Genomic DNA, 57,671 nt, shown 5'->3' on the forward strand with positions numbered 1-57,671 from the left:
CATAGCCGTACAGGCACAGGACCAGAACTATGTCAGGACTACCGTATACAAGACCAAGGTATGGGACACCATACCCACGCCGACCGCAACACAGGCAACCGTCCAAACCACCTTCCTGGACGGACTGGGCAGGCCAATACAGCAGCGCGCCCACAGGCAGTCCGGCACTGGTACTGACCTTGTTACCCATTTTGCCTATGATACCTTCGGAAGGCAGGCAAAGGAATACCTGCCCTATCCGACACAGTCAGCCTCACTGGACTACGATTCCGGAGCAGAAGCCGATGCGCTAGCCTATTACGGGAATCCGTCCGCTCCATCAGCAGTGGCAGAGGCCACGGCCAACCCCTACAGCGAAAAGCTCTTCGAGAACTCGCACTTGAACCGCGTGCTCAAACAGGCCGCTCCCGGCAACCCGTGGGCAATGGGCTCTGGACATGAGGTAAAGATGGGCTACGATACCAATACGGAAACCGACCAGGTAAAAATGTACACGGCGAACGCCACTTGGAATACTACATCCGAAATCTACGACGTGTCGCTGACATCGGGCAGCTATGCGCCGGGACAGCTTTACAAGAATGTCACCAAGAACGAGAACTGGACTTCGGGGTTTGACAACACCATTGAGGAATACACCGACAAGGAAGGACGTATTGTCCTGAAAAGGACTTATGAGTCAGATATAAGTCATGACACCTACTACGTCTATGACCAGTTCGGGAACCTTTCCTATGTATTTCCTCCATTGGCAGACAACCCGGCCACTCAATTGGACGACCTGTGTTACCAGTACAAATACGACCACCGCAACAGGCTGGCCGAAAAGAAACTTCCCGGCAGGGAATGGCAGCTTATGGTCTACGACAGACTGGATCGCATAGTGGCAACCGGCCCTACGCCTTCCCCTTTCACCGGCATGCTAAAGGGCTGGGTGATTACCAAATACGACCCGCTGGGGAGGGTGGCCTATACCGGATGGTATCAGAATACCAATGCGCATACACGCCAGCATATTCAGAATACCTTCAATTCCTGGCCCAGCCAGTGGGAAACGAGGGCTGCCTTGCAGTCGGTCGACAATGTCGTTGTGGACTACACCAACAATTCCTTTCCGACAAGCGGCCTAAGGGTACTCACCGTCAACTGGTATGACGACTATTCCTATCCTGGAGCACCAAAAAACTTTGATCCTATCGAAGGCCTGACGACCTATTACAATAATACGGTAAAACCACAAGGCCTCCTTACCGGTACGTGGACAAGGGTACTACATGAAACCAGGCCTCCTTCAGCAGAACAAACTCATACATTCTATGACATGAAAGGAAGGCCTATAAGTGTCAGAACGATGAATTATCTCAGAGGCCATACCATAATTGACAGCAAACTCGACTTTACAGGTAAGGCAGAATATACCGTCACAAGGCACAAGAGATCTTCAACCGCAACAGAATTAGCCATACGCGAGGACTTTGCTTACGATCTTCAGGACAGGCTCCTCTCCCATACTCACAAGATAGATAGCCGACCAGCAGAACTGCTCTCTCTAAACAGTTACGACGGATTGGGAAAGCTCATGTCAAAAAAGACCGGAGGCAACGACATCGCAGGGAATAGCTTCTACCAGAAGACCGACTATACCTATAACGTGAGGGGCTGGCTAAAGGGGATCAACGATGCAGACAACCTGAACCCTTCCAGTGATCCTGAAGACCTTTTTGCCTTCACCATCGATTACAACCTGCCCATAGCCGCTCAGCCGCTCTTTAACGGAAACATTGCCGAGACCGGATGGAAAACCGCAAGTGACAACAAGCTTCGTAAATACGCCTACGCATACGATGCGCTGAACAGACTCTCCAGCGCTACCTATATCAAGCAAGGGCTCATGACGGGGGCCTACAACGAGTCCGTACAGTATGACAAGAATGGAAACATTACCGGACTCCAGCGAAACGGGGATCTGGATTCCGAATCCGGTGCCTATATCCAGATTGACGACCTGAAATACACCTTCCTTTCAGGAAACCAGCTTCTTAAGATAAGAGACAACAGCCTGCATCCGGCAGGGTTCAGAGATGGGATAGATCAGAGCGCAGAATACAAGTACGACATCTATGGCAACATAATGACGGACGACAACAAAGGCATCGTTGTAACTTACAACCATATGAATCTTCCCATACAAATATCTTTCAGGACAGGACAAATAATTAACTATCTTTACGATGCGTCAGGAAAGAAACTGAAAAAGACCATTGTCTCAGGAACGGAAACAACCACTACTGACTACCTTTCAGGTTTCCAGTACATAAACGGAACGCTCGACCTTTTCCCTACTGCGGAAGGCTACGTGAAATACCTGCCTACCACAACGGATACCGAGGCATATTTCAACTACGCGTTCAACTATACCGACCATCTGGGCAACATCAGGCTGAGCTACGGGATGGACAAGGAAAAGGGAAGGCTATACATACTGGAAGAGAACCATTACTATCCTTTCGGGATGAAACACGAAAAGTACAACTCGGACAGGTTTGAGTATGTGCAGATTGATAGCGGTGGCCAATATCCCGTCGGGATAGAACCAATTTCTCCGCAAGCAAGAAAGTCGTACCAATATAAGTACAATGGCAAGGAGTTCCAAGACGAGTTGGGACTTAACCTGTACGACTACGGGGCCAGGAATTATGACCCTGCGATTGGTAGGTGGATGAATATTGACCCGCTGGCGGAAGTTTCCAGACGATGGTCGCCTTATAGCTATTGCTATAACAATCCTATAGTGTTTGTTGACCCTGATGGGATGTATGCAACTCCACCAGATTGGTATTTAGATGCAAAAACTGGCAATGTATTGGGACAAGATGGTGCCTCAACAAATAATGTCAGAGTTATTTATAAAGATGATTGGGAAAATACCGTATCAGCCAACGGAGGCAGTATAACAGCTCAGGCTACATCAGAATTACAAAGCAAAAGCGGGTTGGTAACTGTTAACTCTAATAAGATACAATCAGATGTTAATACAATAAATAGTCAAACAATAAATGACCAATCTAAAGAAAGACAGGTTTTAATTGGATTAAATGTTGATGAAAGTGGAGATTATCCCACAGCAGAACTTACGTCTGTAATAGGTCCTGAAGGAACCGCTGGTCAAAATCACGTAGAGACGGGCATCACCAACAGGTACAGTGACCCTGAACAAACAGAATTAAGTTCAAGCAAATTTGAAGGAACAAATTTACGACCAATTGCACAAGCTCATACTCATAATAAGGTAACTGAAAAAAACAAAGTCAATGCCCCTACAACATCTGATGTAGACAAGCAATCTAGTATATTACAAAAGATAACACGATATGCTATTGATTCTTGGACAGGAAATACTCCTGGAGGAAATGCCATTCATAGAGTTACGGGTAATGGAGTCCAAACAAATAATATTGGAACTACACAAAATTTTAATATGGGTCAAGATGCTTTAGAAAAACACCTTAAACAATAATTCAATCAATATGTTATGAAAAAGATAGGTTATATATTTTTATTCTCTCTCTTCGTAAGTTGTTCAACACAAAAACAGATTTTTAACGGAAGAGATTATTCGAAAGGAATTGTCTATGTCTTACCTGGAAATGTTCAAAAGCTTTTGAGCAATAAAAAAGTTAAGGATGTTAAAAACATTTATTTTGTTTTGCAAAAAACTGAAGATATGAAATTTAGAATTTATCAAGTAGATTATAATATCCCTGATAAATGGATTCAAAATTCTAATAGATATGTTGCAATAGTAGGAGAATTATATCCACTACTTCTTGATTTTGATGAGTATTTTGCTAATACCGAAACTGCTGAAGAATTTTTGGCTGATTACAAAGCTGGTATTTATCAACGTACTCAAAAAAGCAAATCACTTCATAATCTTTATCATATCGATTTTACAATAAAAGGGGATGTATTATATGAGGGTTACTAAGCAATTGATAATGTATTAAATTAGAGTATGGGAAACCAGTATAAATAATAAAAAGACAAGCTAAATAGCTTGTCTTTTTATTCTAAAATTGTAGGTCTTGTTTGAAATAAAAAGTAAAAAATACTACGATTATCTGATTGTAACAGGGCTTAGGGCCGACCACCCCTGCAAAAACCTCACAATCAAAAAGAACCACAACCCAGCAATTCAATTACAGGATTTATTTAGTAGCGAAGAATTACAAATGCTAATGAATCGGAAAAACCGTTACTGGTTTTTGCAAACCGAAACAACGTTCTTATAAGCCTGTTAATTTACCAAGGCTTGACCAGTGAAGAAATCTTAAATCTTGAACTAATGGACGTGGACTTGGATAACGGTACTGTCTACATCAAGGCCTCGAAGAACCTCAACCGCAGGACACTTGAGCTGACACCAAAGCAGATGATACCTATTAAGAGCTACATTGATGAAATCAGGCCCGAAATGCTGATGTGCCAAACCAATAAGCTACTATTAAACAAACTAGGAAAGCCGATTTAAAAAAATTAACGAATTAATTATTCACATTTTATTTATCACTTGCCACCCATTATTGGGTGGCTTTTATTTATAAATCAAAAATCAAATTTTTTAGGTGTAAACTTCAATATACGAACCAAAATTTCTATTCTAAAGCCTCTTTACACTATGAGTTTAAACAAAGTAGCCAATCTCTTATTTTTTATTGCCTTACTATTTAGCTTTTCATGTCGGGAAATAGTTGAAAAACCTACAATTGAAATTTTTACTCTCAAATCAAGTGATTTAAACATTGAAATTTCATATGACTCAATATAAAAAGAATTCCTTTATGCTCCAAAATTCAATGTAACACAAGATTTATTAAATGAAAAACCTTTAATTACAGATAAAGAAATCTTGTGTTTAGACACTATCTCAGGAAAAATAGAATTAACAGCAGAAGCTATTAATAAAATCGTAGACCTTAAATCTTCTATGAAACATGGTATAAAGTTCGTCATTTGTCAAGATAAAGAACCACTATCTACAGGGTATTTTTGGAGCAGTCTTTCTTCTTACGGCAGTACTTGGAACTGTATAGAATACAATCATAGTAAAAAGGTTTCCAGTTCGACTAAACTGAATATCTATATGGGCAATGGAATGAATTTTTCTAAGCGTGCATTTTAAAATAAAAATTGTGTTTCACTAATGAACTATAAAACACAATTTAAAAAGAAGATAGTTTTATCAAAATCGTTGGCTACCATGTAAATTCGGAATTGCAAAACTAAAATTTAAAACGCCGGACAATGATCCGGCGTTTTTGTTCTTACAAAAATAAAGACATTTATATCAATTTATATAAAAGAGAATCCGTATCAATCTTGCGGATTCCATAAACCACTTGCCGCAATCTCTTTTACATATTCTGAAAAATCTTTTGGTTTTCGCCCTAAGGCTTCCTCAATTCCATTACTCACAGAAGCATTTCTTCCGTCTAATACCTCAGTAAAGAGATATGTTGATAAATCGATATATTCTTTCGGAATTTGATAGGCTGTCATCTGTGCTACATATTCTTCCGTTGAAGGCTGTTCATAAACAATTGGCCGACCAACAGCCTCAGCAATCTCAGCAATTGCTTCCTTAAAACTCAGCAATCTGGAACCTGTGACTTCATAAAGCTTTCCATCGTGTCCTTCTTCAGTAAGTGATGCGACAACTACATCTGCAATATCATCTGCATCAATAAATGGCTCTTTGACATCTCCTACAGGCAAAGAAACATAACCTTGCAGAATAGGCTCCAGGAAAAAGCTTTCGCTAAAATTCTGGTTGAACCAGCTGGCTCTTACAATAGTCCATTTCAAACCGCTTTCCATGATGATTTTCTCGCATACTTCAGCTTCTTTTTCACCTCGACCCGAAAGAAGTACCAGCTTTTCAACGCCAGCTTCTTTTGCCAGTGCTGAAAGCAACCGTATCGCATCATCTGAACCTTCCACAGCCAAATCCGGCTGAAAAGTAATATATATGCTGCTGATGTCTTTCAATACTTCTTTCCAATTTTCTGAATGCTCCCAATCAAATTTAGGAACCATTGAACGGGAACCTTTCCTGACAGGCAAGTTCTTTTTTTCCAATCGCTCTACTACACGGCTTCCGGTTTTTCCGTTAGCACCCAATACTAAAATCTGTTTTGTTTCCATTATGTTTCTGTTTTTTTAGACAAAACTAGCTATCAGAAAAACCTTAAAATAGAACAGAACCGACAGCCATACTTTTTTTGTAAATTAGCTTGGCCTAAAAAACAAATCCATGACCCAACGCGATATCGCAAAATTTCGGATGCTTGCACAGCAGATTGCCAAACCGGAACTAAAATCGGCTCCAGAAATGGTGGCTTATTTTGGAGCTATTCAAGGACAGGAATATGCCCAGACAAAATGGTCGCTTGGCTTACGGATGCCACATTTGACGGATGCCGATATTGAAAAAGACCTCAACGAAGGCCGAATTTTAAGAACGCACCTTTTGCGGCCTACCTGGCATTTTGTAGCTCCGGAAGATATCCGGTGGATGTTGATGCTAACAGGCCCAAGAGTAGAAGCCATAAATGCTTATATGTACCGAAAGATGGAACTGGACAATGCGACTTTCAATCAATGCAACACCATCATGCAGCGTGCTCTTGAAGGTGGAAAACATCTGACTCGCGAAGCATTGAGCCAGGAATTTCTCAAAAACAACATTCAGGCTGACGGTACGCGTTTAGTTTGCATCATGATGAAGGCAGAACTTGAAGGGCTAATCTGTAGTGGCGCCAGACAAGGCAATCAGTTTACGTATGCGTTGCTGGAAGAAAGGGTTTCGCCTGTCAGCAAAAAAGAACGGGATGAAGCTCTGGCTGAACTTTCCCAACGCTATTTCATCAGCCATGGACCCGCAACCGCCAAAGATTTTTCGACCTGGTCCGGATTGAGCCTGACCGACTGTAAAAAGGGAATCGAAATGGTCAAAACCCATCTGGCAGAAGAAAAAATAGAATCCGAAACCTATTATTTTTCTCCAAAACTAAATCTTGACACCGCAACTTTCGGGCAACTGCAACTGCTTCCTATTTATGACGAAATGATTATGGGCTATAAAAACAGGGAGGCTTTGATGCAATACCGAAATACTGTACAACCCGGAAAAAGACTCCGATATGACAACACGCTTTTATTTGACGGACAGGTTATTGGTTCCTGGAGAAGAAAAATAAAACCAAAAGTAATCGATCTGGAATATGAATTTCTGGAACAGCCGGACAAAAAGCAAGAATCCGAATTTGAAAAGGCTTTACTTCGGTTTGAAAAATTTTATGAACTACCCATTAATACAATTAATAACTCCCAATAAACTTATGAAATCCTTTTTAACCCTTTTATTTTCCTTTGCCATTACACTTTCTTTTGCACAAAAAGCGAGTCCGAAAACCGAACCTTTTGTTTTGGGCAGAATTGAAAAAATCAATTCAAAGGTTTTGAATGAAACCCGAACCCTGAACATCTATATTCCGGACAGTTACAATAAAAATCCGAAAACGGCTTACCCGGTTATTTACCTTTTGGACGGTTCTGCCAACGAAGATTTTATACATGTCACCGGACTTGTGCAGTTCCTGACCATGATTCAGAAAATGCCCGAATCGATTATTGTTGGAATCGCCAACGTCGACAGGAAAAGAGATTTTACATTTCCGACAACGAACGTTCAGGACAAAAAAGACTTCCCTACTACCGGCCATTCTGAAAAGTTCCTGAGTTTTGTTGAAAAAGAACTGCTTCCTTACGTCAAAAAACACTACCGCACCAGCACCGCTACAATTGCCGGACAATCACTAGGCGGGCTTTTTGTAACAGAAACACTTCTTAAAAAACCGGAACTTTTTGATAATTATATTATCATTAGCCCAAGCCTTTGGTGGGACGATGAATCCTTACTACGTAAAGCTCCGGAATTATTAGAAAAAAAGAGAAACAAAAAAATTCAGGTGTTTGTAGCCGTTGGTTCTGAAGGACAACAAATGGAAGACGATGCGTTCCAACTTTCGGAAATTCTGGCAAAATCAAAAGACAATCTGGTTTCTTCCTTCGCAAAAATGACAGAAGAAAATCATCTTACGATACTGCACAATTCACTTTACAAAGCATTGGAAGCAATAAATAAAACGCAATAAACAATTATATTTACCACTATGTACACTCCACCGCACTACAAAAATGAAAATATTGACGAAGTCCGGGAATTTATCAAAGCCAACAGCTTTGGCATACTGGTCAGTCAGACAAAAGGCAGATTGTGGGGAACGCATATCCCAATGGAACTGGACTTTGACGAACACGGCAATACTTTTTTATACAGCCATATTTCCAAAGCCAATCCACAATGGGAAAGTTTTGCAGATGGCGAAGAAGTATTGGCAATCTTCCACGGACCACACAGTTATGTCTCTTCTTCATGGTACCAGAAAGAAGATGTGCCAACCTGGAATTACATTGCAGTACATGTTTACGGAAAAGTCGAGATTATTGAAGGCAAGGAATTGATGGATTCGCTGAAAAAGCTCGTTGACACCTACGAGCACAGCTCAGAACATCCGGTTTCTGTAGAGAATCTCTCCGAAAAAACGATGCGGCAGGTTAACGGAATTGTAGGCTTCAAAATTGCCGTTTCTGAAATTCAGGCAACCTATAAATTATCCCAAACCCGAAAAGAAACTGACTTCCATACGATTGTCAACCAATTGGAAAACAGTTCTGATTTTATGTCAAAAGCCACGGCCAAAGCCATGAAACAATCCAGAGAAAAAGAATAATCCCGCAAGTTTCGGGTTTTAATACGCCAAAGCCTCCGATAACTTTGTATCATAAATTTCAAAGAAATGAATGAGCAAGAACACATCAATTATATCCGGATTGCAGAAGCTATCGAATATATCCGGGAAAATTTCAAGGACCAGCCTAATCTCGATGACGTAGCGGCAAAGGTACACCTGAGTCCTTTTCATTTTCAACGCCTTTTTACGGAATGGGCGGGCGTTAGCCCCAAAAAATTCCTGCAATACATTAGCGTTGAACATGCCAAACATATGCTAAAAGAAAAGGAAGCAACGCTGTTTGACGCTGCCTACGAAACCGGACTGTCAGGAACCGGAAGACTGCACGACCTTTTTATCAAAATTGAAGGAATGACGCCCGGAGAATTTAAAAACGGTGGCGAAAACCTTTCCATCAATTATAGCTATGCCGAAAGTCCGTTTGGCAATATTATAGTAGCTTCAACACCAAAAGGAATCTGTTATATGGCTTTTTCAGAAAATGAAGACCAGTCGTTTTCAGACCTGAAAAGTCATTTCCCTAATGCCGCAATTAAGCAAAAGCTGGACCTCATACAGCAAAATGCCCTGTATATTTTCACACACGACTGGGACAAACTCCACCAGGTAAAATTGCACCTGAAAGGAACCGATTTCCAGTTGAAAGTTTGGGAAACCCTGTTGAAAATTCCAATGGGCGATTTATCGACCTATGGTAAGATTGCCGAAAAAATTCAGAAACCAAGAGCATCACGGGCTGTCGGAACGGCCATTGGCAGCAACCCGGTAGCCTTTCTGATTCCTTGCCATCGTGTTATCCAGTCCAGTGGAAATTTTGGAGGCTATATGTGGGGCAATACCCGAAAAACAGCCATTATTGGATGGGAAGCCGCACAATTACTTTCTCCAAAACTATAAGCCATGGAAAACATACACGAAAAATTTACAGCGCTTGATTGGGCTGCATTTAACGATGAAATGAACGAAAAAGGATATGCCATCATTCCTAAGCTGATTACAGAAAGGCAATGTGATGAACTCGTAAAAAATTACGACAATCCTTCCGGCTATCGGAAAACTGTGGTTATGGAACGCTACCGTTTTGGATTGGGAGAATATAAATATTTTAATTATCCGCTTCCGGACCTGATTCAGGGCATCCGTGAAAACCTGTATCCAAAACTAGCACCAATTGCCAATTTGTGGATGAAGGTACTGAACATAAATTCCCGTTTCCCTGCCGATTTTCATGAATTGCAGGCACTTTGCCATACCAACAAACAGTTAAAACCAACGGTGCTGATTCTGAAATATGGTAAGGGCGGATACAACACACTGCATCAGGATTTATATGGAGATATCTTTTTCCCGATGCAGACCGTACTTTTTTTAGACAATCCGGATGAAGATTATACCGGTGGCGAATTCGTACTGACGCAACAAACGCCAAAAGCACAATCCAAAGCAATTGTACTCAAACCAAAAAAAGGTGACGCATTAGTATTCACAACCAATTTCCGACCTGTAAAAGGTTCCAAAGGTTATTACCGCATTAATATGAAACATGGCGTAAGCGAACTGCATTCCGGAAAACGGCATACGCTAGGTATTATTTTTCACGATGCCCTAAGCTGATTATGATAGCACACGAACACATTACAGATGCCTTGCTTCGCAGAAAAATAATACGGAAGGAAATCCTGTTGGGAGGAAATAAGAAGTTGAAAATTTACGGTAACTTGCGTTGTCAATCCGGAAAAAGAATGCTGCGGAAAAACAGGGTTTTCTTCATCTCTGAAGAAGAAGCCTTACAAAACGGCTACAGGCCTTGCGGACACTGCCTCTCGGAAAAATATAAAATCTGGAAAACCAATAACAGTAATGGATTTATTTAATACTGACATCACGGCTAATCTGCTGCCTTATGACGGAACCGTAATCTACTACGGAAAGGTGATGAGTCATGCCCGGGCACAATTTTATCTGGAAAAATTGCTTAAAGACATCGAATGGAAAAATGACGAGGCCGTTATTTTCGGAAAGCTCATCATAACCAAAAGAAAAGTGGCCTGGTATGGGGACAGCGATTATCTGTATACCTATTCCAATACGACCAAACAAGCGTTGCCGTGGACTAAAGAACTCTTGGAATTAAAAAAATTGGCCGAAGAGATTTCAGGAACTTCCTTTAATTCCTGCCTGCTGAACCTCTATCATGACGGAAACGAAGGTATGGCCTATCATAGCGACGATGAAAAATCTTTGGGCAAAAATACGACCATCGCTTCCCTCAGTTTTGGCGCCGAACGAAAATTCTCATTCAAACACAAACAAACAAAAGATAGTGTTTCCGTACTATTGGAGCATGGCAGCCTGCTCGTTATGAAAGATGAAACGCAAAGTCATTGGCTGCATCGCCTGCCACCCTCAAAAAAAGTAACACGGCCAAGAGTCAACCTGACCTTCAGGACCATTGTTTTATAGCAGAAAAGGATATTTAATTATGAAAAAACTTCTTTAAGTACCTCCAATGATTTTGGTTTCTTAAAGCCATCCAGATGGAAACTGTAATAATCAAGGATAATCTTGAGTAGTTGTTGCCTCTCCTTTCCGTTAAAAACCTGCTGGTTACTGTCAAAACGCAAGGCAAGCAATTTTCTGAAAAGCATGGTCTCCTGTACAGAAAGGCAGGACAAAGATTGAAAAGGTGTAAAAATGCCTTCCGTCATTTCAAAAAAGGCATAATCATTAGTCGAAGCATCCGGATAAAAACCCAGGAATTTGGTAATTTCCAAAAGCAGTATCAGGTGGAAATTGGCAATCTCATCATGGCTGTCAAGCCATAAAAGGGCTGTTTCCAGAAAATGAAAAAGGTCTTCATTGTTCTCCTCTTCCCGTATGCTATGATGTAGCATTTCTGAAAGGAAAATAATGATTGTGCTTTTTACAATATCAACATGTATGGTGTGGTAGGCCGCAAAAAGCTTGATTTCTCTAAAACTTTCCAGCGTTCCCTTATTTTTATGCACCGCTTCAATCTCCAGTAGGTTCAGCGGTTGGAAATAGGCTATTTTCTGTTTGTTGTTTTTGCCTGAAAAGGCATTGTGAACGAAATAAGATTTTAATCCGTCTGTTTCAGTAAAACATTTCACAATCAGGCTTTTTTCCTGATACTTGAGGGCACTGATGACAATGGCTTTCGTCTTGACAAGCATTTTGCAATTGCGAATTTATCTGATTATCATGACTTTTTTGACCTTGGTTTCAGACCCGTCTTTGGAAGAAATAAATACCATATACACTCCGGAAGCTACCCTGTATTTTCCAAAAGCTTTGGTATCCCATTCAATAGTTCCTCCTTCTGAAGTAGTTTCATAAACGAGATTACCTTCAATATCGGTGATTTTAATATTGGCATCGTTAATCAGGCCGCTTATCTTCACCGTTCCCGTAAATTCCGGGCGCACCGGGTTCGGATAGATATATACCTGAGAAAGGTCGTCATTGCCTTTGGTAGAAGTACCCTGAAAAGAAACAAGACCTGCCGTAGTGGCAAAAAACACTTCGCCGGTCACAGCATTAATATCGATATCATTAATGGAATTGCTTGGCAGAGGTGAATTTTCTCTTGTAAATCTGTGAATGGTCTGCTGTCCGTTAGAAGATACCAGGAAAACACCGGAATCTGCAGTTCCTATCCATTTGTTATTGGCTCCGTCAACTACTATATCCGTAATAAACTGCTCATAAAGCAATTCCTGTGGAAGTCCGTCTTCAATGATGATAATCGGGTTGGTTTCCAAATCGCTTTCTCCCATAAAACGGTCAACGCTTGGCAGAACTCTCAAACCTTGCATCGTACCAATCCAAAGCTGGTTTCTGTTATCAAGCGCTACCGCAATCGCGTTTTTTATAAGCGGATTTCCGGCATCTTCCTGCGAAGCTGCCAACCTGAATTTGGTTGCGGCATTTTCATTAAAACCGATAACTCCGTTTAGGGAAGACACAAACCATTTTGTTCCGTTTTTATCAATTGCCATACGTCCATAATCCTGCTCTAAATAACCGGTTGCGAAACCATCAATAGAATAGGACTGCCACGAACCATTGGTTTTCAAAACTTTTATGGCATTTTCAACCCTTGAATTATTAAACCACAAATTGCCTGACCTGTCAAATCCGGCACCATTAATACGCACTGATTTATAATTGGGGTCTGGTCCAAAGAAAAGCGATTCCGGCCCGTTTTGGGTGGTGTGGTCATATTTTGCCACGACTACATCATTTTCTACTTTTAGTAATCCGGAATGGAAAGAACTGATATACAGCTGGTTTTCATTAGACGGATTTATGGTTATCCTTGAAAGCGAATGGGCCTGCAGAACATCCTCATATGGAATATTCAACCAACCATTTTCTGAAAACTTACTAATGCCGTTACTGCTCACATCCGGAACATAAAACACATTATATCCTCCATACACCGCCCAAAGTTTTCCGGTAGGCGTGGTCTGAATTGCAAAAATATTGTTCTTTGCAGGACCATCAGGTTTGATTACCAGAAACGTAGCCGTATTGGTAACCTCTGTTGAGATAATACCGTTTTCTTTCGTACCAATATAAATTGTCCCGTCAATGACGGTCGCGCAATTGAACGCAGCAGTCATTTCAGGAATACTGCTACTGACTATATGCGCTGTCTGTGAAAAGTTTTCATTGTAGGTATAAACATGATTAAGCGTGGTAGCAATCAGGTTATTTTGGTAAGACCTTAAATCTATTCCGGGTTGCATCAGATTGGTCACAGTCGCAAAAGCAGTTCCGGTATGTCTTGCAACTCTATTGGCACTTATCCCTACAATCTGGTTATTATGTGTCACGATTCCTGTCCATATTCCGCTATCAAAAGTCTGCCATTGGTTAAAATCATTAAGATTCGGATTGGACAAATCGGCTCTCCTGATACCGCTTTCTGCGGTTGCCACATAAATAAAATTGTTTAAAACCGTTGACTGATAGGCCTTCACTTCTTCACCTGCCGGGCCGAGCAGATAGGTATCGCCAAATCCAAGTGTGGCCAGATTGTACTGCACCACTCCAAAATCACAGGAAATGTATAATTTTCCTTCGTGTTCATAAAAATGGTTGATGCGTTTTCGGTTTGGCGTTAGTCCGGCCTGGTCACGGATTCCGGGCACAATTAAAATATGTCCGGTACTTTCTGTAAGTATAAGCATCAATCCGTTGGCGTGCCCAATAATCGTTTTATTAAAAGCCTGACTGTAATAAACCGCCGTAATATCCTGACCGGAAAGACCATTAATTGTGGTTACTGTCTTTAGCTCATTGGTTGCCAGATTTTTGGAAAACAAGCTTTTTTGTGTAGCACCTGTTATTCTTGTAGCTGATTCTGTCAGGTCGTTTACTTCATTATAGGAGAAATAGCCCTTCCATAACTGATTGTTCTGGGCAAAAGCGATTTGTATAAAAAAAGAAAAAAGAAAAATTAGGAATTGCTTTTTCATTATCGATTAGGAATTGCATACAAATATAATACAAACGGATATATTTCTCTTTTCATATATTTTATGCCTGAAACAGTTAAAAAAAATGCCCTCTTAACAGAAGGCATTTTTATAATGTTATGGATTTTTCGATTATACGACTCCTTGTGCCAGCATGGCATCGGCTACTTTCACAAAGCCTGCAATGTTTGCCCCTTTTACGTAATCTACATATCCGGTTCCGTCAGAACCATATTTTACGCATGATGTGTGGATGTCCAGCATAATTCTTTTTAATCTTTCGTCTACTTCTTCAGAAGTCCAGCTCAAACGCAATGAGTTTTGAGACATTTCAAGACCGGAAGTGGCTACTCCACCTGCATTGGATGCTTTACCCGGAGCAAAAAGAATTTTCGCTTTCTGGAAAACCTCAACAGCTTCAGGCGTTGAAGGCATGTTAGCACCTTCTGCTACACAAATACATCCGTTTGCTACTAATAATTTTGCTTCTTCTCCGTCCAATTCATTCTGGGTAGCACAAGGCAAAGCGATATCGCATTTTACTTCCCACGGACGTTTTCCGGCTACATATTTTGCGCCTGGATATTTTTTCGTGTACTCGCTGATTCTGGCATAGTCCACATTTTTAAGCTGCATTACATAAGCCAGTTTTTCAGCATCGATTCCATCCGCATCATAAATATAACCGGCAGAATCAGACAGGGTAACTACCTTACCTCCCAATTGCGTTGCTTTTTCTGCAGCATATTGTGCTACGTTTCCGGAACCGGAAACTACAACTGTTTTGCCTTCAAAGCTCTGTCCTTTGGTCTGAAGCATACTTTGTGCAAAATACACATCGCCATAACCCGTAGCCTCAGGACGGATAAGAGAACCCCCGAAAGAAATTCCTTTACCGGTCAAAACACCCGTAAATTCATTTCTAAGTCTTTTGTACTGACCAAACATATAACCCACTTCTCTTCCTCCAACACCAATATCACCCGCAGGAACGTCGGTATTATCACCAATATGCTTAGACAATTCCGTCATAAACGCCTGGCAGAATTTCATGATTTCGTTATCTGATTTTCCTTTTGGGTCAAAATCAGCGCCTCCTTTTCCACCACCCATTGGCAGTGTAGTCAGGCTGTTTTTAAATGTCTGCTCAAAAGCAAGGAATTTTAAGATGCTCAGGTTTACAGAAGGATGGAAACGGATACCTCCTTTGTAAGGTCCGATTGCTGAATTCATCTGGATTCTGTAGCCGCGGTTTACCTGAGTATTTCCGGCGTCATCCATCCAGACAACTCTGAACATGACAACACGCTCAGCTTCGACCATTCTTTCCAAAAGCATCTTGTTTTGGTATTTTTTATTTTCTTCGATAAAAGGAATTACAGTCTCTGCAACTTCTTTTACAGCCTGTAGAAATTCAGGCTCATTAGGATTTCTTGTAGCAACTGCTTCAACAAAAGAGTTAATACTTTCTGACATGATTATTAAGTAGTTATTAACGTTTTCAATGAAAACGTTTTCGTTTGATAGCACAAAGATACATCTTCTCCAAATACGTGAAGTTTTTTTTTTGATTATCAATAGATTTATTTTTTTATGAGAAAATCTCAAACAAATCTATTTTTAGCGGGGCGATTTTAGAGTTTTTATGATATTTTTTGAAGTAACAAACTATTTTTCTTTTTTTTTTATAAGTGCCTGATGTTTTTATATATTTGTCTCGAATTCTTTAAAAATTTGATTAGATGCCCAGAATCTATTTTTTAATTCTAGCATTAGCTTTTGGAGGGCTAAATGCTGCTTTTGCCCAATTTGGCTTTTCGCATGAAATTGGGGTAATCGTGGGTCCTGTAGCACTTCAATCAGACTATGGAGAGCGCCACGACTTAAGCACAAATGCTGGAAATACAGGAATTGGAGTTGGAATTATTCACTACCTTAATTTTTCTTATAAAGCAGAGTGTAACTGTTATGCTCGTGAGACGTTTTTTAACGACCACTTTAAAGTTAGAACCGAATTGTCCTATAGCAAGACCAACTTGCAGCACTTTGGAAAATGGGTTGATGACAGCAAAACCAGCGTTACCGCCCAACAGCTAAGAAATATGAGAGGAAGCACTGCGATTACCAATATCGGAATGCAGCTTGAATATTATCCGCTAAGTATCCGTGATTTTACGGCTTCTGACGGAAGCTGGGCACCTTTTATCAGCTTAGGAGCTCAATTCAGCCATTACAATCCGGAAGCAAAGTCTACAACCGGACCATTGACAATCATCAACACGCCTGTAAAATATCGTGATGCTTTCAAAAACGAATCCGGAACCGTATGGTCTGTCGTTTCCAGCGTTGGAACGCGATACAAACTGAATGAATTATCAGATTTGATGGTGGATTTGAGATTCCAGTATTATTTTTCTGACTGGGTTGACGGATTGCGACCAGACCCGGCTCGCTATTCGGAAAACAAAGCCAACGACTGGCTGGTTTGGCTAAACGTAGGTTATATCTACTATCTGAATTAAAATTATATCCTGAAATAAAAAAGTCCCGATTTTCATCGGGACTTTTATTTTTATTGCAATGCCTGTTTCAGGTCTTCAATGAGGTCATCGATATCTTCGATACCTACACTCAACCGCACAAGGTCATCTGAAATTCCTATTTCTTTTCTCTTATCTTCAGGAATTGAAGCATGTGTCATCAAAGCCGGATGATTTGCCAGCGATTCCACACCTCCCAAAGACTCTGCCAGGGTAAATACCTGCAACTTCTCCAGGAAACGGACTGCATCTTCTTTCTTACCTGATTCAAACGTAAAAGAAACCATACCTCCAAAACCATTCTTCATTTGCTTTTTGGCAATTTCGTGGAATGGATGTGACTCCAATCCCGGATAAAAAACGGTCTTTACTTTTGGGTGGCTGCTCAAAAACTCTGTAACCTTTGCTCCGTTCTCACAATGCCTTTGTACTCTTAAATGCAACGTTTTAATTCCTCTCAACACTAAAAAAGAATCCTGCGGACCCAATGTAGCACCTGTAGCAAATTGCTGGAAATGCAACTGTTCTGCCAAAGCCTCATCTTTTACGACCAAAGCACCGGCAATAACGTCGGAGTGTCCTCCAAGGTATTTTGTGGCTGAGTGCATTACGATATCTGCTCCCAAGTCCAATGGCTTTTGCAAATATGGAGTAGCAAAAGTATTATCGACAGCAAAAAGCAATTTGTGTTCTTTGGTTATTTTGGCAATCGCTTCGATATCGGCCAATTTCATCAAAGGATTGGTTGGTGTTTCCACCCATACCAACTTTGTATTTTCGTTGATTAACGATTTGAATTTCTCCAAATCATTCATATCTACAAAATGAAACTTAATGCCGGAATTTTTATAAATTCTCGTAAACATTCTGTAGGTTCCACCATACAAATCGTCCATGGCAATCACCTCATCTCCTGCCTGGAAAGACCTCAAAACGCAATCCGTTGCTGCTAATCCTGAAGAAAAGGCAAGACCTTTTGTTCCGTTTTCAATACTGGCCAACGCATTCTCCAAAGCCGTACGCGTTGGATTGGCTGCCCTGCTGTATTCATAATCTCCAACAGGCTGTCCCGGGCTTGACTGCACAAAGGTAGAAGTCTGGTAAACCGGCGGCATTACGGCACCCGTACTCGGGTCGTGATGTTGTCCGCCGTGTATCACTTTAGTGTTAAATTTCATATAAATGATTATTTATGTATCAATATTTTGGACAAATTTACCTTTTAATTTTATTCTAAAAACGCTATATTTATAAATAATTAACACAGCTGCCATGAAACGTCTCTTACTATTTATCGCAATACCGCTCGCTTTTGCAAGCTGTCAAAAAGACAAAAAAGAAAGTTCTGAACTGAAAACAGTTGATTTCCAATCTAAAACTTTTGAAAAGAAGACAACGCTGCCATGCAAGGGAGACCTTTGTGCCGAAGTAAAGATAACGGTTCCGGAAGCTTCAGCCGTTCCGGTAGTAGCAGACAGTATCAACAAGAAAATCTTCAATACGGTTCGTGGCATCGTCTATTTTGGCGAGAAACCCTACAACGGAAAGACTTATGAAGACATCATGACTTCCTTTATCAATTCTTATGAAGAGCTGAAAAAAGAATTTCCTGATGAAACTTTAGGCTGGGAAGCAAAAATAGAGGCCAAAGTAGATTATACTTCAGATAAGGTCTTAAACATCAAATTGCACCATTATACCTACACAGGCGGCGCCCATGGTTATGAAGGAAACCGTTCCCTGCTTTTCAATCCTGAAACCGGAAAAGAGTTGACACGAAAAGACTTCCTGAAAGACGAAGCAGGATTTAAGGCTCTTGCCGAAAAGGAGTTCCGAAAAAAATATAAGATTCCCGCAGGTGCGATAAACGCAACAGGACTGATGTTTGAAAACGAAGTATTTGAACTTCCGCAAAGTATTTTCTTTACACCAAAAGGACTGTTGTTATATTACAACACCTACGAAATTGCTTCTTATGCTGATGGCCCAAAAGAGTTATTACTGCCTTACGAACAGCTAAAAGACCATCTTCTTATCAAATAGCCTACACAAATTTGCGAATGCTCATCATCATCCCCAAATGCATGGCTTCGTGATAATAATTGTAAGCGATTGCGCCTTCTGCACTTCGGATTGTAAATCCCAGGTTGTTGGTGAATTCGTGGTATGTTTTAAAAATCTGGTTGTCAAAATCAGTTTGGGTCTGCTCAACGGTTACATAAAGCAATCGCTTTATTTCATTGATTTCTTCCTGCGTAGCATCAGCTTCCGGACGGGTTCCTTTTTGGTATCTGGAAATCATTTCGTCTGAAACCATCGTTGGAAGTCCGGACAATTTATAAACCAACAATTGCTGTACGACAATAATATGGCCAATATTCCAAATCAGGTTATTATTAAAACCTTGAGGAACTTTGTTTAATTGTTCAAGGGAATAGTTTTGCAGATAGTCTTCTAAAACTTTTCTGTTTTGCATAGTGATATTGAATGCTTCGTGCATGGTATTTATTAAATTAAAAAGTTGTTTTTGAAATGTATTTTAGCTTTTCTAATCAGGAATAGAGCGGAATTTAAAAAACACCTTTCTCTTGTCTTCTAAGCTCATGGAGAAATCTCCCGTAATCATTTTACATGTTTTTCTATCCAAAACATACTGCCCTTTTGCCTCATTATCAACAAAACCTTTCATTCCTTTTATTTTTGAAGCTATTGAGACAACTATTTGCTTGTCGTTAATTTCCGTTATTTTATAGGTTGATACGGTTTTTATTTGGGTCAGGGATTCTTCTCTTTCTGCTTCCCATTCAGAACCCACTCCAACCGGTTCTTCAGGAAAGGGAATATAGATGTTTGAAATATCTATAATCTGTTCCGTAAGTCTTCGCCTGTCTCCGTTTTTACTCCTGAAAGGCTCCACAACTTTTCCTTTGTTATTTACAGCAACCAAAAAGACTGATTTAATACTTGCTGAAACTCCTGATGTGTGCTCCTTTCTTCCTGGGTCATTTCATTGACATCTTTATTGGAATCATAACTTTCCTTTTCTCCAAAAGCATCGGAAGACGAACTCATCCTGACAACTTTTACATCAATTACGTTCCTGTCAGACTTTATTGCTTCCGTTGTAAATCTCATTTCTACAATGCTTTGAAATTCCATAGAACCTCCTTTTACTATGGTAGCCGCATAAACTCTTTCGACTTCACCGGCCTTTAATTTAAGTTTCAGGTCAATGGTATCCTTTTTAGCACAACCAAATAAAATTGCCATTATTCCTCCAAAAAGGAGCCCGCAGATAATCCTGGATTTCATATTTATAATTTGCTGATAATTTTGATAAAAATACATCTTTTAAACTTTAAATGATTTTTCTTTGTACTATTAAATTTTATCCAAATGAACAATAAAATATACTATTTAAGCTCTTGCGATACCTGCCGAAAAATCATAAAATCACTTCCAAATACGGACAGGCTTGAATTTCATGACATCCGCCAGAATCCAATCACGGAAGCAGAACTGGAAGAAATGCACAAATTGTCCGGAAGCTATGAAGCACTATTCAGCAAAAAAGCACAACTATACAAATCACTGGACCTGAAAAATAAAAACCTGCAGGAAGCCGATTTTAAAAAATACCTTCTGGAACATTATACCTTTTTGAGCCGTCCGGTTTTTATCATCGACGGAAAAATCTATATCGGCAACAGTCAGAAGAACATCCTTGAAGTGACCAAAGCGCTTTCTTAACATGTCTACAAGAAATTGGGCCTTGCTGGGAGCCCTGATGGTTTCGATTATTTATGGCGTGACCTTTACCATTGCCAAAGACGTAATGCCGGAGTTTGTCAAACCTTTCGGATTTATCGTCTTGCGCGTTGGCGGTTCCGCATTGCTGTTCTGGCTCGTTGCGCTTTTTTTAAAGACCGAAAAAATTGCCTTGAATGATTTTCCCAGAATTATTGCTTCCGCCTTTTTTGGAGTAGCTTTTAATATGCTTACCTTTTTTGAAGGATTAAGCCTTACCTCTCCTATTATGGCCTCCGTAATTATGGTTACAACACCCATGATTGTACTGGTACTTTCGGCAATAATCATGAAAGAAAAAATTCTGAAATGGAAAGCTTTCGGGATTATATTGGGATTGGCAGGAACCTTACTGCTCATTTTATATGGAAAAAGCGTAGGCAATGCTCCCAATGCCATGTGGGGTAACTTTTTGGTTTTAGTCAATGCTGTTTCTTATGGATTTTACCTGATTATCGTCAAAAAGCTGATGGAAAAATACAGTGCTTTTTCATTTGTGAAGTGGATTTATCTTTTCGGATTTATTATGGTGTTGCCTTTTGGATGGAAACAGGTTCAGGAAATCGAATGGACTATTATTCCAACACCTGTATATGCTAAAATCCTTTTTGTGGTTGTAATATCTACATTCCTGACCTATCTGCTGAATCTCTTGTCAATGAAAGAACTCAAGCCGACTATTGTAGCCGTTTTTATCTACCTGCAGCCCTTTTTTGCAACATTATTCGCTATAGGTTTAGGAAAAGACCAATTGAGTCTGATAAAGGTAATTTCTGCCGCGATGATTTTTCTGGGAATCTATCTCGTAACCCAGAAGAAAAAAACCGTACCGGCCAACTGATTCAAATCCTTATTTATAAGAATCTAATTTCAGGCGCCTGAAAACGGACTCAATACTTTTTATTACATTTGTAGCTATTTAAATTGGAATATGATACAATCAATGACTGGTTTCGGCAAAGCAACTTTGCAATTGCCTAACAAAAAAATTACCGTTGAAATCAAATCCTTAAACAGCAAAAGTTTGGATTTGAATGTGAGGACGCCTTATGTTTATCGCGAAATGGAATTGGCACTCCGAAATCAGATTGCTCAGAAATTAGAACGAGGAAAAGTAGACTTTTCTTTATTTATAGAAATTACCGGAGAAGAAACTTCGTCCAAAATCAACGTCCCTATCGTAAAAGCCTATATCAATCAGCTTAGACAAGTGGTTGACGGTGACGATACGGAACTATTAAAAATGGCTGTCAGAATGCCCGACGCGCTCAAAACCGAACGCGAGGAATTAGACGAAAATGAATGGAAAACCATACAGGGTGTTATTGACCAGGGATTGGAAAACATTCAGGAATTCAGGACCTCGGAAGGTATTGCGCTGGAAAAAGAATTTCTTATCCGGATTGGCAACATTCTTGCGTTAATGAGAGAGACTGTAGCTTTAGATGGCGAAAGGATTGAAACGGTTAAAAACCGACTAAAAACGGCTATCGAAGAACTGAATGTCAATGTGGACGAAAATCGCTTTGAGCAGGAACTGATTTTCTATCTTGAAAAATACGATATTACGGAGGAAAAAGTACGTTTGGAAAACCACCTGAATTATTTCATGGAAACATTGGCAGGAAATGAAGCCAACGGTCGAAAACTAGGTTTTATTACCCAGGAAATAGGTAGAGAAATCAATACGATGGGTTCCAAATCCAACCATGCACAAATGCAGAAGCTTGTCGTCCAGATGAAAGACGAACTGGAAAAAATCAAAGAACAAGTCTTGAACGTTTTGTAAAAACAAACAACAACGCAACAATGAATAATGGCAAATTAATAGTATTTTCGGCTCCTTCCGGTTCTGGAAAGACTACGATAGTACGATACCTTTTAGCTCAAAAAGAACTGCACCTGGACTTCTCTATTTCTGCGACTTCACGCGAAAAAAGAGGAGAAGAAATCGACGGCAGGGATTATTATTTTCTATCTGCTGAAGAATTCCAGAAAAAAATAGAGGAAAATGCTTTTGTCGAATACGAAGAGGTCTACAAAGACAATTATTATGGTACTTTAAAAAGCGAACTGGAACGAATCTGGGCAGCTGGAAAGCATGTCATATTCGATATTGATGTAATTGGCGGACTGAATATAAAAAAGCAATACCCAAAACAAACCCTGGCCGTATTTGTAAGCCCTCCTTCTGTAGAAGAACTGGAAAGAAGACTCCGTTTCCGTCAGACTGAAACCGACGAAAAGATACAGATGCGTCTTGCCAAAGCCGAGAAAGAAATTGCCAAAGCGGAGGAATTTGACGTAATCCTGAAAAATTACGACCTGGAAATAGCAAAAAACGACGCTTATAAATTGGTTTATGATTATTTGAAAATGATTTAATAAGTGGCTAAGTTGCTAAGACTCTAAGTTTCTAAGGGCCTTAGCAACTCAGAACCTTAATAGCTTAGAGCCTTAAAAGATGAAAATCGGATTATACTTCGGAACATTTAACCCAATCCATGTAGGCCACATGATTATTGCCAACCATATGGCTGAATTTTCAGATTTGAATCAGGTATGGATGGTTGTGACTCCTCATAATCCGCATAAGAAAAAAAGTACTTTGCTGGAAGACCACCACAGGCTTCAGATGGTTTTCCTGGCAACAGAAGACTATCCAAAACTAAAACCTTCTGATATTGAATTTAAGCTGCCGCAACCAAACTATACAGTAAATACGCTGGCTTACCTTCAGGAAAAATTTCCAAAATATGAATTTTCCCTTATCATGGGCGAAGACAATCTGAACTCTTTTCATAAGTGGAAAAACTATGATGTTATCCTCCAGAATCACGATATTTATGTTTATCCCAGAATTTCTGACGAGGCTATCAGTCCGGAATTCACAGGACATCCGAAAATCCATGTCATTGATGCTCCCATAGTAGAAATTTCATCGACTAAAATCCGGGAAAGCATCAAAAACGGTAAGAATGCAAGACCTATGCTTCCTGAAAAAGTATGGGATTATATTGACCACAATCTGTTTTATAAGAAATAGCTTTAGCCACAGATTAAGAAATTAGAGTAATTTTTTCGGTGTTTAAAAATCAGTGGCATTCATTCCAATCAGTGGCAAAAAACAAAGAAGTAGATTTCAGACACAGACTATAAAGGTTAAACAATGAGTCAACTATTACGACAGCAAATCGAGAAAATCACGCCACTAACTGATGGCGAATTCGATTATATACTGTCGCATTTTACTCCTAAAAAATATAAAAAACACCAGTTTTTAGTTCAGGAAGGTGAAGATGTCCCTAATGATTTTTTTGTTTTGGAAGGCTGCCTGAAAGCCTATCATGTAAGCCAGGACGGGAAAGAACATATTCTCCAGTTTGCACTTCCGGATTGGTGGATTTGTGATTTCAATGCCTATTTCAACCAAACAAAAGCCACTCTCAACATTGACTGTATTGAAGACACGGAAGTACTCTGCCTTTCGTTATACAACCGCGAAAAACTCTGCTCAGAAATGCATAAGATTGAACATTTTTTTCGCAGAAAATCCAATGCCGGATATATTGCCCTACAGCAGAGAATCCTGTCGATGCTAAATAACAATCCGCAGGAACGTTATGAAAAATTACTGCAGCTCTATCCCAGTCTATTTCAAAAAGTCCCTAAAAAACTGATTGCTTCCTATCTTGGCGTTTCCCGGGAAACATTGAGCCGTTTTAGTTCTTAAATGTGATAATTGTCACTTCAAATTCGTGACTTTTTACCTTTTCATCCCCTAAATTTCTTCTGAATTTTGTAACTTAATTCTAAAGAACATTAGTTATGAAAAAAATAATCGCTCCGGTTTTGATGGCAGTTACAGTTTTTGCCCTTTTCTTAAATCCGGATTTGGCCAACGCACAAACTAAAAAATCAAAAAAGATGGAAAAAAAGAAAATTTTATTCGTGGTATCGAGCCATGACAAAAAAGGAAACACAGGCGAACCAACCGGTTATTATCTGGGAGAAGTTACCCATGCCTGGGAAGCATTAAAAGACCATTATACAATTGATTTTGTAAGCCCAAAAGGCGGAACACCGCCTGTTGATGGTTTTGACCTGAACGACCCTATTAATAAGCAATTTTGGGAAGATGCCGTTTATCACAACAAAATCAACAATTCAATGAAACCTTCAGAAGTAAATCCGAAAGATTATGTTGCTATTTACTATGCCGGAGGCCATGGTGCCATGTGGGATTTTCCTGAAAATGCAGAAATTGCCAAAATCGCTACGGCTATTTATGAAAACAATGGCGTGGTTGGAGCAGTCTGCCACGGACCAGCCGGATTGGTAAACATTAAATTAAGCAATGGCAAATATTTGGTTGACGGCAAAAAAGTAAACGCCTTTACCAATGAAGAAGAAATTGCAGTAAAATTAGAAAAAGTCGTTCCGTTTGCTTTAGAAACAAAACTGATAGAACGTGGTGCTAAGTTCGAAAAATCTGGATTATGGCAACCTCATGTTACGGTTGACGGAAGGCTCGTAACCGGACAAAATCCTCAATCCGCAAAAGGTGTTGGAGAAGCAGTTTTAAAAGAGTTGGAATTGTTGAAACAGTAAATTGTTAACAGACTTTTACGACAGCAAAAATTACATGTTTTGTAATTTTACATAAAATTTAAAATTATGCTGAACTTCGAATTATATAATCCTACCCAATTGGTTTTTGGGAAAGGACAAATTGCAAAAATTTCCGACCTCATCCCAAAAGAGGCAAAAGTATTGATTACTTATGGTGGCGGTAGTATCTTCAAAAATGGTGTTTATGACCAGGTACGAAAAGCACTGCACGGGTATGACATCACCGAATTTGGAGGAATTGAGCCCAATCCGCGTTATGAAACCTTGATGAAGGCCGTAGAAATCATCCGTGAAAAACAATTGGATTTTATACTGGCTGTAGGCGGCGGTTCTGTAATTGATGGAACCAAGTTTATTTCGGCTGCCGTAAAATTTGACGGAAAGCCAATGGATATTCTAAAAAAAGGAATTCGGATTCTTGACAATGCCGTTCCGTTTGGGACAGTTCTCACGCTTCCGGCTACTGCAAGCGAAATGAATTCGGGAGCGGTAATCACCATCAACGAAACTCAGGAAAAACTTTCGTTTGGTGGTCCTGCCCTATTCCCAAAATTTTCAATCTGCGACCCTGAAGTAGTTGCTTCATTGCCAAAAAGACAAATCCAAAACGGGATTATTGATGCCTACACGCACGTTCTTGAGCAATATCTTACCTATCCGCATGATGCTCTATTGCAGGACAGAATTTCAGAAGGAATTTTGCAAACCCTAATCGAAATTGGACCGGAAGTTGTAGAAAATCCAACCGACTATAAACTGGCGTCTAATTATATGTGGAGTTGTACGATGGCATTGAACGGACTAATCCAGAAAGGCGTTCCTACGGATTGGGCTACGCATATGATTGGCCATGAACTGACTGCCCTGTTTGAAATAGACCATGCCAGAACACTTGCTATTATTGGTCCAAATCTGTACCGCGTCATGTTTGAAACCAAAAAAGATAAGCTGGCACAATATGGCAAAAGAGTCTGGAATGTTGCCGATGCTACTATAGATGAAATGGCTGTTGAAGCTATTGAAAAAACTGTTGAATTTTTTCATAGAATGGGAATGCAGACCAAATTGTCTGAATACACACAGGACTACGAAAAGACAGCCGATTTCATAGCCCGACGTTTTGAAGAAAGAGGCTGGAAAGGCCTGGGAGAAAAGAAAAACATTACTCCTGAAAAAGTAAAAAATATTGTGGAACTCAGCTATTAAGAGTTCACCCGTTTTAAAGTCAAAAGGCACTCCTGAAAGTAATTTTCAAGAGTGCCTTTTTCAAAACACCAAAAACAAATCTTAACTAACTTAATAATACGAAGGCGTATTATTTTGCAACGTATATTGTAATCTAACCAACTCAATATCAATAACGGCAACAATGGTTCCGCATTGCATTGATAATCATAATTTTAAGTTAAAATTATCGCTGTGTCCGTTTTATCGAGTAGGTTTCTGACAAAAAAGAGAATAGAGGGGCGAAATTAATTTCCGATTACCACTTATTTGAGTATTTTTGGCAAACAAACGAACCGAAATGAATGAACATCCAAAATTTGCCGTAATTGGCGGCGGAAGCTGGGCGACAGCAATTGCAAAAATGCTTTGCGTTAATCTCGAAGAGATTGCGTGGTATATGAGGAATGAAAGTGCGATTGAACATATCAAAAAGTTCAAACACAATCCGAATTACCTCAGTTCTGTTGAATTTGACACCAAAAAACTAAAACTTACCAGTAATATAAACGAAGCAGTAAAATATGCCGATTATATTATTTTCGCTATTCCTTCAGCTTTTTTAAGTGGCGAATTGGAGCATCTTACAGAAAACCTGGATGGAAAAATTATTTTTTCTGCCATTAAAGGTATTGTTCCGGAAACCAGCCTTATTGTTGGAGAGCATTTCCATGAAAAATACAATATTCCTTATGACAATATTGGGGTTATAACCGGTCCATGTCACGCTGAAGAAGTTGCCATGGAACGCCTTTCCTATCTAACTATTGCTTGTGGCGATTCGCAAAAGGCCAAAATTATGGCCCATAACCTCAGCGGCAATTATATCAAAGCCAAAATTTCTGACGACATTATTGGTACAGAATATGCCGCCATGCTAAAAAACATTTATGCGATTGCAGCCGGAATGGCTCACGGCCTGGGTTATGGCGATAATTTTCAGGCACTATTGATGAGTAACGCAATACGCGAAATGAAAAAATTCATCCGAAAAGTTCATAAAATGAAACGAAACATCAATGATTCTGCCTATCTGGGCGATTTATTGGTTACCGGATATTCCATATTTTCCAGAAACAGAATGTTTGGAAACATGATTGGAAAAGGCTATACCGTAAAATCTGCCATGATGGAAATGAGTATGGTTGCCGAAGGTTATTATGCCACAAACAGTGCCTACAAGCTAAATGAAGGGTTACGCGCCAAAACTCCAATCATTGATGCCGTTTATGGCATCTTATATGAAGGAAAAGAACCTAAAAAAGTATTTAGAAAACTAACTGAAAAACTTAACTAATTCCTGACATGCAAAACAACGGCGTCGACCATCTAGTCAATCATCCCGGAATCCTGACCGCATTTTCTGTTGTTATCATCATTATGCTGCTTCTTGATTTAGGAGTGTTCAACAAAAAAAGCCATGTCGTTTCAAACAAGGAAGCGGCTATCTGGTCAATTGTATGGATTTCGTTAGCTATGGGCTTTAGCGGCGTGATTTATTATTTGATGGGAATAGAGCAGTTCACGCAGTTCCAATCGGCTTACTGGATTGAAAAAGCGCTTTCTGTCGATAACCTTTTTGTTTTCATTCTGGTTTTTGGTTTTTTTAATGTTCCGAAACATTTGCACCATAAAGTCCTGTTTTGGGGAATTATCGGGGCTTTGATTTTCAGGGCGATTTTTATTTTCTCCGGCGTAGAGCTTATCAATATGACCTATCTCCCTGAAATGAATATTTTTGGAAAGCTGGTCAGCATTAATGTTGTCTTATCGGTCTTTGGGTTTTTCCTTGTTTTCGCAGGATTCAAATCGTGGTTTTCAAAAGAAGACAATGACGAAAACAAAGATTTTACAAAAAGCCCGGGAGCCAAATTGGTACACCGATTCTTCAAAGTTTCTGAAAATTATGATGGCGATAAATTTTTTACGGTAGAAAACGGAGTCAAAATGGCAACACCATTATTAGTTGTTGTAGCTGTTATCGAATTTACTGACCTGATTTTTGCGGTCGATTCTATTCCTGCAATTTTTGCCATAGCACCAAACGATCCGTTTATCCTTTATACTTCAAATATTTTTGCCATCTTAGGACTTAGGGCTTTATATTTCCTGTTGGCAAATTTTATGTATATGTTCAGCCGACTAAAGTACGGACTGGCAATTATCCTGGCTTTTATAGGCGTAAAAATGCTTATACAGCCTTTTTACCATATCTCATCACCAACTTCACTGACTGTAGTAGGAAGCGTACTGATTTTGTCTGTAATGGCTTCTTTGGCTTTTCCTGTAAAAGAAGAAAAATAGTCTATTTGTGAAAATAAAGTGAAAGTTCTCGGCTTGTGTTATTATTTTTCGTAATTATGATAAATAATAACCATACAACCTTATGTTAGAACAACTTTTAAACTCGGGAAAATTCTCCGAAGTTTTAGACCATGTTGCCAATGGCGAAAAACTTCCAAAAACACTAAACGAATACAGTAAGTCAGGCATTTTTGACAGACTATTTCAGCAAAAACAATTTGAAATTATCCGCCTCTTTTTAAAAAATGGTGTTATTGAAACTGACGTCTATGAATTTGACAGTTTTGATAAAAGCATTTTCCAAAGCGTCGTGAGGGGCCTGCAGACAGATGATGAATCTCTTAATTTTTTCAGGGAATTTATTTCAAAATTTGACAATATAAACGATGAAGTGGGTGCCAAAACTCTCCTTGGCTACTTTTTCGAGAAAGGCGCCAGTCTCGAAAGTATTAAAATACTTGTAGAAACGGGATGTAATGTAAACTTCAAGAACAATGCCGAAGAAAATTTCCTGCATCAGATTATAAAAACCAATCTGATGAAACCCGAACTTTCCCTTTCGTATCTTGAATTTCTGATACAGGAAGGTTTGGATGTCAATGCTCAGAACATTGTGCAGAAAACACCTTTGATTACAGCCATAGAATTCAACAGAAACGAATATCTTGAGCTTCTTCTGCAAAATGGAGCCAATCCTAATCATGCCGATAAAAATGGAAATACGGCCTTTTTCTATGCCGTAGCCCATAAACTAGATGTCAGGTTGTACGATTTACTTCGAAATTACGACATGCCTCAATTTGACCTGCTCAACAGCGACCAGGTAACGCTTTTGTTTGAATACATGCGAATGATGTATGATACTTCAGAAAAAAGTCTGGAATTGTTACGAAAGCTCATTGATGATGGAGCAGATATATACCAAACCAGCATTTATTATGGCCGGGACACAATGCCAGCCGACCTCATCGCTGAAAAAAAACCGGAAGTACTTCAAACTATTATAGAAACCGGAGCCATCGACATCAATCGTCAGGACAATAGCGGAAATACAATATTGCATAAAGTTTGTGCCTACAATGTGAATTATGATGCTGAAAAAGCAAAGGAAATGTACCGAAAAGTAAAGCTTTTACTTGAAAACGATGCCGATGTCACAATCACAAACGACAAAGACCAGACGGCCCTGAATCTCGCGTCTGATGATAACCTGAAAATAAAAACCGTTGACCTGCTGATGAAGCAATCCTAATCCGAAACGAACCATGTCAATGTCATTTATAATCGCTTGCGAAAGCGGAAAAAGAAAAATAGCAGAACTTTTATTAGCCAACAAAGAAGTTGATGTAACCTATACTGATGAAAAAGGTAGAACTGCATTGCATTATGCTGCCCATCATGGTTATCTTGACCTTGTACAGATACTCATTAGCGAAGGAGCCGCTATTGATTATGAAGACCACGCCGGCGAAACGCCTTTCTATTTTGCCTGTTTGCAAAAACAAAAGCAGACGGCATTATTCTTATTGGAAAAAGGCGCCAAAACAGACGTCAAAGATTTCAAAGGAAACAGTCTTTTGCATCTTACAGCCCAAACCGGACAAATTGAGGTTTTAGAAAAACTGCTTGAACAGGGCGTAAATGCTGATATAGAAAATAATGAAGCCGAAACCCCGCTTCTTATAGCAGCCAGTTGGAGAAATGCAGCGATTGTCAAAAAATTATTAGAAAACGGAGCCGATGTCAATACGACCAACAAACAGGGCAATTCACCTTTGCTGTTTGCCGTCAAATCAAAAAACCAGCCCATGGTCGAACTGCTTTTGGAAAATGGCGCTGCTATTAACCATATCAATCATGCCGGCGAAAGCGCTTTGCTTTTGGCCTGCTATGACAGCAACCGCATGCTGACGAAACTCTTAACGGAAAAAGGAGCCGACATTTTTGTTTCTTCCCAAAACGGATTGTCACCAATATGGTATGCCTGTTCCAACAACCAAAAAGAAATTGTCGAGCTTTTTATAAATAATGGTGTCGATGTTAATTATTCCAAACCGGTGACCGGAAACGAAACGTCCATGTATTCTTATCTGGATTGGGTGGAAACGGCCGACAGTCTTAGTATTTCGAGTAGTTTTTCATTAGATACATCTTATGGTTATGGTGGCGAAAGCTTGCTGCATGTTGCCGCAAAAAGCGGCCATGTGAGTATGGTCAAATTGCTTTTGGATAAGGATGCCAATATCAACATACAGGATGAAAGTGGCAATACGGCTTTGCATTATGCGGCAGCTAACGGTAAAAAAGATATGGTAAAACTGCTTTTGGAAAAAGAAGCAGATGCTTCTGTAGTAAATGCAAAAGAACAGAAAGCAATTGACTATTCCAACATCAAGGGATTTAATGAAATTACGGAACTGTTGCTAAAATACAGTCCGTCAAACACTGCTAATCCAAATAGTACGAAAACAGAACCCGCACCAGCTTCCGCTCCTGTTGATATGGCTTCAAAAAAGCAAGCCTTATTAGACTTGAAAGAGCTTTTGGATGCCGGAATTTTATCGCAGGAAGAATTTGATGTTGAAAAGGCTAAGATTTTGAAAGGCTGATTTATCTGACGATAACTCCGTTTACGAACAAAATAGGCACTTCTTCTGTAGCGCGCTCGTTGATGGTATTTGTACGGAAAATGAATTTCTTATCATACAGGGTGTTTCCTATAAAATAAGTAACCATGAATTCGTTGTTAAGAGCCAAAACGCTCTTTTCAACCATTTCTACTTTTACTACAGAAACTGCAGGAACCTGCGTAAAGGCATGGCGTAAAAGTGATGTTTTTTTCATTTCGCCATCAATGGTTCCGAAGGCCTTTGATACAACCATGACACTATCCAAATCAAAATCACTGTCATTGACTAAATAGACATACCATACCTTTTCCATAAAGTCGTCGTTCCATTCCTGGACGGCGGCTAGGAAAACGTTTTCTACTTTTGGGATAACGATATCTTTTTTCATAGTGGATAGTTGGTAGTTGATAGTCGAAAGTCGAAAGTCGAAAGTGGAAAATGGAAAGTGAATAGTGGAAAGTAATTAGTCTTTTTTTAGACAATTACTTTCCAACTTTCGACTTTATGAACTTTATGACTTTATGACTTTATGACTTTATGAACTTTACGACTTAAATAGAAGCTTTAAATTGCTCCAGGAATCGTACGTCGTTTTCATAGAACATCCTGATGTCGCCAATTTGGTGCAGCAGCATTGCTATTCTTTCAACGCCCATTCCAAAGGCGAAACCTGTAAATTCATCTGCATTGATACCACAGTTTTTCAGCACATTAGGGTCAACCATTCCGCAACCACCAATTTCAAGCCAACCGGTTCCTTTGGTAATCCTGTAGTCGGTTTCGGTTTTTAATCCCCAGTAGATGTCAATCTCCGCACTTGGTTCCGTAAACGGGAAATAAGACGGACGCAAACGGATTTTTGATTTCCCGAACATTTCTTTTGTAAAATATAAAAGCGTCTGTTTCAGGTCGGCAAACGAAACATCTTTATCGATGTACAAACCTTCCACCTGGTGGAAAATACAGTGCGAACGCGAAGAAACGGCTTCATTTCTGAAAACACGTCCCGGAGAAATCGTTCGGATTGGCGGTTTGTTTTCTTCCATATAACGCACCTGAACTGATGATGTATGTGTTCTCAACAAAATATCCGGGTTAGTCTGGATAAAAAAAGTATCCTGCATGTCTCTTGCCGGATGATATTCCGGAAGATTCAATGCTGTGAAGTTATGCCAGTCGTCTTCAATTTCCGGACCTTCAGAAACGTTGAAACCAATGTTAGAAAAAATATCTACAATCTGATTTTTAACCAAAGAAATAGGATGGCGCGAACCTATCTTTACAGGTTCTGCCGGACGCGTCAAATCGCCATAGATGCCTATGGTTTCTTCCTTGCTTTCAAACAGTTCCTGAATGGATTTTAGCTTATCTTCAGCCGTAGTTTTCAATTGATTGATTACCTGCCCGAATTCTTTTTTCTGTTCGTTAGGAACATTTTTGAACTCGGCAAAAAAATCTTTTATAAGGCCTTTGCTCCCAAGAAATTTTATTCTGAAAGCTTCCAGTTCCTCTTTATTTTGGGTTTGAAACGCTTCTACTTCGCCAATATATTCTTTAATCTTGTCTATCATCTTCTTTTAGTAAAGGTGCAAATTTAATATTTTTTCCCTGAAAAAAGCCCGTTCTGAACGAACGTTTCGCAATCTCTAATCGATAAATTCTCTTTCCAGAAAATAATTCACAATGGCTTCTTTCATTAGTACGGATTGCTCACCTGCCTTCAATGGCGGCAGTTCTTCTTTTATCTTATAATGTGGCCATCCTTCATTGTCAAAATAATCAAATTCATAGAATCCGTAAGGCTCCAGCAGGCGGCATATGGCAATATGCATCAGGTTTACCTTTTCATCTTTTTTAAATTTATTATGAACCTTTCCCAGTTCCTGTACTCCGATAAGGTAAATGATGGAGTCCAAATCGAGCTCATCATCGCCTTCGGCAAATTGGTGGGATAAAAGACTGACGACTTTTTCCCAGCGTTGTTTTAATTGTATATCTCTAGACATTTGAATCTTAGTTTTTTAAGTTACGAACAGAAATCTTCCATTCATAAATTGTGAATTTAATCTGCAAAGATACATTGTTGATTTTTGTTTTTCTATGCAAAGTCATCTATCTTGGCTGCTTATTATTTTTTGATGGGATTTTTAGATATTATTTTAGGCATTTTCTTAGCCTATGGTTTAATCAGAGGGCTTTGGAATGGGCTTTTTGTAGAGTTTGCTTCTTTGGTTTCGCTGCTTTTAGGAATTTATATTGCGATAAAGTTTTCTTTCATTACGGCTGAATTTTTAGCAGATGTATTTTCCTGGAATCCAAAAACCATTGCCATCTGGGCATTTGTACTGACTTTTATTGGTGTAGTTATCGGTATTTCGTTACTGGCAAAATTCTTTACTTCCATTGCCAATTTTGCAAGTTTGGGACTGCTAAATAAAATTGCCGGAGGAGTTTTTGGTGTCCTGAAAATGTGCCTGATTCTGAGTTTTGTGTTGGCACTGTTCCAAAAAATCAATTCCAACAATACGTTTGCCGAAAAGGAAACCCTTGATGACTCGCTGTTTTATAACCCGATTCTGAAAATTTCAGAGTTTGTTTACCCTGTTTTTGAGGAATGGTTTGAGGAGTTGAAGAAGTAGTATTTAGATGGCAGATGCCAGATTTTAGGCGGCAGACTCAAATCATAAATCTTAAACTCTCCAAATCCTGTATACTGACTAAATAAGATGGTAGATTCTAAACAGCAGACTGAAACCTGCTACCTGCCTCCTGATATCTACTACCTATAAACTACTTTATCTCTTTCAAAACATCCTTATTCACCCAGCCTTCTTTTTCATCAGCCAATTGAATTTTCCTCCAATTATCCAACGTTTCAATAATCTGGACTTTTGTGCCTTCATGAAGTACAAAGGCATTATCTGCATTTTCTTTCGGTTCATTTTTAACACCTACCGTATCTGCAAAAATTATGGCAGGCTTATCGTTTTCATAGCTTGTCTTTTCTGCTATGGCAGAAGCAACACTCACAATTAATGCAATTAATGCAACGAATAATGCCACAAAGAAAACGCGTTTGAGCCAGGTTGCCACCGAAAAATAATATCCTATGAAAAACAACAGAAACAGGATTGAAAAGCCAATAGCAATTTTGGCCCAGCCGTCATAGGTATAGGAAGACGTAAAATCATGAATAATTTTTCCAAAACCAACCTGCTGCACAGGCTTGATATCGTCAATTGTCATGTTTTGGGCAAATTGCAGGTTGTTTCTGGCATCACTATAACCAGGATTAAGCAACAGAGCCTTTTCGTAATAATAAATCGCAGGAGCGGTTTTATTGAGCTTGTAATAAGCATTTCCCAGATTAAAATACAATTCCGCTGAGTGCTGTTTTGTTTTCAGTACATTTTCATAGGCTTTGACAGCTTCTTCAAATTTGTCCTGACGGTAGAACTTGTTTCCGGCCTCAAAATTGTCCTGTGCCCAGAAAACCTGGGTAAAAAGCAACAGTATGTAGACTATGTTTTTCATTTTTGTTCAATTTTCAATTCTGTAATGAATTATCAATTGTTAGATTTGTTTTTCCAGTTCGGAAATTACGGTTACGGCCTTATCAAAATCCTGTTGGATGGCTACACTGGAGTAAGGTGCATATCTTGCAAACTCACAGTTCTCCGTAAGGTTTATAAAATCATCTATCGTTTCCGGCCTTGCATTTCTGTCCAAAAGAATTTCACGAATCTTGTCTTTGCTCATTTCTGAAGTCTCGATATGCAATTTGGCTTTCAGGAAATTGTGCAATGCTTTTTCAAGGGCAATATAAAACGGCTCTTTATTATTGATTTGTTTTTTAGCTTCCGAAAGGTATTTTTTAGCCAGCCTGTTAGACATCTTTCTCTTATTTCCAACAACATCACTATCAATTGCTTCTTTTTTCTTCTTAGCCAAAATAATTATAGGGATAAAGAGGAAAGGCAGGAATAGCAACGTATAAAACAACCCTGAACCGAAGAAATCCTCTTTATGGGTAGAATGCAATTGCGTTTTCAGCGCAATAAACCGGAACTGATTCGTACTTTTTACTGCCTGTTTGTTTGTTGTAGCTCCCGGAGTGGCAGCTACAGAAGAATCCGATGAAGTCGGCCCATCCAAAACCTTAATAACAATATCATTTGAAGTTATTGTTTTGTATGTTTTTGTAGACAGGTCGAAATACGAGAATCTTAATCCTTTAATGGTATAATTGCCCTGATATTGCGGAATAATGGTGTATTTATCCGCAATTTTTCCCTGCATTCCGGAAAGTGGTGTTGTAACCTGCTCACTATGTACCGGGTCATACATTTCCAAAGCACTTGGCACAATTGGTTTTGGCAAGGTAAACAGTTTCAGGTTCCCGTTACCGGAAACACTGATATCCAAATCCAATGATTCACCATGTCTTAACTCCGTTTTGGAAGGCTTGACAACAAAATTGAATTTTCCTACGGCGCCGGTAAAATCCTGTGGTTTTCCTGCTTCAGGCAAAGCTTTTACATTGATAACCTTACTTCCGGCAGAAACCGTTTTATTGCCAGTAACAAACTGGACTCTTCCAAAAATATCTCTTCTGTTGGTAGGCTGGTCAACCACAATGTCCAAAGAAAGCGGTTCTATGGTTAGTTTACCCGATTTTTGAGGATATAGCACCGTTTTTCTAAGCACCACATAACGGTAGTCTTCACCATTATATTTTCCGTTTTCGACTACAAGATTTTTGATATCGATATTCTGGCTCCAGAAATCGTTGAATTTTGGACTATCGATTTCTTTCCAGTTCCTAACGCTGACATTATTGCTCACATACAGTTTGTAGACCACTGTAATTGGCTGGTTTAGATACGGGTTTGTATTCGATATTTCAGCAATAAGATGGATTCCTCCGCTTGGCACATAGTCCGGACTGCTAGGGTCCTTAGACTCATCAATAGGCGCCGTTACGTTTATTTTAATGGGTGCCGTTTTATAGGTCTGCCCTTTAATTTCTATTGTTGCCTGCTTGATGGTGAGTGTTCCTCTTTGTTGCGGAAGCAGTATGTAAATATAGGATTTATTAAAAGTTGCCCTACCATTAATCCAGGTCTGGCTCACTTGCTGGCTTGGACCACCAACCACACGGAAACCTTCAAAAGAAGGCGGCGTAAAGTTATCGCCGTCTTCATTCATGATGAAATCAATACGGAGCCTTTCGTTAAGTCCGAGTGTCTGTTTACTGACTTTTGCCTCAAATTGTACCTGGGCAGAAAGACCCTGGAAACAGATTAAAATTAGTGCTGCTATATATTTTCTCATCGCAATCAACATCTTACCAGTCTTTTTCTGTTTGAACCGGCTTGCCTTTTACTTTTTTGGCATTGACCTTTTCCTGAATTTTCTTTTCTTCATTGTTTACTGCATCGAGCAGGTTTTCAATTCGCTGCTTTGACGGACTGTTACCCGGTTGTGGTTTAGGCTGGCCTTTCTGGTCAGAATCCTTATCGTTCTTTCCTTCACCATTTTTGCCGTCCTGCTTGTCTTTTTTATCCTCTCCTTTATCTTTATTCTCTTTCTTATCGTCACCCTTGTCTCCTTCTTTTTTGTCGTCTTTCTCGTTTTTCTTATCCTTATCTTTTTCTTTCTTGTCTTTGTCTTTCTTCTTATCGTCTTTAGGCGGCTCCGGATTGTTTTTCAGATATTCTTTAGCTAAGGCATAATTGTAACGGGTCTGTTCATCAGCCGGATTGTTTCTCAGTGCATTTTTATAGGCTTCAACAGCATCTGAATATTTTTTTTCTGTCATAAAAATGTTTCCCAAATTATGAAAAGCTTTGTGCTTTTCGGCTTTGGTCTTGGCATTTTCTATTGTATTGACATAAGCCAATTTTGCTTCACTTGGCTGTTTTTGCTTATAAATCGTATTTCCTAAATTATAAGATGCTATTGCCTTGGTTGGCGATTTGGATAATGAAATTCTGTATTCGGCTTCAGCATCGACATAGTTTTTTTCTTTAAACTCTTTATTTCCTCTTGGCAGATTCTTGTCTTTATCTTTTTCCTGTGCGATTGCTGCAAAGGAAAAAAGTAGAAGCGTATATATCAATAGCTGTCTCATATTATTCCTTTTCATTAAATAAGTTCATCTTTTTCACCCAGTTTGTCTTTTTCTCTAAAAAGAAGATATCAATAAAAAACAAAAAGAATGCTATTCCTAAAAGCCACTGAAACTGCGATTGGTAATTGGCAAACTGCTTGGTTTCGAATTCGCTTTTTTCAATATTTTCCAAGGCGTGTTTCACATAATCGACCACTTCTTTTGTATTGTTTCCGTTCACATAACCTCCTTTGGTAATTTTGGCAATTTCTTTCAAAGTAGTCTCATTCAGCTTGGTGACTACAACTTCTCCATTTTGGTCGCGTTGGAAGCTTTCTACCACACCATTTCTTTTTAACGGTATGGGTCCGCCTTTTTCGGTACCTACTCCAATAGTTATGATTTTTAATCCGTTTTTATTGGCTTCTTCTGTTGCTTCTTCAATTCCTTCGGAATGGTCTTCCCCATCAGAAATCATGATAACCAGCTTACTCACCTTACTGTCCTGGCTGAAAAAACTAGACGACAGGTGAATAGCTTCATCAAGCGAAGTACCTTGTGATGACACCATTCCCGGATTCATGCTTTGCAGGAACATTTTGGCCACACTGTAATCTGTCGTAATTGGCAATACCGGAAAAGCACTGCCCGCATAGGCTACAATTCCGATTCTGTCACTCCCCAACTGATTGATAATCTGCGAAACAATCTGCTTGGTTTTTTCCAGACGGTTTGGTGCTACATCTTCTGCCAGCATTGATTTTGAAACGTCAATAGCAAAAACAATATCAATACCTTCTCTTTTTACGGTTTCGACCTTGGTTCCCAATTTAGGATTAACCAGACCTAAAATGAGGCAGGCCAACGCCAAAAGAAAGACCGTAATTTTCAGGGTTGATTTGAAAACCGATTTTTCCGGAGTTAGTTTTTTCACCAATTTCAGGTCACCAAATTCTTTCTGTTTTTTTCTTTTCCAATAAAGATTGAAAAGGAAAATCAGTACCAGAATTGGTATGACTATCAGGAGATATAAATATTTTTTTTCGTCTAATTCGTCGTACATAATTTCTTAAATAAAGCTTCTAAAAACCGTATTTTTCAATAAAACTTCTAACAATAAAAGTATGCCTGCTGCTATAGCAAAAGGTCTGAACCTTTCATCGTAATTATAGAATTTCTGTTCTTCAATTTCTGTGGTTTCCAGCTTATTGATTTCATCATAGATAGCTTTCAGGCTCTGGTTATTTTTTGCTCTGAAATATTTCCCATCGGTATTTCTTGCAATTTCTTTCATCAACTGCTCATCAATTTCCACCTGCATCATTCGGTAAACAAAATCTCCATTTGGAGCTATGGCATAAGGAGATTCTGCCATTCCGGTAGTTCCTATACCAATCGTATATACTTTTATGCCGTATTCTTTTGCTATTTCGGAAGCCATTCTCGGATCGATAAACCCGGAATTGTTGACTCCGTCCGTAAGCAATATGATTACTTTACTTTTTGCCTTGCTGTCTTTCAATCGGTTTACGGCTGTTGCCAATCCCATACCAATTCCTGTTCCGTCCTGCAAAAGGTTATCATACTTTACACTGTTCAAAGCATCCAATACGACTGCCTTGTCACTGGTTACCGGCGTTTTGGTATAGCTTTCTGCTGCATAGACAACCAGACCTATTCTGTCGTTTGGACGGGCTTCTACGAATTCCGAAGCCACCCTTTTCAAAGCTTCCAAACGGTTTGGCTTCAAATCGCGCGTTAACATACTTCCCGAAACGTCAATAGACATTACAATATCAATTCCGTTGGTTATGTTGGTCTTATTACTAATATCTACGGTTTGCGGTCTTGCCATGGCAACTATAAGAAAACCTAAGGCAAGAATCCTGAAAACAAATAATAGCGGTTTCAATTTTGACCAAATTGATGGTTTCGCCTTGAATCCTTTTAGCGAGCTTACCTTTAGTGATGCCTGTTTCTTTCCTTTCCATATTTGCCATGCAATAGCAATAGGAATGAGGACAAACAGCCAGAAAAACTCAGGATTTAAAAAGGTAACATTTTTCATCTTAGTTTACTTTTTTAAGTTCGACCGAGTTTACTATCCTATCTGAAATTTTGGAACCGTATTCGTCATTATCACGATAGGTAATAATAATTTCCTGAAGGCCTCCTTCTTGTCCGAATACCATAATTTCATATCCAATTTTGATTCCTTTATCACTGTCTTCTTTAAAAACGACCATAGTTCCGTAGGCTTTTATTCCGGAAATACCTTCTTTGGTATCGAACTGGTCCTGCTTTACAAAAACATCTTTTGCTTTGTATTGTTTTTCAAACGACTTGATTTCCTTTTCAACTACTTTTTCCAGCGGTCGGCTCAAAGTATCCTTAAATGATGTAGTAGAAATATTCACCATCACCTCATCAAAAACAGTCCCATAAGCAAATGCCTGGCTTTCTTTTATGCCCATGTCTTTATTACCGCCCGGAAGTTTTGTTCTTTTCAATACTTTCGGTGTTTCAATGGTCACAGCCGGATTTCCGTAATCACTCTTAATCCATTCGCCTTCATATAGTTCTTTTGTAGGGTTGCCTAAAATAGCATCCAATCCTCTGGTCGTAATAAAATAGGTTAACGTTCCTACTACCAAAAATGCTCCTATAAATGTGGCAATTGCAATTTTGCGTTTGCGTTTTTTCTTTAGCAGCAGTTCTTTTTTCTGCGCATCGAGTAATAACAGTTCTTCGTCTTCTTCCTCAACTTCAGGTATAGCCTTGTGCAGTGTAAAAATTGTCTTTTCTATTTTTGCACGGTCTTCCGCTATTTCGAAATCAAGCGGTTTTGATTTGGCAAATTTCACCAAATCTGCCTGACGCAGAACACGCTCCAGATTGTCAACGGTTTCCTGTGAAATTTTCATCTTTTTACGGACAGCGGCATTTCTCAAACCTGTAATAACTTCGGAAGTGGTGCTTTCCATTGCCGGAACCTGAATTTCTTCTTCAATATAGGTTCTGGTAATATCTGTCAATTCTGAATAATAGTTCTTGACTTCTCCTTTTTGCCAAAGTCCTTTCTGTTCCAGATTTTTAAGAAGTGTTACTGCCTTTTCTATTGGTGTTGCATATACAACCTCTTCCGGCTTTTCTTTCTTTTTATATTTTTTGGAAAAGTAATAAATCAGGTATCCGATTCCGCCCAAAAGCAAGAGTCCCAGAAGGTATTTCCACCAATTACCCATAGATTCCTTAACTTCTGCTATTCCTTTAATGTCGTACATTTTTTGTTTCAATGTATCGACCTTGACTCCGGCAACGTTAACAAAAATTGAATCTGTTGAGTAGGGTTTGTCGTTAATGAGCACTTTAAGGCTCGGTATCATGTATTTTCCGGAATCAAACTGGGTAAGTCCATATCTTTTTGTAAGCAGATAGCGGTCTTTTTGTTTCACGGTATCTGTTGGATAGGATTCCAGAACTTCTAACTGTCCGAAATTAGTGCTTTCCGGAAATACCACATTTGACAATGTGTCTACTGAAGTTTTTAACGTAAGATTGATTTGTGCCCCTATTTTTATTTTGGTCGAATCAACGGCTGTAGTTACCCGTTTCTGCTGCCCAAAGGCAAAGGTTCCGATGAATAAAAAAAATAGTATGTAAAGCGTGTTGTTCTTCATTTTAGTTCCTAATCTTAATCATGAAAGGGGGAAAAAAGATTATCCTCTCGATTTAAAATAGCCCAATAGTTTCGTCACGTAGCTTTCATCTACTCTGGTATTTACCGTTCCCGAACCACATCTGCTAAACGTTTCTTTAAAAAATTTCATTTTTTCCTGATAGTATTTTTCATATTCCAGACGTACCGCTTTTGAGCCCGTGTTGACCAACATAGTTTCGCCTGTTTCAGCATCCAGCATATTGACCATTCCTATGTTTGGCATTTTTTCTTCCCTTACATCATAGACACGAATACCGGTAAGGTCGTGTTTTTTTCCTGCAATTTTTAGCGTATGCTCATAATTATCGTCTGTCATAAAATCAGAAATCACAAAAACGATGGCTTTCTTTTTCATGACTCCGGACAAAAACCGCAATGCCTGAGAAAGATTCGTCTTATGGCTTTTAGGCTTGAACTCTATCAGTTCCCGGATAATTCTCAATACGTGTGACCTTCCTTTTTTAGGCGGAATATACAGTTCTATTTCATCCGAAAATAAAATCAAACCAATTTTGTCATTATTCTGTGTTGCTGAAAAGGCCATTGTTGCCGCAATTTCAGTAACGATATCTTTCTTGAAGCCATTTTGTGTTCCAAAGCTTTCCGAACCGCTGACGTCTACCATAAGCATCATGGTCAGCTCGCGTTCTTCTTCAAAAACTTTAATGTAAGGTTCATTGTATCTTGCTGTAACATTCCAGTCAATCGCACGCACATCGTCTCCAAACTGATACTGGCGGACTTCACTAAAAGTCATCCCGCGTCCTTTGAACGATGTGTGATATTCACCCGAAAAAATATGATCGCTCAATCTTCGGGTCTTGATTTCTATCTTCCGTACTTTCTTGAGTAATTCCTTTGTATCCATTTTTTTTAGTTGATAGTGGACAATTTTTAGTGGATAGTCTTTTTAGTGGATAGTGGATAGTCTTTAGTGGATAGTTAATTTGAACTATCGATAAACTATCAACTATTCACTGTCAACTATCAACTTACTAAGGTACTTCAACTTCGTTTACGATTTTGTTTATGATGTCTACAGAAGTTACGTTTTCTGCTTCTGCTTCATACGTAATTCCAATTCTATGGCGAAGTACATCGTGAACAACAGCACGCACGTCTTCAGGAATTACATAACCTCTGCGTTTGATAAAGGCATAACATTTAGCCGCATTCGCCAAATTGATACTTCCACGAGGTGACGCACCAAAACTGATTAATGGTTTCAGGTTTTCCAGTTTGTATTTTTCCGGATAACGGGTTGCGAAAATGATATCCAGAATGTATTTTTCGATTTTTTCATCCATATATACTTCACGAACTGCTTCCTGAGCGCGAAGAATCTGATCTGTAGAAACCACAGGATTTACTTTTTCATAAGAGCCTTTCAGGTTCTGGCGGATGACCATTCTTTCTTCATCGATTTTTGGATAGTCGATAACTGTTTTCAACATAAAACGGTCAACTTGAGCTTCTGGCAACGGATAGGTTCCTTCCTGTTCTACCGGGTTTTGTGTAGCCAATACTAAAAATGGCTTATCTAATTTGAAAGTAGTATCTCCAATAGTTACCTGCTTTTCCTGCATGGCTTCAAGCAATGCCGACTGTACTTTTGCAGGGGCACGGTTAATCTCATCTGCCAAAACGAAATTAGCAAAGATTGGCCCTTTCTTGATTGAAAAAGCATTGTCTTTAATATTATAAATCATGGTTCCTACCACATCGGCAGGAAGTAAATCCGGAGTAAACTGTATACGGCTGAAAGAACCTTGAACTGCCTGCGACAGTGTATTAATTGCTAATGTTTTTGCCAATCCGGGAACACCTTCCAGCAAAATATGCCCTTGTCCCAAAAGTCCAATCAATAATCGCTCCACCATGTGTTTCTGACCTACAATGACTTTATTCATTTCCATCATCAGCAAGTCGATAAAAGCACTTTCTCTTTCTATTTTTTCATTAATTGCCCTAATGTCTAATGCAGTAGCATTTTCTTCCATAATCTAATATTTAAAAAGCCGTGAAATTAGTATTTAATTTTAACAGTGCAAATTGAAAATTTATTTAAATGCAAGTTGTTAACGTTACGTTAAAATATGTTTGAATGCCTTGGTTTTAAGGATGATTTATGATTTTGTTTTCATAAATTTAAAATCTCAAAACTTATCATCGTGAAAACAACATTATCTCCCATTATAGCGGGAACTATGAGCTGGGGAGTCTGGGATAAAAATCTCACAACTTCCGAAATGGCGAACCTGATACACGTTTGCTCTGAAAATAAAATCACCACTTTCGATCATGCCGATATTTATGGAGGCTACACGACCGAAGCCGAATTTGGAAAAGCTTTGTCCGAAAGCAAGATCGACCGAAGAAAAATACAGCTGATTTCAAAATGTGGCATACAGCATGTTCTTGGAAACAGGAATAACAAAATCAAACATTATGACTATTCGAAAGACTACATTATCTGGTCTGTAGAAAACTCGCTGAAAAACCTCCATACTGATTATCTGGATGTTTTCCTGCTGCATCGTCCGAGTCCGCTTATGAATGCCCATGAAATTGCAGAAGCCGTAGAAAAATTAAAATCGGAAGGAAAAATTCTTGATTTCGGGCTGTCTAATTTTACGCCTTCACAAACTGACCTGATACTTTCAAAAACAGAAGTGAGTTACAACCAGGTGCAGTTTTCTGCAACCGACTTTAAGGCTATGACCGACGGAAGCTTTGACCATATGCAGGTGCATAACATACGCCCTATGGCGTGGAATCCGCTCGGAACAGTTTTCAGAGAAAAAACCGACCAGACGCGACGTTTAAAAACACTTTTGGCAGAATTGGTTGGAAAATACCATGTAGGTTCAGACACCATTTTATTGTCATGGGTATTGCAGCATCCGGCAAAAGTTATCCCAATTGCAGGAACCGTGAATGTTTCCAGAATCCAGCAACTTTATAAGGCAACCGAATTCAAACTGGAAAACGAAGAATGGTTTGCCATCTGGACAGAAAGTATGGGAAACAAAGTGCCTTAAAAAGACTAAACTATTTAGGATGAATTATAAATTCTGACAGGAAATTAATGAAAACAGTATTAATAACAGGCGCTACCAGCGGTATAGGAAGAGCTACAGCGATTGAATTAGCAAAACATAATTTTAAGTTGATTCTTTGCGGAAGACGCGAGGACCGTTTGGCTGAATTACAGCTCGAACTCGAACACCGCACCAAAGTACATACGCTTAATTTTGACGTAAGAAAGAAAAAAGCCGTACAGGAATCTATCGATTCACTGCCAAAAGAATTTGCCGAAATCGATATCCTCATTAACAATGCCGGAAATGCGCACGGTTTGGATCCAATACAAAATGGCGATCTGGAAGATTGGGATGCTATGGTAGACATCAATATCAAAGGTCTTTTATATGTTTCACATGCCGTTATTCCGAAAATGGTAGAAAGGCGAAATGGCCATATTATCAACATAGGTTCGACCGCCGCAAAAGAAGTTTATCCGAATGGAAATGTCTATTGCGCTACAAAACACGCTGTTGATGCTATTAACCAGGGCATGCGAATGGACCTCAACCAATACGGCATACGGGTTGGAGGCATTCATCCGGGCATGGTTGAGACGGAATTTTCACAGGTACGTTTCAAAGGCGATGCTGAAAGAGCTTCCAATGTTTACAAAGGTTTTGAACCTTTAAAACCGGAAGACATAGCCGATATTATACGATTTGTAATTACGAGACCCTACCATGTCAACATTGCCGACCTGATGGTAATGTCGACGGCGCAGGCTTCCTCTACAATAGTAAACCGCATACTCTAAATTGATGATGGCCGGGTTTTTGGTTCGAAGAACTAAAAACCCGGCCTTTTAACATTCACTCCATGATCAATAAGCGCCTGCTCATAAAAAATCTCCTCGCTCATAATGACGAAAGCAGTTTTTATGACAAAAAGCGCCAACTCAACCTCCACACCCGGGAAGGGAAGGCTAAATTCTTAAAACATATTTGCGCCTTGTCAAATTCCAATCCTGCCAACAATTCCTATATTGTTGTGGGCATTGAAGACCACGATAATGAAATTATAGGTGATGATTTTTTTGACGACAGCCGCATCCAGAATCTCGTCAATGCCTTTCTGGAGAATCCGCCAAAAATCCAGTATGAAAATGTGCCTTTTCCAAATCTTCCAAAAGACAAGGTCATTGGATTGGTAACAATCAAACCGAGTAAAAAAGTTTCCTTTTTTAAAAAAGGAATCCATACTATTCCTGCAAAATCGATATTCATACGCATTGGAAGCAATTCTGTTCCTGTTGATGAAATTCCAAATGATAGTGGCCGAAACTACCAAAATGTGGAAACCGTTATCAGTATTGAAAACAACTCCCGCAACAGCATTGAACATACTCTGGAAGGCGTTATTGATTTCATGAACAACCGGCATAAGGACATGTCTCCAAAATATAAAGTATTCAAAGAATTATTTGTGGTTTGTTGGGCCGGACATAAAAAAAAGGTCAAGGACATGACGTATCTTTCCCGTGTTGACATCGAACTCGTGAACGAACAGGTGAAGCTCTTTTATTCGGCATTGGATGAAGTTTCCATTGAATACGACAACCATACTTTTTCAATAACAGAATACCTGCCACTGGGACTAAACGATAAGACCAGTTATTATCCGTTAGAAAAACAAACCATTTCCTTTTATGACAACGGTTACTATAAAATCGAAACGCAATTTTTGTTTGAACCGCCACAATACAATAGAAAAATGCTTTTCCATATCTATAATTCCAACCAATCGCTGCTTGCCAAACTCGACAAAGGACTTACACTTTCTGAAAGAGAAAAAAAAGACCTGGAAAATCTTCCTTCAACATTCATGATTTGCTACCTCAACGGTTTTGAAGAGGCAAAACAAAAACTGATAGATGCAAAACCTTTGCTGAAAAGTTTCGAGAATCCGACTGTTTATGTCAACTTTAAGGAAGCAATGCGCATTTTGCGTAAGATGAAATATGATACATCACTTGATTGACATGGCCATCGAAAATTTAAAAGTCAGGTTGTCATTAAACTCAGGATGTGAATAGGCCCCATATCTATAATACACACCAAATCCAAGACCCAGATTGGCAATATTCATATAGTTGATTTTTAAAATATTATCTATCTGTAAACCTGTTTCTGTAAAAATCTTATCTTTTGTCTTGAAAGCAATTACCTGATGTGCGCTTTTATCTGACAGATTTCCCCAACCAAAATTATTATGCCAGGTCACACCCGGTTGAAACTTTCCTGATTTGAACAGCAACCCGCCAAAATTGTGTGAAAGAAACAAGTTCACATAGCTGTCTGATAAAAACTCATACGGACGCAGCGTTTGAAAGGTGTTTTTCATAATAATAGCCGATTTGCTATCATAACTTCCTTCACCTGTAAATAAAAGTCCATATGGCAACGGCTTGTCAATAAAACCGGCTTCTAAGCGATAGTCTGTCTGTCCGAAATTCTTTGTAAAAAAGGACTGCTGGACACTGGCTTCTATCCTATTATAATCAAAATCACTATCGATTAAGTTTTTGATTCCTTTAGTGTAGGCCAGATTAAAGACAGGATATTTTGTTCCCATAGAATATCGCTGGTTCATGCTATTTACAAATTTTTCCTTGTAAGCAAATCTTAGGTGGAATGTGAGGTCTGTTGTTGTATAATTGCGAAAATCCCGATTTCCATCGTTGAAAAGATATTCATACCTGGGTGTAGTTTTCGTATGATTGAAATCGACTTTGAATTTTAAATAGCGCAGCGTCCTGAAGCTAAAATTCAGATTATTTTGCCTGATCATGTCATATTGGTAACCAATATAATTTCTGAAATTATAAAGGCTGGGCTCATACGTATTCAAACAATAATTCCCTGTTTCCATCAGGTTTTGCTGGTATTTTGCTCCAACAACCATCTCGTTTTCTTTAGAAATCCTATATAATATTTCCCCTCCACATTTCCAGTCATGGTCCTCCATTCCATAACCGAAAAAGCCGCCCAAAGTCAAATCTTTGAAGAGCTTTTCATTGGTATAAAAACCGGTTCCCAGTCTTAATTTTTCGTATTTGTTGTAGCTAAACGTTTTTGACAAATCAATATCGATTGGACCGGCAGGAATTCGTCCTTGTGCAAATTTCTCCATAAATGTCAAAAAGCCGTCAAAATTCGCTTTCTTTCCAATACTGTCAATGACTTTGTAGGTAGTCATTTCGGCATTGTTTAGTTTTTCGGCACGGGAATTATCCCAAAAAAGGCTGTCTTTTTTTGCAGCTTCAGAATCCATCCGGACAGCTTCTAATGAAAATTCTTTTTTATTCAGCGGTATATCGACTTCTACCTGGTCTATATAACTCTTACCATCCAGAATCATTCCGATAGTTTTGGTTGGAAATTCATTAAAAATCAAAGCATAGTTAAGCTGCTGCGGAAACCAGTATTTATTATCTATAAAAGCATACTGCTGTTGTATTCTGATATCAATTTTTCCTTTTTCGAAAGGTGATGCGATAACATTTTGTACTGCATATTTGTTGGTATTGATGTAAAGGAACCCTTTTAGTCCGTCAAAATTTTTATTGGCTTGAGGTCGGAATGACAAGATATATACCGTGTCTTTTTGTTGGTAGATTGTATCTTCAATGCGAAACTTATATTTCTTTAAACTACCCTTACTAATTGGATTCAGGTAATTAATATTGAACAGTCTGATGTTGTCTTTATAAAAAGAAAATGGCTGAAAATCGGTTGCCAGTGAAGCAAAGGTCGGATTTTCAAATCCCGAGACTTTGGTACCAATTACGACTTCTTCGCTAATATCGGGTTTTATGAATTTTCGGTTTGTTACAGATTCCATCATAAAAAGCCGGCTTCCCTTTAGTTTTTGCCGGATGAGCAAACTGTCTTTTTTATCAGGCGAATCCGATCTGTAATCATAAATTAGCTTGTTATAACACCGGTATTTAAAAGAATTGATGTTTTCCGGATTATTAAGTTCTTTATTGGCAATTACTTTCCTAATTATGGCATTGGCGGGATTCTCTCCTGATTCTATAACCACTTCGTTTAAATCAAATTTGGAACGGACCATAGCAATTACTATTTCGCTGTCCTTTTTTAAAACGGGAGTGGAAAAATTTTCATATCCCATATAACTGCAACTGACGCTGGAAATAGGCGAAGTGCTGTTATAGACAAAGGCACCTTCAATATCAGAAGACACACCTTGTCTATTATCTCCATTAATGACAACCGTAGCAAAGGCAAGAGGTTCTCTGGTTTCTGAATCAATAATTTTTCCTTTAATTGTGTTCTGTGCATACAAAACCGGCCCAATAAAGAATAAAAAGGCCAGTTGGGGGTAAATTTTTTGCATAGTAGTTTTTAAAAAGTCAGAATTTTAAATCAAATATTTTCTTTTTCAATCCTAATTAAACGCTAAATGTGAATTATTCTTTTATATAATCAATAGTTTTTTATGATATTTGAAAACAATACTTTATAGAATGAACAGAACTTTAATCATTGGAGATATCCATGGCGGATTAAAAGCCCTGCACCAGATTTTTAAAAGAGCCGACGTAACCACTAATGATACCTTGATTTTTCTTGGGGATTATGTTGACGGCTGGAGTGAATCTCCGGAGGTAATTGATTTTTTAATTGCTCTGAAAACCACACATAATTGCATTTTCTTAAGAGGAAACCATGACGACCTGCTATTGCAATGGTTGGAAGTAAAAAAGGACAACCCGCAATGGTTCAATCATGGCGGTCGCCTGACTATGGAAAAATATAGCATACTGTCTCAGGAAAAAAAACAGGCTCATATTGATTTTCTTAAAACTTTAGAAAATTACCATCTGGATGAACATAATCGTTTGTTTGTCCATGCCGGGTTTACCAACCTCAACGGAGTTACCTATGAATATTTTCCAAAAATGTTTTATTGGGAACGCACCTTGTGGGAAAATGCACTTTCACTTGACAGTTCTATTGAAAAAGACAGTCCTTTTTATCCGAAAAGATTCAATCTTTATACTGAAATTTTTATTGGACATACACCGGTAACCCGAATTGGAGAAACCGTTCCTGTGAATAAGGCAAACATCTGGAATGTTGATACAGGAGCTGCTTTTAAAGGTCCTTTGACCATTCTGGATATTCAAACAAAAGAATATTGGCAAAGCGATCCGGTTTACTTGTTATATCCCGAAGAAAGTGGCCGAAATTAATTTGTTTAAAAAATTATAAAATTCGAGTATATTTGCATAAAATTTTTAATCATGAAGAAAATTATAACAATTGGTTTGCTTTTAAGTGCTTTTCTTGGAAACGCACAGGCTTTTAGCGGAAAAGGCGACAAGAAGTTTCAGGTAGGTGCCAACTTTCAGGATCATGCAACAGGAATCATGGCTGCTTATGACTATGGAATTGGAGAAAACATGTCTATTGGTGGATACACCACATATCTGTTGGGCGTTGATGGCGACGGCTCTAAATTTGAAGACCGTTTCGATTTGAAAGCGCGTTTTAATGCAAACATCGGAAATGTGATGGGCTTGCCAGAAAATGTAGATATCTATCCGGGTCTGGATTTAGGCTTAAGAAATTTTGGTGCCCATTTAGGCGGACGTTATTTCTTCTCGCAAGGTTTCGGTTTATTTACGGAATTTAGCGTTCCAATTGCAAAATATAAAAGTGATGTGTTTGGATATGACCGCCTGAACAATCAGTTTGTTTTCCATATTGGCGCTTCGTTCAATCTATAATTATAAAATAAACAGCATATTCAAAATCCGGTTCCTAAAAAGAATCGGATTTTTTGTTTTCCTATTTCCGCAAAAAGAAAAAGTCCCGGTAATATCGGGACTTTTTTTATTCCGGTTGTAACGCGACAGTCACACTTTCGGAATAACGTGACATGCAGCTGCAGTAATCATAACCAAACCTGAAGCAAAAGATTGATAGTTTTCGCAGTTGCTGTCAAATATAGTTTCCGGGTTTCTATGCCGTTACAATGGAATCTTTTTCTATAGCAATTTCTATATAGATGCAAAACTTTTAAAAAGGTTGCCTGGATTATTTATTTTTTTTAGCAATGTTATAAATAGGTTAAAATCAGCCGGTTTGAAAGAAGCTATAAAACATTATTTGTAAATTAGGTATACAAACTCACCAAAAAAATGACACTTTCAGACCGATACAATTCCATTAGAAAACACACTGAACACCTCTGTAATGTACTGACTACAGAAGATTTTATACCGCAGCCTGCTGATTTTGTAAGTCCTCCAAAATGGCATCTGGCACATACTACATGGTTTTTTGAACAGTTCGTCTTAAACGAACATCTTCCGGATTATAAACTCTTCGATGACGATTTTAGCTTCTTATTCAACAGCTACTACAATTTTGTAGGCAAACGTGTTTTTAGAGCGGATAGGGGAAACATTACCCGTCCGGGCGTTCATGAAGTATTTGAATACCGTTCTTATGTAGATATGCATATGCAAATACTGTTACAGCTTAAATCGGAAGAGTTGAAAGACTTAATTGAGTTGGGATTGAATCATGAACAGCAACATCAGGAACTGCTTATTACCGACATTAAATATATTCTTGGAAATAATCCTATTTTCCCCCTATATGACGAAAATATTGATTGGGAAAAACAGGAAAATGAAGAAACCGGGTTTGTAAAGCTCGAAGAAGGTATTTATGAAATAGGATTTGAAGGGGAAGGATTTTCATTTGACAATGAACATGGAAGACATAAAGTATACCTGCATGATTTTGAAATTTCAAAATCGCTGGTGACCAATGCGGAATATCTGGAGTTCATTTCTAATGGCGGCTATACGAATTTTGATTACTGGCTGGATGAAGGCTGGTCCTGGGTTACCGAAAACAAAATTGAGGCACCCTTATACTGGCATAAGATTGATGGAGAATGGCACAATTACACTTTAGGCGGATTGGAAAAATTAAATCCAGAAGCTATCCTGACACACATCAGCTTTTATGAAGCTGCTGCTTTTGCAGCCTGGAAAAAAATGCGACTGCCAACCGAATTCGAATGGGAAGCTGCTGCCGACAAATTCAATTGGGGAAAGCGTTGGGAGTGGACAAACAGCGCTTACCTGCCCTATCCGAATTTTAAAAAACCCGAAGGCGCTATCGGAGAATATAACGGAAAATTCATGGTCAATCAGATGGTACTCCGTGGCGCTTCCTGTGCCACGCCGCCACAGCATGACCGAAAAACATACAGAAACTTTTTTCATGCCCATGAACGCTGGCAGTTCAACGGCATCCGTCTCGCAAAATAATTGCTTATGAATACTGCACAACCCATCCATTATACCGCTTTTGCGGAAGATGTCCTTGAAGGATTGACTTCAAAAAAGAAACACTTGTCCTCTAAATATTTTTATGATGATAACGGAAGTCAGATATTCCGGCAAATCATGAAAATGCCCGAGTACTATCCTACCAATTGCGAGTTGGAAATCCTGTCCTGGCAATCGGATACCATTTTGGACAAGATTGCTTTTAAGGGAAAATTCAATATTGTGGAGTTTGGTTCGGGTGACGGCACAAAAACAAAGCAATTATTAAAGACTTTCCTGAATAAAGATGCAGATTTCACCTATATGCCTATTGACATATCTGAAGAAGCCATATTAATTCTGGAAGAAGACCTGCTCTCTGCCTTGCCAAAACTCAAAATGGAATCGAAAATTGGCGATTATTTTGATGTGCTTGAAGATATAGCAAAAGATGACACTCCAAACCTGTTTCTTTTTCTGGGCGGCAATATTGGTAATTATAAAAAGGAAGATGTATTTGATTTACTTCAAAAATTTTCGTCCGGAATGAAAAAGGGTGATAAATTATTGCTAGGTATTGATTTGCAAAAAGACCCCAGAGTTATACAGGCTGCCTATGACGACCCGCATGGAATTACCAAAGCATTCAATATGAACCTGCTTCATAGAATTAACAAGGAACTCGATGCAGATATTGCCATAGATCAATTTGATTTTTACTGCCACTATAATCCTGAAAATGGCGAAGTCAATAGTTATCTGTACAGCTTAATCCAACAGCAATTTTACAGTCGGGTACTAAACACATCGTTTAGTTTTGAAAAAAACGAAACCATTTGGACAGAACTTTCTAAAAAATACAGTTTTGCAGAAATTGAGGATTTGGCAAATCAGTTGAATTTTAAGGTTGTTGAAAATTTTTTAGATGGCAAACAGTATTTTACGGATAGTTTGTGGGAGAAATAGGGGCAAAATACCCCTCAAAAATTAAAGGGCAGAAATTATTACTCTTTGAATAAAATCATTGGTATTAATAAAGGCAATCTTTTTTCGAAAAACCTCATTATCAATAGCTTCACGTAATTTCCTAAAACATTCGTCAGCAAAAGAATTAGTTACAACCTCTACACCTTCAAAATCAAGAAAAACCTTATCATTTGAATGAACTTTGTCAATTATAATAAACGGATTTTTTCACCCCAAATCTCTTGTTCCTAGACTTGAAGCAATATCTTTAAACAAGACAGTATTTTCCATATTTAAGTGTAGATTATTTTTTTCCATATTGCAAAATTAGCGCTAAAATATTTATAAGTTCTTAGAACAGCATTAAAATTATGTTATTTTATCTTGATTGAAGAACATATCTTCAAATATCTGTGCTTTATAATCATAATTTTTACTTGTAAATTCTGTATAGTCGACATCTATGTTTGTATTAATTCTAATATACACATAAGTTCCTTGCCAACCATCTATTTCTTTTAATATAGTATTTTTTTCAGTAACATTAAGTTTTTTATTTCCTGAGATTACACTTAACCAACCTTTATTCAATTTTACAAAAGTAGATGTAGCATAGGTAACTATACCATTTTTACGGAAAGTGATTTATAAGTAATAAAAAAGCCCCATACATGGGGCTTAGATTTATTTTTTGATGTCAAGCTCTCTAAAATATGTTGAAATGTCAATCTCGTTAAGATAAACTGAACAACGAATAATATTTTCACCCTTATTGTTTTTTTCTATACCAAGGGCTCTTTTTAACTCAACAAATTTATCCTTCAATAGACTCTCTAGTTTTTTCTTTACATATGTTTGATATATAGGGTCGGTTGGGACAGAGTATCCATGTATTCTGACCAATTGTCCTCTCTCTTCCCCATATTTCCAACTAGGAACTTTGATAGTGCTTCCGTCTATAATTTCTATTACGTGAAATAAAGCCATCTTTAAATATTTTCTGGTTTTTCAACCCTTTGAATTGGTCTTTCTTTTTCAATTGCCAACTGTTCTTTTATTTCTATAACAGTCCATGCAATAATTTTTAAGCATACAACACCTATTGTTGAGAGTACTAAACTAGTAATAAATAGGGACATTTCAATTAAAAGATTGTAATCTGCTCCACCCCAGCAATACTCTTCTGCTGCGATGTATAAAGCTACAAAAATTAATGACGAAAATAAAATAGGAAAGATTCTGCTTATTTGTCTTTTAGGAGATAATATATTTTCTTGACGTTTTAAAGTTTTTGCTCTATTTTTATATAAAACTTCACTCTCTTTCATTAATTTTTGTATTTCAGCCCCTTCAGCCTGAACTTGGCTTTTAACTAACTCATTAATCTGTTGCAATTCAATATCAGCTTTTCTTTTTATATGAGAAGAAGCTTCGCTAAACATAGATAATAAATGTATGATTAATGGTGCAATAAAAGAGATTATTGCTATGATTAACTTTGTGTATATTTCTATTATATTTTCCAAAACATTTAGAAATTAATACCAAACATACATTTTTAAGTTTAATTTTCAAATTATTTTTTAGGAAAATTCTTCATTTTCAGAAGAGCCTTATTGAATTCTGACAGGGGTTCTTTTTTCCGTCCTTTTTCTATACCTTCCAATGTGGCTGCTTTTTTGTAGCTCTCACCGAAAGGCAAGGTTATTCCTTCCACGTCTGACAGGTCTTCTTTTAGGAATACTGCCACGCTCTCCACATCGAAATACCAGTCGTTATTAAACGACACCTTCAGTATTGCTTCTTCTTTTAATAGTTCTTCTTTTTTTAGCTTGAGCATAAGTCCTTATACTTTATTCTTACATTGGAATTCAAAAGTAAGTAATTAAATCTTTCTCCTGACTGCATTTTACGGGTATTATATCTAAACACAAATTCATCAAGGTAAAAATGTAATTTTGCACGTGAGACAGAATTGTACATATCTCTTAAGCTGTTCTTCATTATCTTCCACGCCCCTTCGATATTATTGGTATGGATTTCTTTTCCAAAATCGTGTTTATATCCTTTGTCGGAATGCTTGATGCTATAATGGTTTACGTGGCTGTTAATGCCATCATATCCCATCCAATCATCCGTAATTAATGTACTGCCTTTGGCAACGAACCTCTTTATTATAGGTTGGATAGTTTCTCGCTTTGTATCTTTTACTACCACAGCAGTCATTTTGCCTCCTCTTTCAATAAGACCTAAAATAGGTGTTTTGTCTTTAAAGCTACGTCCTTGACTATTTTTCACCTTCTTATCAGCGTGTCTGTTTTTATTCTTGCCTCCATAAAAAGATTCGTCAGCCTCGACAATACCTTCTAAATCATTATTGTTTTCAATGCCAAGAGCAGTCCTGATTTTCATCAGCATCAGCCAAGCAGATTTCTGAGATATTCCTCCTAGGTCTCTAGCAAGCTGGGCAGAAGAGATGCCTTTTTTATGGGAAATAACCAAAAAAATTGCACAAAACCACTTCACAAGTGGAATATGAGTGCCATGAAACATAGTGCCGTTCAGCACAGTGAATTTCTTTTTGGTCACGCCACATATATATTGGTTGCCGTTCTTGCTTCTGTACACTTTCGCTTGTGGGGCAAAAGGAGATACAGGAACGCCTTCCCAATACAATTCTTCTAAGTGAGCAATACATTTCTCTTCTGTCGAGAATTCCTGCATTACTTCTATCAACGAGTTAAAGTCCTTATTAAACATCGCTTCCTTTTTTAGTTCTTTCAAATTTAGAACTTTTTTACACCAAATCATTATATTTAGTGTTAAAGTATTCTTATAAGAAGCGATTGAACTACAAAATTACGGCTCCTTTTTTACATTTCCATAATCCTTAAATTTCTATATATTTGTTACATAAAATATTAGTTAGCGTTAGCTATTACTCTGTCATTTAGGAAATCTGGTAAATTTCAAACACGTAACAGGTAATAATTATACGCTCATGCTTAGGCGTGGGTGTACTTATTCCATTACGTAAGGTTTACCAGAGCCTCTAAAGGTGGGATATAGTTACAAACCCACGCTTTTTTGTTTCATAACCTCTGCTTCGGGTTTGAGTGGAATTAAATAATTTCACTTATGAAAAAAATTCTCCTATTTATCCTCTTATTTTATACCTTAGCAGGTGTATCACAGACCCTTACAAAGAAATACAACAGCGTAAACAACAGGTATGAGTATTTTGACAGTCGTGGTAACATGGTCGGTTATCAATTTTATGACAATCTGGACAAGTCTTGGAAATATTACGAAGTTCCACAGAAACAGCAGAGTACATATGTCCAGCCTATCAATCACAACCGAGTAAATCAGGCTCTGGCTACAAAGCAAGGCAGATATGATGCAAATGTGCAAAAAATCCAAAATGCCATAGAAGACATAGCCGATAAAATCATGAGCCTAGAAATAAATGAGAGTGCCAAAGAACGAATATCAGAAAGGTTTGACATAATACTAAACAATCTGAACGCCTCTAAGTACAATTATTCAAACACGACAACAACAAATAACGTCATCAATTGGATGTATAATGAGATAAACAAAGCAATCAAGCAAGAAACCGAATAAATTATGAAAAATAGCTGGCTAAAATATTTAGACGAAATCTTAAAAGAGCTTTTAGAAACTACGGGAGATTACGTGAATGAAGACATAATTGCGCCTAAAGTTACCTTTAAGAAACATAAAACACCTATTGGTGATTTTATTACCACGTATGAAGGCATTCCAGAAGATAAAGAACGTGTTATATTTCGTTTAGCAATGAGGCATTTGGAAAAACAAGATTTAATCATAATGCAAGCAATAGATAAAAATTCTCCTGACTATATGATTACATTTGAAGGGCTTGTGGTATTAAAAAATGGTGGACTTTTAAAGCAACGAAATAATGAAAAAATTAAGGACTTTCTTCAAAAAATATTTTGGGTAATAGCATTATTGGCTTTTGTGGTAAACACAGTATTTTTAATACTGAACTATAATGTTAACGTGAAAAAAACTTATGAATCAAATACACAATCAGTTCAATCAGCAGAAAAATAAAAATTCCTGCTAGTATTATTTGAGCCATAATCCACAACACTTCAAGAGTAAATATGGTTTCCATAATTTCAAAGTATTAAAAAAGCCACTCCAATTACGGGTGGCTTTTGTTGTTAATAAAAATTGTTAAATTTACTTTTTAAAACGTTATATATGAGTTGGGAAGTAATAGGTGTGATTGCAAGTGTTATAGCATTATTAGTTGCTATTCAAACATATCATAGGCAGTTTAACGTACCACCTCCCGTTTTTCCTGAGCCTGAGCCAATAACTGAAAAAGAAAATCTCAAAGCTCATTTCAAAATGAACCAAAGAATATCTTTAGAAATACAGCAATTACTTCAAAACCAGATTGATTTAGGCAATGGAGATAATTTGATATTTGGAACATACACTATTACAAAATATTATGAGTTTATCAAATCCGAGTATGAAGATAATCTGAATGACAGGCTCTATGAAAATTTCGATACACTACCAGCTAATAAATATCACATTGATAGCATGTTGAAATCTTTACAAACACAGTTTCAGAACCTTCAAGTTGTAAAAAATTATCTCAAATTACTTTAGGTGCAAACTATTAAAATAACTTTACCGTAAAAATGGTATAGTTACCGTAGCATATAAACCATGACCTTGTCCCTTCCCATTCGTAACTCCTTCTTCAATACATTTCAACATGGCTTCCTCCTCAGAAAAATTATGCTTTAAATTTAGAGAATTATGAATGCCAATGCCATAATCAGCAACCACAAGCCGTATAGAATTTAATTGCCCGAAATGTTGAGCTACAACCCACCCTTCATTCTGTTCAGAATGATTCAAGACATTATCTAATATTTCATT

62 protein-coding genes (1 of these 62 running past the window's edge) are annotated in these 57,671 nt (G+C 38.3%); 35 read left to right on the top strand and 27 right to left on the bottom strand.

What is annotated here, in order from left to right; all coding sequences use genetic code 11:
- The 3 genes from BGO88_RS06685 to BGO88_RS06695 all read left to right on the top strand — a co-directional run.
- The coding region (locus BGO88_RS06685; RefSeq protein WP_286706377.1) for a DUF6443 domain-containing protein at positions 1-3,517 on the top strand (3,517 nt) is incomplete at its 5' end.
- Positions 3,518-3,532: 15 nt separating this feature from the next.
- Positions 3,533-3,988: a hypothetical protein gene (locus tag BGO88_RS06690; RefSeq protein ID WP_286706378.1), complete on the top strand. Its 456-nt coding sequence runs from the start codon at positions 3,533-3,535 to the stop codon at positions 3,986-3,988.
- A gap of 324 nt (positions 3,989-4,312) precedes the next feature.
- Positions 4,313-4,531: a site-specific integrase gene (locus tag BGO88_RS06695; RefSeq protein ID WP_286706379.1), complete on the top strand. Its 219-nt coding sequence runs from the start codon at positions 4,313-4,315 to the stop codon at positions 4,529-4,531.
- Between the two features lie 842 nt (positions 4,532-5,373).
- Here BGO88_RS06695 and BGO88_RS06700 read toward each other — a convergent pair.
- Positions 5,374-6,204, bottom strand: coding sequence for an NmrA family NAD(P)-binding protein (locus BGO88_RS06700; RefSeq protein WP_286706380.1), 831 nt, complete (start codon positions 6,202-6,204; stop codon positions 5,374-5,376).
- Between the two features lie 109 nt (positions 6,205-6,313).
- Here BGO88_RS06700 and BGO88_RS06705 point away from each other — a divergent pair, with 109 nt between their 5' ends.
- The 7 genes from BGO88_RS06705 to BGO88_RS06735 all read left to right on the top strand — a co-directional run bounded on the left by BGO88_RS06705 (position 6,314) and on the right by BGO88_RS06735 (position 11,339).
- Entirely contained in the window at positions 6,314-7,396 is a 1,083-nt protein-coding gene (locus tag BGO88_RS06705; RefSeq protein ID WP_286706381.1) for a winged helix DNA-binding domain-containing protein, read from the top strand.
- Between the two features lie 4 nt (positions 7,397-7,400).
- On the top strand, positions 7,401-8,216 hold the full coding sequence (locus BGO88_RS06710) for an alpha/beta hydrolase (RefSeq protein ID WP_286706382.1): 816 nt from the start codon (positions 7,401-7,403) through the stop codon (positions 8,214-8,216).
- A gap of 18 nt (positions 8,217-8,234) precedes the next feature.
- The gene (locus BGO88_RS06715) at positions 8,235-8,855 is read left to right on the top strand and encodes an FMN-binding negative transcriptional regulator (RefSeq protein WP_286706383.1); all 621 of its coding nucleotides are present in this window, start codon (positions 8,235-8,237) and stop codon (positions 8,853-8,855) included.
- Between the two features lie 66 nt (positions 8,856-8,921).
- A complete protein-coding gene (locus tag BGO88_RS06720) occupies positions 8,922-9,773 on the top strand; it encodes a bifunctional helix-turn-helix domain-containing protein/methylated-DNA--[protein]-cysteine S-methyltransferase (protein ID WP_286706384.1) in 852 nt (283 codons plus the stop codon).
- A 3-nt stretch (positions 9,774-9,776) separates the two neighbouring features.
- Entirely contained in the window at positions 9,777-10,490 is a 714-nt protein-coding gene (locus tag BGO88_RS06725) for a 2OG-Fe(II) oxygenase (protein WP_286706385.1), read from the top strand.
- A 2-nt stretch (positions 10,491-10,492) separates the two neighbouring features.
- Positions 10,493-10,750: an Ada metal-binding domain-containing protein gene (locus BGO88_RS06730; RefSeq protein ID WP_101471077.1), complete on the top strand. Its 258-nt coding sequence runs from the start codon at positions 10,493-10,495 to the stop codon at positions 10,748-10,750.
- Positions 10,737-11,339, top strand: a complete 603-nt coding sequence (locus BGO88_RS06735; RefSeq protein ID WP_277013547.1) for an alpha-ketoglutarate-dependent dioxygenase AlkB family protein — start codon at positions 10,737-10,739, stop codon at positions 11,337-11,339. The genes BGO88_RS06730 and BGO88_RS06735 overlap by 14 nt, the downstream gene beginning before the upstream one ends.
- Positions 11,340-11,356: 17 nt before the next feature.
- On the opposite strand, the gene recO is transcribed toward BGO88_RS06735, so the two are convergent.
- The 3 genes from recO to gdhA all read right to left on the bottom strand — a co-directional run bounded on the left by recO (position 11,357) and on the right by gdhA (position 15,856).
- Entirely contained in the window at positions 11,357-12,070 is a 714-nt protein-coding gene (gene recO / locus BGO88_RS06740; RefSeq protein WP_286706386.1) for a DNA repair protein RecO, read from the bottom strand.
- Positions 12,071-12,085: 15 nt separating this feature from the next.
- Entirely contained in the window at positions 12,086-14,380 is a 2,295-nt protein-coding gene (gene porZ / locus BGO88_RS06745) for a type IX secretion system anionic LPS delivery protein PorZ (RefSeq protein WP_286706387.1), read from the bottom strand.
- Between the two features lie 132 nt (positions 14,381-14,512).
- Positions 14,513-15,856, bottom strand: coding sequence for an NADP-specific glutamate dehydrogenase (gdhA, locus tag BGO88_RS06750; RefSeq protein WP_273237519.1), 1,344 nt, complete (start codon positions 15,854-15,856; stop codon positions 14,513-14,515).
- A 266-nt stretch (positions 15,857-16,122) separates the two neighbouring features.
- Between gdhA and BGO88_RS06755 the strand changes: the two genes are divergently transcribed.
- Entirely contained in the window at positions 16,123-16,902 is a 780-nt protein-coding gene (locus BGO88_RS06755) for a THC0290_0291 family protein (protein ID WP_056066803.1), read from the top strand.
- Between the two features lie 50 nt (positions 16,903-16,952).
- Here BGO88_RS06755 and BGO88_RS06760 read toward each other — a convergent pair whose 3' ends face one another.
- Positions 16,953-18,098 carry a cystathionine gamma-synthase gene (locus BGO88_RS06760; RefSeq protein ID WP_273237521.1) on the bottom strand — a complete coding sequence of 382 codons (1,146 nt, stop codon included), beginning with the start codon at positions 18,096-18,098 and terminating at the stop codon, positions 16,953-16,955.
- 94 nt (positions 18,099-18,192) lie between these two features.
- Here BGO88_RS06760 and BGO88_RS06765 point away from each other — a divergent pair, with 94 nt between their 5' ends.
- Positions 18,193-18,963 carry a DUF3298 and DUF4163 domain-containing protein gene (locus BGO88_RS06765; RefSeq protein ID WP_286706388.1) on the top strand — a complete coding sequence of 257 codons (771 nt, stop codon included), beginning with the start codon at positions 18,193-18,195 and terminating at the stop codon, positions 18,961-18,963.
- A gap of 1 nt (position 18,964) precedes the next feature.
- On the opposite strand, the gene BGO88_RS06770 is transcribed toward BGO88_RS06765, so the two are convergent.
- Genes BGO88_RS06770 through BGO88_RS06780 form a run of 3 tightly spaced genes read right to left on the bottom strand, consistent with a single transcriptional unit; the run spans position 18,965 to position 20,232 of the window.
- Positions 18,965-19,420 carry a DinB family protein gene (locus tag BGO88_RS06770; RefSeq protein ID WP_286706389.1) on the bottom strand — a complete coding sequence of 152 codons (456 nt, stop codon included), beginning with the start codon at positions 19,418-19,420 and terminating at the stop codon, positions 18,965-18,967.
- 48 nt (positions 19,421-19,468) lie between these two features.
- On the bottom strand, positions 19,469-19,867 hold the full coding sequence (locus tag BGO88_RS06775; protein WP_286706390.1) for a DUF6263 family protein: 399 nt from the start codon (positions 19,865-19,867) through the stop codon (positions 19,469-19,471).
- Entirely contained in the window at positions 19,855-20,232 is a 378-nt protein-coding gene (locus tag BGO88_RS06780; protein ID WP_286706391.1) for a hypothetical protein, read from the bottom strand. The genes BGO88_RS06775 and BGO88_RS06780 overlap by 13 nt, the downstream gene beginning before the upstream one ends.
- A gap of 84 nt (positions 20,233-20,316) precedes the next feature.
- On the opposite strand from BGO88_RS06780, the gene BGO88_RS06785 reads away from it, so the two are divergent.
- From BGO88_RS06785 to BGO88_RS06840, 12 genes are all read left to right on the top strand, one after another.
- Positions 20,317-20,670, top strand: coding sequence for an arsenate reductase family protein (locus tag BGO88_RS06785; RefSeq protein ID WP_056066819.1), 354 nt, complete (start codon positions 20,317-20,319; stop codon positions 20,668-20,670).
- 1 nt (position 20,671) lies between these two features.
- Positions 20,672-21,568, top strand: a complete 897-nt coding sequence (locus BGO88_RS06790; protein WP_286706392.1) for a DMT family transporter — start codon at positions 20,672-20,674, stop codon at positions 21,566-21,568.
- A gap of 90 nt (positions 21,569-21,658) precedes the next feature.
- Positions 21,659-22,516, top strand: coding sequence for a YicC/YloC family endoribonuclease (locus tag BGO88_RS06795; protein ID WP_286706393.1), 858 nt, complete (start codon positions 21,659-21,661; stop codon positions 22,514-22,516).
- Between the two features lie 20 nt (positions 22,517-22,536).
- Complete coding sequence (gene gmk, locus BGO88_RS06800) at positions 22,537-23,112, top strand: guanylate kinase (protein ID WP_056066828.1); 576 nt, start codon at positions 22,537-22,539, stop codon at positions 23,110-23,112.
- Positions 23,113-23,191: 79 nt separating this feature from the next.
- A complete protein-coding gene (gene nadD / locus BGO88_RS06805) occupies positions 23,192-23,773 on the top strand; it encodes a nicotinate (nicotinamide) nucleotide adenylyltransferase (RefSeq protein ID WP_056066832.1) in 582 nt (193 codons plus the stop codon).
- A 123-nt stretch (positions 23,774-23,896) separates the two neighbouring features.
- Positions 23,897-24,460, top strand: a complete 564-nt coding sequence (locus BGO88_RS06810) for a Crp/Fnr family transcriptional regulator (RefSeq protein WP_056066834.1) — start codon at positions 23,897-23,899, stop codon at positions 24,458-24,460.
- A 95-nt stretch (positions 24,461-24,555) separates the two neighbouring features.
- Entirely contained in the window at positions 24,556-25,338 is a 783-nt protein-coding gene (locus BGO88_RS06815) for a type 1 glutamine amidotransferase domain-containing protein (RefSeq protein ID WP_286706394.1), read from the top strand.
- A gap of 66 nt (positions 25,339-25,404) precedes the next feature.
- The gene (locus tag BGO88_RS06820; protein WP_101471066.1) at positions 25,405-26,565 is read left to right on the top strand and encodes an iron-containing alcohol dehydrogenase; all 1,161 of its coding nucleotides are present in this window, start codon (positions 25,405-25,407) and stop codon (positions 26,563-26,565) included.
- Positions 26,566-26,884: 319 nt separating this feature from the next.
- Positions 26,885-27,880, top strand: coding sequence for an NAD(P)H-dependent glycerol-3-phosphate dehydrogenase (locus tag BGO88_RS06825; RefSeq protein WP_286706395.1), 996 nt, complete (start codon positions 26,885-26,887; stop codon positions 27,878-27,880).
- Positions 27,881-27,888: 8 nt separating this feature from the next.
- On the top strand, positions 27,889-28,887 hold the full coding sequence (locus BGO88_RS06830) for a TerC/Alx family metal homeostasis membrane protein (protein ID WP_056066861.1): 999 nt from the start codon (positions 27,889-27,891) through the stop codon (positions 28,885-28,887).
- 82 nt (positions 28,888-28,969) lie between these two features.
- Positions 28,970-30,139 carry an ankyrin repeat domain-containing protein gene (locus BGO88_RS06835; RefSeq protein WP_286706396.1) on the top strand — a complete coding sequence of 390 codons (1,170 nt, stop codon included), beginning with the start codon at positions 28,970-28,972 and terminating at the stop codon, positions 30,137-30,139.
- A gap of 19 nt (positions 30,140-30,158) precedes the next feature.
- Positions 30,159-31,496 carry an ankyrin repeat domain-containing protein gene (locus BGO88_RS06840; protein ID WP_245867674.1) on the top strand — a complete coding sequence of 446 codons (1,338 nt, stop codon included), beginning with the start codon at positions 30,159-30,161 and terminating at the stop codon, positions 31,494-31,496.
- Between the two features lies 1 nt (position 31,497).
- On the opposite strand, the gene BGO88_RS06845 is transcribed toward BGO88_RS06840, so the two are convergent.
- From BGO88_RS06845 to BGO88_RS06855, 3 genes are all read right to left on the bottom strand, one after another.
- The gene (locus BGO88_RS06845) at positions 31,498-31,905 is read right to left on the bottom strand and encodes a hypothetical protein (protein WP_056066866.1); all 408 of its coding nucleotides are present in this window, start codon (positions 31,903-31,905) and stop codon (positions 31,498-31,500) included.
- Positions 31,906-32,068: 163 nt separating this feature from the next.
- Positions 32,069-33,088 (bottom strand): phenylalanine--tRNA ligase subunit alpha, encoded by a 1,020-nt coding sequence (gene pheS / locus BGO88_RS06850; RefSeq protein ID WP_056066869.1) that lies wholly within the window; start codon positions 33,086-33,088, stop codon positions 32,069-32,071.
- Between the two features lie 75 nt (positions 33,089-33,163).
- Complete coding sequence (locus tag BGO88_RS06855; protein ID WP_101471060.1) at positions 33,164-33,523, bottom strand: hypothetical protein; 360 nt, start codon at positions 33,521-33,523, stop codon at positions 33,164-33,166.
- Positions 33,524-33,655: 132 nt separating this feature from the next.
- Between BGO88_RS06855 and BGO88_RS06860 the strand changes: the two genes are divergently transcribed.
- Positions 33,656-34,156: a CvpA family protein gene (locus tag BGO88_RS06860; protein WP_286706397.1), complete on the top strand. Its 501-nt coding sequence runs from the start codon at positions 33,656-33,658 to the stop codon at positions 34,154-34,156.
- A 151-nt stretch (positions 34,157-34,307) separates the two neighbouring features.
- On the opposite strand, the gene BGO88_RS06865 is transcribed toward BGO88_RS06860, so the two are convergent.
- The 8 genes from BGO88_RS06865 to BGO88_RS06900 all read right to left on the bottom strand — a co-directional run bounded on the left by BGO88_RS06865 (position 34,308) and on the right by BGO88_RS06900 (position 43,350).
- Entirely contained in the window at positions 34,308-35,051 is a 744-nt protein-coding gene (locus tag BGO88_RS06865) for an SH3 domain-containing protein (RefSeq protein WP_286706398.1), read from the bottom strand.
- Between the two features lie 39 nt (positions 35,052-35,090).
- On the bottom strand, positions 35,091-36,851 hold the full coding sequence (locus tag BGO88_RS06870; protein WP_286706399.1) for a BatD family protein: 1,761 nt from the start codon (positions 36,849-36,851) through the stop codon (positions 35,091-35,093).
- 13 nt (positions 36,852-36,864) lie between these two features.
- Positions 36,865-37,650 carry a tetratricopeptide repeat protein gene (locus tag BGO88_RS06875; protein WP_101471058.1) on the bottom strand — a complete coding sequence of 262 codons (786 nt, stop codon included), beginning with the start codon at positions 37,648-37,650 and terminating at the stop codon, positions 36,865-36,867.
- A gap of 1 nt (position 37,651) precedes the next feature.
- Positions 37,652-38,692 carry a vWA domain-containing protein gene (locus tag BGO88_RS06880; RefSeq protein WP_056066881.1) on the bottom strand — a complete coding sequence of 347 codons (1,041 nt, stop codon included), beginning with the start codon at positions 38,690-38,692 and terminating at the stop codon, positions 37,652-37,654.
- A 6-nt stretch (positions 38,693-38,698) separates the two neighbouring features.
- Positions 38,699-39,697, bottom strand: a complete 999-nt coding sequence (locus BGO88_RS06885) for a vWA domain-containing protein (RefSeq protein WP_056066883.1) — start codon at positions 39,695-39,697, stop codon at positions 38,699-38,701.
- A 1-nt stretch (position 39,698) separates the two neighbouring features.
- Entirely contained in the window at positions 39,699-41,309 is a 1,611-nt protein-coding gene (locus BGO88_RS06890; protein WP_286706400.1) for a BatD family protein, read from the bottom strand.
- 39 nt (positions 41,310-41,348) lie between these two features.
- Positions 41,349-42,218 carry a DUF58 domain-containing protein gene (locus BGO88_RS06895; protein WP_286706401.1) on the bottom strand — a complete coding sequence of 290 codons (870 nt, stop codon included), beginning with the start codon at positions 42,216-42,218 and terminating at the stop codon, positions 41,349-41,351.
- A 127-nt stretch (positions 42,219-42,345) separates the two neighbouring features.
- On the bottom strand, positions 42,346-43,350 hold the full coding sequence (locus BGO88_RS06900; RefSeq protein WP_056066891.1) for an AAA family ATPase: 1,005 nt from the start codon (positions 43,348-43,350) through the stop codon (positions 42,346-42,348).
- A 168-nt stretch (positions 43,351-43,518) separates the two neighbouring features.
- Here BGO88_RS06900 and BGO88_RS06905 point away from each other — a divergent pair, with 168 nt between their 5' ends.
- The 3 genes from BGO88_RS06905 to BGO88_RS06915 all read left to right on the top strand — a co-directional run bounded on the left by BGO88_RS06905 (position 43,519) and on the right by BGO88_RS06915 (position 46,414).
- A complete protein-coding gene (locus tag BGO88_RS06905; RefSeq protein ID WP_286706544.1) occupies positions 43,519-44,391 on the top strand; it encodes an aldo/keto reductase in 873 nt (290 codons plus the stop codon).
- Between the two features lie 47 nt (positions 44,392-44,438).
- Entirely contained in the window at positions 44,439-45,191 is a 753-nt protein-coding gene (locus tag BGO88_RS06910) for an SDR family NAD(P)-dependent oxidoreductase (protein ID WP_056066897.1), read from the top strand.
- Positions 45,192-45,253: 62 nt separating this feature from the next.
- On the top strand, positions 45,254-46,414 hold the full coding sequence (locus tag BGO88_RS06915; RefSeq protein WP_056066900.1) for an ATP-binding protein: 1,161 nt from the start codon (positions 45,254-45,256) through the stop codon (positions 46,412-46,414).
- Here BGO88_RS06915 and BGO88_RS06920 read toward each other — a convergent pair.
- Complete coding sequence (locus tag BGO88_RS06920) at positions 46,403-48,796, bottom strand: DUF5686 family protein (protein WP_286706402.1); 2,394 nt, start codon at positions 48,794-48,796, stop codon at positions 46,403-46,405. The two genes, BGO88_RS06915 and BGO88_RS06920, sit on opposite strands and share 12 nt — an antisense overlap.
- Positions 48,797-48,926: 130 nt before the next feature.
- Between BGO88_RS06920 and BGO88_RS06925 the strand changes: the two genes are divergently transcribed.
- The 4 genes from BGO88_RS06925 to BGO88_RS06940 all read left to right on the top strand — a co-directional run bounded on the left by BGO88_RS06925 (position 48,927) and on the right by BGO88_RS06940 (position 52,718).
- Positions 48,927-49,655 (top strand): metallophosphoesterase family protein, encoded by a 729-nt coding sequence (locus tag BGO88_RS06925; protein ID WP_286706403.1) that lies wholly within the window; start codon positions 48,927-48,929, stop codon positions 49,653-49,655.
- 51 nt (positions 49,656-49,706) lie between these two features.
- On the top strand, positions 49,707-50,192 hold the full coding sequence (locus BGO88_RS06930) for a DUF6646 family protein (protein WP_286706404.1): 486 nt from the start codon (positions 49,707-49,709) through the stop codon (positions 50,190-50,192).
- Between the two features lie 414 nt (positions 50,193-50,606).
- A complete protein-coding gene (gene egtB / locus BGO88_RS06935; RefSeq protein WP_286706405.1) occupies positions 50,607-51,752 on the top strand; it encodes an ergothioneine biosynthesis protein EgtB in 1,146 nt (381 codons plus the stop codon).
- Positions 51,753-51,758: 6 nt separating this feature from the next.
- Positions 51,759-52,718: an L-histidine N(alpha)-methyltransferase gene (locus BGO88_RS06940; RefSeq protein ID WP_286706406.1), complete on the top strand. Its 960-nt coding sequence runs from the start codon at positions 51,759-51,761 to the stop codon at positions 52,716-52,718.
- A gap of 21 nt (positions 52,719-52,739) precedes the next feature.
- Here the strand turns inward: BGO88_RS06940 and BGO88_RS17380 are convergent, their stop codons facing one another.
- From BGO88_RS17380 to BGO88_RS06965, 6 genes are all read right to left on the bottom strand, one after another.
- On the bottom strand, positions 52,740-52,934 hold the full coding sequence (locus BGO88_RS17380; protein ID WP_353743394.1) for an STAS-like domain-containing protein: 195 nt from the start codon (positions 52,932-52,934) through the stop codon (positions 52,740-52,742).
- A gap of 153 nt (positions 52,935-53,087) precedes the next feature.
- The gene (locus tag BGO88_RS06945; protein WP_286706407.1) at positions 53,088-53,309 is read right to left on the bottom strand and encodes a hypothetical protein; all 222 of its coding nucleotides are present in this window, start codon (positions 53,307-53,309) and stop codon (positions 53,088-53,090) included.
- A gap of 93 nt (positions 53,310-53,402) precedes the next feature.
- Positions 53,403-53,705, bottom strand: a complete 303-nt coding sequence (locus BGO88_RS06950; protein ID WP_286706408.1) for a hypothetical protein — start codon at positions 53,703-53,705, stop codon at positions 53,403-53,405.
- A gap of 2 nt (positions 53,706-53,707) precedes the next feature.
- Complete coding sequence (locus tag BGO88_RS06955) at positions 53,708-54,244, bottom strand: hypothetical protein (protein ID WP_286706409.1); 537 nt, start codon at positions 54,242-54,244, stop codon at positions 53,708-53,710.
- Positions 54,245-54,294: 50 nt separating this feature from the next.
- Positions 54,295-54,558, bottom strand: coding sequence for a hypothetical protein (locus BGO88_RS06960; protein WP_286706410.1), 264 nt, complete (start codon positions 54,556-54,558; stop codon positions 54,295-54,297).
- Positions 54,546-55,478, bottom strand: coding sequence for an IS1595 family transposase (locus BGO88_RS06965; RefSeq protein ID WP_502686503.1), 933 nt, complete (start codon positions 55,476-55,478; stop codon positions 54,546-54,548). Before BGO88_RS06965 ends, BGO88_RS06960 begins: the two co-directional genes overlap by 13 nt.
- Positions 55,479-55,856: 378 nt before the next feature.
- Here BGO88_RS06965 and BGO88_RS06970 point away from each other — a divergent pair, with 378 nt between their 5' ends.
- The 3 genes from BGO88_RS06970 to BGO88_RS06980 all read left to right on the top strand — a co-directional run bounded on the left by BGO88_RS06970 (position 55,857) and on the right by BGO88_RS06980 (position 57,395).
- Positions 55,857-56,345 (top strand): hypothetical protein, encoded by a 489-nt coding sequence (locus tag BGO88_RS06970; protein ID WP_286706412.1) that lies wholly within the window; start codon positions 55,857-55,859, stop codon positions 56,343-56,345.
- A 3-nt stretch (positions 56,346-56,348) separates the two neighbouring features.
- Entirely contained in the window at positions 56,349-56,822 is a 474-nt protein-coding gene (locus BGO88_RS06975; protein WP_286706413.1) for a hypothetical protein, read from the top strand.
- Between the two features lie 153 nt (positions 56,823-56,975).
- A complete protein-coding gene (locus tag BGO88_RS06980; protein ID WP_286706414.1) occupies positions 56,976-57,395 on the top strand; it encodes a hypothetical protein in 420 nt (139 codons plus the stop codon).
- 21 nt (positions 57,396-57,416) lie between these two features.
- Here BGO88_RS06980 and BGO88_RS06985 read toward each other — a convergent pair whose 3' ends face one another.
- A protein-coding gene (locus tag BGO88_RS06985) for an ATP-binding protein (protein ID WP_286706415.1) crosses the window boundary here: on the bottom strand, positions 57,417-57,671 show its end. 447 nt of this gene lie beyond the right edge of the window; the window shows 255 of its 702 coding nt (coding positions 448-702); its start codon lies beyond the right edge, outside the window; its stop codon occupies positions 57,417-57,419.

Origin of the sequence: Flavobacterium sp. 38-13, assembly GCF_001899155.1 — a bacterium.
Lineage (GTDB): Bacteria > Bacteroidota > Bacteroidia > Flavobacteriales > Flavobacteriaceae > Flavobacterium > Flavobacterium lindanitolerans.

Excerpts from the sequence above, each read along its gene's own strand:
- BGO88_RS06920 (WP_286706402.1), bottom strand. The coding sequence starts at position 48,796 with ATGCAAAAAATTTACCCCCAACTGGCCTTTTTATTCTTTATTGGGCCG.
- BGO88_RS06940 (WP_286706406.1), top strand. The coding sequence starts at position 51,759 with ATGAATACTGCACAACCCATCCATTATACCGCTTTTGCGGAAGATGTC.
- egtB (WP_286706405.1), top strand. The coding sequence starts at position 50,607 with ATGACACTTTCAGACCGATACAATTCCATTAGAAAACACACTGAACAC.
- BGO88_RS06845 (WP_056066866.1), bottom strand. The coding sequence starts at position 31,905 with ATGAAAAAAGATATCGTTATCCCAAAAGTAGAAAACGTTTTCCTAGCC.
- BGO88_RS06950 (WP_286706408.1), bottom strand. The coding sequence starts at position 53,705 with ATGGCTTTATTTCACGTAATAGAAATTATAGACGGAAGCACTATCAAA.
- BGO88_RS06785 (WP_056066819.1), top strand. The coding sequence starts at position 20,317 with ATGAACAATAAAATATACTATTTAAGCTCTTGCGATACCTGCCGAAAA.
- BGO88_RS06865 (WP_286706398.1), bottom strand. The coding sequence starts at position 35,051 with ATGAAAAACATAGTCTACATACTGTTGCTTTTTACCCAGGTTTTCTGG.
- BGO88_RS06810 (WP_056066834.1), top strand. The coding sequence starts at position 23,897 with ATGAGTCAACTATTACGACAGCAAATCGAGAAAATCACGCCACTAACT.
- BGO88_RS06910 (WP_056066897.1), top strand. The coding sequence starts at position 44,439 with ATGAAAACAGTATTAATAACAGGCGCTACCAGCGGTATAGGAAGAGCT.
- BGO88_RS06835 (WP_286706396.1), top strand. The coding sequence starts at position 28,970 with ATGTTAGAACAACTTTTAAACTCGGGAAAATTCTCCGAAGTTTTAGAC.
- BGO88_RS06725 (WP_286706385.1), top strand. The coding sequence starts at position 9,777 with ATGGAAAACATACACGAAAAATTTACAGCGCTTGATTGGGCTGCATTT.
- BGO88_RS06980 (WP_286706414.1), top strand. The coding sequence starts at position 56,976 with ATGAGTTGGGAAGTAATAGGTGTGATTGCAAGTGTTATAGCATTATTA.
- BGO88_RS06925 (WP_286706403.1), top strand. The coding sequence starts at position 48,927 with ATGAACAGAACTTTAATCATTGGAGATATCCATGGCGGATTAAAAGCC.
- BGO88_RS06880 (WP_056066881.1), bottom strand. The coding sequence starts at position 38,692 with ATGTACGACGAATTAGACGAAAAAAAATATTTATATCTCCTGATAGTC.
- BGO88_RS06820 (WP_101471066.1), top strand. The coding sequence starts at position 25,405 with ATGCTGAACTTCGAATTATATAATCCTACCCAATTGGTTTTTGGGAAA.
- pheS (WP_056066869.1), bottom strand. The coding sequence starts at position 33,088 with ATGATAGACAAGATTAAAGAATATATTGGCGAAGTAGAAGCGTTTCAA.
- BGO88_RS06965 (WP_502686503.1), bottom strand. The coding sequence starts at position 55,478 with ATGTTTAATAAGGACTTTAACTCGTTGATAGAAGTAATGCAGGAATTC.
- BGO88_RS06870 (WP_286706399.1), bottom strand. The coding sequence starts at position 36,851 with ATGAGAAAATATATAGCAGCACTAATTTTAATCTGTTTCCAGGGTCTT.
- nadD (WP_056066832.1), top strand. The coding sequence starts at position 23,192 with ATGAAAATCGGATTATACTTCGGAACATTTAACCCAATCCATGTAGGC.
- BGO88_RS06830 (WP_056066861.1), top strand. The coding sequence starts at position 27,889 with ATGCAAAACAACGGCGTCGACCATCTAGTCAATCATCCCGGAATCCTG.
- BGO88_RS06705 (WP_286706381.1), top strand. The coding sequence starts at position 6,314 with ATGACCCAACGCGATATCGCAAAATTTCGGATGCTTGCACAGCAGATT.
- BGO88_RS06715 (WP_286706383.1), top strand. The coding sequence starts at position 8,235 with ATGTACACTCCACCGCACTACAAAAATGAAAATATTGACGAAGTCCGG.
- BGO88_RS06930 (WP_286706404.1), top strand. The coding sequence starts at position 49,707 with ATGAAGAAAATTATAACAATTGGTTTGCTTTTAAGTGCTTTTCTTGGA.
- BGO88_RS06855 (WP_101471060.1), bottom strand. The coding sequence starts at position 33,523 with ATGTCTAGAGATATACAATTAAAACAACGCTGGGAAAAAGTCGTCAGT.
- BGO88_RS06970 (WP_286706412.1), top strand. The coding sequence starts at position 55,857 with ATGAAAAAAATTCTCCTATTTATCCTCTTATTTTATACCTTAGCAGGT.
- BGO88_RS06915 (WP_056066900.1), top strand. The coding sequence starts at position 45,254 with ATGATCAATAAGCGCCTGCTCATAAAAAATCTCCTCGCTCATAATGAC.
- BGO88_RS06840 (WP_245867674.1), top strand. The coding sequence starts at position 30,159 with ATGTCATTTATAATCGCTTGCGAAAGCGGAAAAAGAAAAATAGCAGAA.
- BGO88_RS06770 (WP_286706389.1), bottom strand. The coding sequence starts at position 19,420 with ATGCACGAAGCATTCAATATCACTATGCAAAACAGAAAAGTTTTAGAA.
- BGO88_RS06875 (WP_101471058.1), bottom strand. The coding sequence starts at position 37,650 with ATGAGACAGCTATTGATATATACGCTTCTACTTTTTTCCTTTGCAGCA.
- BGO88_RS06825 (WP_286706395.1), top strand. The coding sequence starts at position 26,885 with ATGAATGAACATCCAAAATTTGCCGTAATTGGCGGCGGAAGCTGGGCG.
- gdhA (WP_273237519.1), bottom strand. The coding sequence starts at position 15,856 with ATGTCAGAAAGTATTAACTCTTTTGTTGAAGCAGTTGCTACAAGAAAT.
- BGO88_RS06895 (WP_286706401.1), bottom strand. The coding sequence starts at position 42,218 with ATGGATACAAAGGAATTACTCAAGAAAGTACGGAAGATAGAAATCAAG.
- BGO88_RS06960 (WP_286706410.1), bottom strand. The coding sequence starts at position 54,558 with ATGCTCAAGCTAAAAAAAGAAGAACTATTAAAAGAAGAAGCAATACTG.
- BGO88_RS06760 (WP_273237521.1), bottom strand. The coding sequence starts at position 18,098 with ATGAAATTTAACACTAAAGTGATACACGGCGGACAACATCACGACCCG.
- BGO88_RS06780 (WP_286706391.1), bottom strand. The coding sequence starts at position 20,232 with ATGAAATCCAGGATTATCTGCGGGCTCCTTTTTGGAGGAATAATGGCA.
- BGO88_RS06790 (WP_286706392.1), top strand. The coding sequence starts at position 20,672 with ATGTCTACAAGAAATTGGGCCTTGCTGGGAGCCCTGATGGTTTCGATT.
- porZ (WP_286706387.1), bottom strand. The coding sequence starts at position 14,380 with ATGAAAAAGCAATTCCTAATTTTTCTTTTTTCTTTTTTTATACAAATC.
- BGO88_RS06730 (WP_101471077.1), top strand. The coding sequence starts at position 10,493 with ATGATAGCACACGAACACATTACAGATGCCTTGCTTCGCAGAAAAATA.
- BGO88_RS06900 (WP_056066891.1), bottom strand. The coding sequence starts at position 43,350 with ATGGAAGAAAATGCTACTGCATTAGACATTAGGGCAATTAATGAAAAA.
- BGO88_RS06860 (WP_286706397.1), top strand. The coding sequence starts at position 33,656 with ATGGGATTTTTAGATATTATTTTAGGCATTTTCTTAGCCTATGGTTTA.
- BGO88_RS06690 (WP_286706378.1), top strand. The coding sequence starts at position 3,533 with ATGAAAAAGATAGGTTATATATTTTTATTCTCTCTCTTCGTAAGTTGT.
- BGO88_RS06700 (WP_286706380.1), bottom strand. The coding sequence starts at position 6,204 with ATGGAAACAAAACAGATTTTAGTATTGGGTGCTAACGGAAAAACCGGA.
- BGO88_RS06795 (WP_286706393.1), top strand. The coding sequence starts at position 21,659 with ATGATACAATCAATGACTGGTTTCGGCAAAGCAACTTTGCAATTGCCT.
- BGO88_RS06890 (WP_286706400.1), bottom strand. The coding sequence starts at position 41,309 with ATGAAGAACAACACGCTTTACATACTATTTTTTTTATTCATCGGAACC.
- BGO88_RS06815 (WP_286706394.1), top strand. The coding sequence starts at position 24,556 with ATGAAAAAAATAATCGCTCCGGTTTTGATGGCAGTTACAGTTTTTGCC.
- BGO88_RS06710 (WP_286706382.1), top strand. The coding sequence starts at position 7,401 with ATGAAATCCTTTTTAACCCTTTTATTTTCCTTTGCCATTACACTTTCT.
- BGO88_RS06755 (WP_056066803.1), top strand. The coding sequence starts at position 16,123 with ATGCCCAGAATCTATTTTTTAATTCTAGCATTAGCTTTTGGAGGGCTA.
- BGO88_RS06735 (WP_277013547.1), top strand. The coding sequence starts at position 10,737 with ATGGATTTATTTAATACTGACATCACGGCTAATCTGCTGCCTTATGAC.
- BGO88_RS06885 (WP_056066883.1), bottom strand. The coding sequence starts at position 39,697 with ATGAAAAATGTTACCTTTTTAAATCCTGAGTTTTTCTGGCTGTTTGTC.
- BGO88_RS06765 (WP_286706388.1), top strand. The coding sequence starts at position 18,193 with ATGAAACGTCTCTTACTATTTATCGCAATACCGCTCGCTTTTGCAAGC.
- BGO88_RS06975 (WP_286706413.1), top strand. The coding sequence starts at position 56,349 with ATGAAAAATAGCTGGCTAAAATATTTAGACGAAATCTTAAAAGAGCTT.
- recO (WP_286706386.1), bottom strand. The coding sequence starts at position 12,070 with ATGCTTGTCAAGACGAAAGCCATTGTCATCAGTGCCCTCAAGTATCAG.
- gmk (WP_056066828.1), top strand. The coding sequence starts at position 22,537 with ATGAATAATGGCAAATTAATAGTATTTTCGGCTCCTTCCGGTTCTGGA.
- BGO88_RS06720 (WP_286706384.1), top strand. The coding sequence starts at position 8,922 with ATGAATGAGCAAGAACACATCAATTATATCCGGATTGCAGAAGCTATC.